Here is a 51170-nt window from a genome sequence, read left to right on the forward strand (position 1 = left end):
CTGGTCGAGCATGTCGAGCCGCATCTGGGGCAGGGGCGTTTGACCATTCTGTTCGAATACCCATCTCCAGAAGCGGCGCTGGCGCGGGTGAAGGCCGATGACCCGCGGGTCGCCGAGCGGTTCGAGGTCTATGCCTGCGGCGTCGAACTCGCCAACGGCTTTGGCGAGTTGACCGACGCCGAGGAACAGCGCAAGCGCTTCACGGAGTCGATGGCGGAGAAGCAGCGCCGCTATGGCGAGGCCTATCCGCTGGACGAGGATTTTCTGGCCGCGGTCGCCCAAATGCCGGAGGCGAGCGGTGTCGCGCTCGGCTTCGACCGGCTGGTGATGCTGGCGAGCGGCGCAGCGCGGATCGATCAGGTGGTGTGGACACCGCCCGCAAATGAAACGTTAAGTGAGACATGACGAAGACCAACCTTGCACGCACCCTGCGTGAGCCGGCCGAACTTGTGGCCGCGCAGCTTGCACCGGCCGAAGCGCTGCCCGCGCTCGAGCGTGTCGCCGCGCGCTATGCGGTGGCGATCACGCCGGCGCTGGTCGAGCTGATCGACACGTCCGATCCCGACGATCCGATCGCGCGGCAATTCGTTCCGACCGTCGCGGAACTGGAGATGCAGCCAGGCGAGAGCGCCGATCCGATCGGCGATCATCCGCACTCGCCGGTTCCGGGCATCGTCCATCGCTATCCCGACCGCGTGCTGTTCAAGCTCGTCCACGTCTGCGCGGTCTATTGCCGCTTCTGCTTCCGCCGCGAAATGGTCGGGCCCGGCAAGGAGAACGCGCTCTCGGACGGCGCATATCGCGCGGCGATCGATTACATCCGTTCGCACAGCGAGATCTGGGAAGTGATCCTGACCGGCGGCGATCCCTTGATGCTGTCGCCGCGCCGGATGAGCGAGATCATGGCCGATCTCGCGGGAATCGATCACGTCAAGATCATCCGTCTTCACACCCGCGTGCCGGTAGCCGATCCCGCGCGGATCAGCGACGAGATGGTGGCTGCGTTGAAGGTCGAGGGCGCGACCACCTGGGTCGCGGTGCATGCCAACCATGCGCGCGAGTTGACGGGGCCTGCGCGCGCGGCCTGCGCGCGGCTTGCCGATGCCGGAATTCCCATGGTGAGCCAGTCCGTGCTTTTGCGCGGCGTCAACGACAGCATTGCCGCTTTGTCGGATTTGATGCGAGCTTTCGTCGAATGCCGGATCAAGCCCTATTATCTGCATCACGGCGATCTCGCGCCGGGCACCGTGCATTTGCGAACGACGCTGGCCCAGGGGCAGGATTTGATGCGGCAGTTGCGCGGACGGGTGTCAGGACTGTGTCAGCCCGACTATGTCATCGACATTCCCGGCGGCGCCGGCAAATCGCCGGTGGGGCCGAATTATGTGTTGGCGGTGCAAAATACCGCAGCCGACGCGCGTGAAGCGGAGACGGAAACGCGCTATCGTATCGTGGATTATTGCGGCGACGTTCATCTCTATCCGCCCGAGACGTGAGCGGCGATGCAGAGAACGTGGGTTTGAGAATGGAGGAACGGACATGAAGAAGATCATGGTGGTGGCAGCGTCGCTCGTGGTCTTGCTTGGCGGAGCGGCGGTTGCACAGCCCAGCGGCTCCAAGGGGTCGACATCCGGCGGCGCCACGTCGGGATCAGTGCCGCAGGCACCCATCGGTCATCGCCAGCCGCGCGCCGGCGATGTGCCGAACGAGAAGAATCTGAGCGATCCGAATAATCCCGTGAATAAGGAAGACGCGGCGCTCGACAAGAAGATCAAGAGCATCTGCCGCGGCTGTTAGCTTGTGGCTAGCGGCGGGCAGGGCGCGACAGCTCGCCCCGCCCGCGTTGGCTTTGGCCTTACGCCGAGCGTTCGTGCAGCCCCGCGCGCTTCGTGTTGCGCCGGATCTCGACCGCGTCAGCGAGTTGCTCGAGCGCGGTTGCCGTGGTCGCCCAGTCGATGCATCCGTCCGTGATGCTCTGGCCGTAGGTCAGCGGTTTGCCCGGCACCACGTCCTGGCGGCCGGCAACGAGATTGCTCTCGATCATCACACCCATGATACGGTTCTCGCCACCTGAGATCTGGCCGGCGATGTCGGCCATGACCAGCGGCTGGTTTTCCGGCTTCTTGCTCGAATTGGCGTGGCTCGCATCCACCATCACCAGCGGCGCGACGCCGGATTTGGCCAGATCGTTGCAGGCCGCAGCGACGCTTGCCGCGTCGTAGTTCGGCTTGCTGCCGCCGCGCAGGATGATGTGGCAGTCCTCGTTGCCCGCGGTCGAGGCAATCGCCGAGCGGCCGAGCTTGGTCACCGCCATGAAATGATGCGGATGCGAGGCCGACTTCACCGCGTCCGCCGCGATGCGCACATTGCCATCGGTGCCGTTCTTGAACCCGACCGGGCACGACAGCCCCGAGGCCAGCTCGCGGTGGATCTGGCTCTCGGTCGTGCGCGCGCCGATCGCGGCCCAGGACACGAGGTCCGCAATGTATTGTGGCGTCGTCATGTCCAGAAATTCCGCGCCGGCGGGCAGGCCGAGATTGTTTACCGCGGACAGCACGTTGCGCGCCAGCCGCAGGCCCTTGTTGATGTCGAAGCTGCCGTCCAGGTCGGGATCGTTGATCAGGCCCTTCCAGCCGACGGTGGTGCGCGGCTTCTCGAAATAGACTCGCATCACGATCTCGAGCTGGTCGGCAAGGTCTTCGCGCAAGCTCGCGAGGCGCTCGGCATATTCGAGCGCGGCCTTGGGATCGTGCACCGAGCAGGGGCCGACCACGACCAGCAGGCGGTCGTCCTGGCCGTTGAGGATGGCATGGATGGCGTTGCGCGCCGCCATCACCACACGCGTTGCGGTGAGCGTGCGCGGGACTTCCCGCATCACCTCTTCCGGCGTGCTCAGCTCTTTCAGTTCGCGGATACGAAGATCGTCGGTCGTGCTCAGCACGGCGGGCTCCTGTCTGTTTGAACCTGCCGGCAATAAAAAAGCCGCCAGGTCTGGCGGCTTGTTCGGACGTTTGCTTCAATATTCAGATTGAGCGCGATCCTCCTGCCGCCAGCGAGCTGTCGTAGCTAAAGTACCAAAAATAGCTGGTGACGAGGGTGATCATGGCCGCTCATATAGCGTGCGATTGGCGGGTTGTCACCCCCCAATCGGCGCGAGGGGCCACGAGGCACCCTCAACTGTTGCTCTTGCGTGCCGCCAGCGCCATGCCGATCAGGGTGGCGCCGCCGAACAGCAAATTGATACCGACGAGGATGCCGATCGCCCATTCCGCCGAGCTCGGCAGCCCCGTGATCACCATGAACGCGATGGCGATGTCGACGAGGCCGGAGATCAGGAGCCAGGACCAGCGGCTGCTCAGCTCGCGGCGGTGCTCCAGCGCATACATGATGGTGGCGACGCCCTCGGCGAGGAAGTAGGCGCCGAGCACGATGGTCAGCGTCAGCACGGCCTGCATCGGCCGGGCCAGCAGGAGCATGCCGGCGAGCACGGCTAGCGCGGCCGAGATCAGCGACCACCAGAATCCCGGCGAGCTGCGCGCCCAATAGGTCACGATCAGCCCGCCAATGCCGCTGATCAGGAACATCCAGCCGAGAAAGATCGTGATCGCAAGGCTTGCGAGCGGCGGCAGGATCAGCGCGGCGACGCCGAGAACGGCAAGCAGGATGCCTTCGAACAGGAAGGCCTTCCAATGCGCCTTGACCGTTTCGCTCATGGCGGATTGCAGCCGGGAAAAATCCTCAGGCGATGTCATCGGCAGGCTCCAGATCGAAAGATGTCTGCTCAATCTAGTATGCACACACCGCGCTTGCCATCCCGTGGCTCAACCGCCGCCGTGCGCTGACGAAAAACCTTCGCCGCTGGTGCGAACGCGGTTGCGGCCGAGAATGTAGATCGCGATCGTGACAATCAGGAGCGCGAGGCCGAGCAGGATCGAGACGAAGCCGATCGGGATCAGGGCCAATGTCAGATTGCGCTCGGGGTTGATCAGCCAGTGATGGATCGAGGTCAGCACGAAGGCGAGGCCGAGGAAGCCGACGCCGCCGCCGGCGAGCAGCAGCGCCCACATCCGGCGCAGCTGGCTGAGCCGCTCCCGCGCGATATCGGTCCTCGGCGCGTGATGGCGCGCGACCCGCCGCACCAGGCGGATGGCGAAGGCGATCGAGCTGAAGCCGATCAGCAGGCTCGCTCCGCCCAGCCACATCCGCAGCGTGGGATCGAGATCGGGCATCCGCTGCAAGGTCAGCAGCGGGAAGTCGAAGGCCGAATGCAGCGCGACCGGGCCTGCGAAGATCAGCAGGCGGCTGGACAGGCGGGCCCAGTCGCGATGGTGGCGGTTGGCACCCAGCGCCGTGCCGGCGCGCGCGATCGTCAGGTAGGCGCCGGCGATGATGCCGAGCGCGCCGTGGAACGGCACGGTCAGCACGCTGCGCAGGGCGGCCAGCGAGCGCCACATCTCGGCGTGCTGGACGAGGTAGGCGAGGTTCTCGTAGGCGGCGAAGCCGAGGCCGACGGCGGCGCCATAGACCACGGTATCCATCGGATTGGCGAAGGTCCGCCGCTTGGTCGAGGAGACCAGCACGATGGCGATCACCTTGACGGCTTCCTCGGGCAGCGCGACCCCGAAGACCGAATGCATGGCGAGCGCCGCCCAGGGGTTGTCGGGGGCTGCAACCATCTTGGCGAAGGGCGCGCGGGCAAGGCCCAGCAGCGAAATGCTGGCCGCGCCGAGCAGGAACGCAGTCCAGACCTGGGCCGGCGGCCCCGGGCGCTCCTCGGCGGCAATGACGAGCCACAGCATCAGCAGCGCCGGGGCGATGGCGGCAGTTCCGATGACGGTGGGCAAAGCTTCAATCAGATACATCGGCGCCGAAAATAGGTTCCCTTGATCTGCTTATCTACGTCTACCGATGCCACCATGTGTCATGCATTTGCTGTCGCGTCACTTAACAGGCGCGACAGCCGGCGTTCATCGAGATCGGCACCGAACGTGTAGAAGACGAACGCAATCAAGCGCATGACCGAACCAATTCGTCATCGATGGGAGCGGTCCGCGCTCGTCACCAGATCGCGATTGGCAAGTTAGATCAAGGCACTGCGCAGGTTTCTTCGATTCACGATGCACGTGCGCGAGAGGCGTGTCCAGAGGCGGCGTGGCTGCCGCCTGGACAACGCGCGGCCGGGCCAACCGGCCTAGTCACGCTTCGTTGTGCGCCCGCGGGGCGGCGCAGCGACCCGGCGTGCCCGCAGCTGCTCCAGCTCCCAGAAGGCGCGTACGAGGCACGTGCCGAGGCAGAAGACGATGAGCAGCAGCAGGAAGGCCTGGTCGACAGCGGGGATGTGCATCATGACGTTGATTAAGCAACGTGCATGCCATGTGTTCCCGCAGTCGCGTGCGCCGCGCGCAGCCCGCACGGCGATTTGGGCCGGCGTTTCCCGCGCTTCAATGCGTGGTGAACGGCGGCGGTGTGTCCGGCGCGATGTCGAAGGCGCCGAGATGGAATTCCTCGCCGACGGCCTCGTCCGGCTCGGCGTGGTGCGCGAGCAGCGTGAAGGCGGCTTGCGGATATTGCTTCCAGATATCGAGATCGCCGGCCGTAATCGTCAGCCAGCCAAAGGTGTACATGTAGCGTCCGGGCTCGGTGACCCGGCCAACCCTGTCCCAAGTGATCTTATCAATCCTAATCTTGTTGACTGCCATTCGGTCCCCCGATCGCAAGTCTGCAAATGAGGTCCGGCACGAGGCACAGACCCTCAAAAGCTGATCCCGCAATGGGGCCGCGATAGGGCAGCGGAGCGGAGGCAAGCCGGCCGGAGGAACGGCCGCCGCCTGCCGCCTTTAGCGCGCCGTCGTGGCCGCCTGCGCCTCCGCTTCGGACGCCAGCTCGAGCTGACGGTGCGAGGCGTGGAAGACGTCGTGGACGAGGCCGATCTTCTCCATGCCCAGAATGATCAGGCCGTTGAGATCGATCTCCCACCAGGCGTGCGAGATATAGGCGTCCCGCGGGAAACGGTGATGGTTGTTGTGCAGACCCTCGCCGAAGGTGAGGATCGTGGTCACGAACTCGTTGGTCGAGGCGTCCTCGACCTCGAAGCGGCGGTAGCCGTAGGCGTGGCAGACCGAGCCGGTGAGCTGGCTGGTGAGGATCAGCAGGTAGCAGCGGAGCAGGCCGGAGAACAGCACGCAGCCGATCATGGTGTGCACGCCGCCGAAGGTGTAGCCGATTACGGCGGGAATGAAGACGCCGGACATCCCGTACCAGACCCAGCGCGTACGCACGAAGAACATCGCGATCGGATCGGCGAGGATGTCCTTGGCGTAGTATTCGTTGTCGGTGGTCGCCTGGTCGAACACCCAGCTGCCCTGGGCGTGCAGAAAGCCCTTGAGCGCGCTGACATAGCGATTGCCGAAGCCGTCGAATTGCGGGCTGTGGGGGTCGCCGACGTCATCAGCGTAGAGATGATGGCGGCGGTGGTTGGCGACCCATTTCGCGATCGAGCCCTGCACCGCCATCTGGGCGATGGCGCAGAAGAAGACGCGCATGATCGGGCCGGTGCGGAAGCTGCGATGGACGAACAGGCGGTGCATGCCGGCGCCGATGCCGAACGTCGTCAGCGCGAACATCCAGGCAAAGGTAAACAGCTCCACCTTGCCGACGCCTTGCGTGATGGCCCAGATGATGCCCGCGACGGCGCCGACGTAGAGAATACCGAGGAGGAGATAGCTTTCGCGCAACTTGGCTTGGACGAGCGGGCCTTCAGTGATGACGCCGGGTGGGAGCTGCGGCTTTGCGACGGCGGGCGCGTTTTGGGCGGTCTCTGCCGGGGCGAACTCAGCGATGGACATTCCGGGACTTCCAATAACTCGGGGCCCGCAGTGATTGCGGACATGCTGGGTCACACCCTACCGCGCTGGGATCAGCACCTCCAGTATTTAGTTAAAATTGAGTTAAAATCGATCGGGCCGATTCAGGCCGATTGCAGCATGGGCGTACGGACAACCAGGCGGACGAGGTCGTCCCGCTGCTGCTTCTCGGCGAACTTGACCGCAAAGCCGTTGGCGAATTTGCGAATGACGCGCCCGACGCAGGCGCCGACCGCAAGCGGGGTTCCGATCGGCGGGTCGTATTCGCAGGATATCGCGACCCCGGCCGTGGAGACGTCGATGATGAAGCAGGCATGGGTGCTGCCGTCGGCGAGCGTCAGAAAGGTGTGCGAGACCTGGGGAACGAAGCGCGCGTCATTGCGCAGTTCCAGAATGCTGGCGTCCTTCTGCTTCTTCTCCAGCCAGGTCAGCTTTTCCGACATCCAGGCGCGCCGCTCCCGCGTCATATCGAGTTCCATCAGGAAGCCCGCCTTCAGCGTCGCGCTGATGGTGCACTGGAATTCGCCAAAGTCCTGAAAATAGGAGGTCACGCGCTCGCCGACCTTTCCGACAACAGGCACGTCGACGATCATGCGGAACGGGGAGACACGCTTGGTGCGGCAGGCGAAGGTGCGCAGCTGGCCCTCACAATCGTACCAGCGCGGCAGCGAGTAGCTGCCGCTCACGCTGACTTCCACTGCACGCTGCCGGAGGAACTCTGAGACGGACATGAACGCCAATCGTGTTTCGGATTGTTTCCGTAGATTCACGGTAGGGCGCAACGTCTAAGCAAACGATACGCCGATCAAATAGCAGGGGGTAAATTTCCGGTAAACGCCCCGGCCGTCTCACGACATCGTCATTGCGCGCCGCTCAGAGAGATCCGAGCAGCACCAGCAAGGCGAGCAGGCCAAGGGCCATGAGGAGCTTGATCGTCGTCGCGGTCAGGCTGTCCGGCCTGATCTGGAATCCGAACCACGGCAATGCGTGCCGCATCGCCAGCCCCGCAGACGCTTCGACGGTCGCGAACACGACGGCGATGCCGGCAATGGCGGACCAGGAAGTATCCGTGGGCATCCATGCCGCGAGCCAGGCCGGGAGGGAAGCCTTCAACGACGCCAGCAGCGCGAACCATCCGAACAGGGAGGCGAAGCCCTTGATGATGTCGGGGCCGATCGTGTTGGGCTCGAACCGGATGCCGATCGTTCCGAGCGCGTGTTCGATGCGCTCGCCGTCGGTGAGGAAGAGGAAGGCGCCGAGATAGATCGGAACGCGCGACTGGAAGAGCAGGGCAATGATGCCGAACAGAACCGCGTAGCCGAAGGCATCGCCGAGAATGTCCACGCCGCTCGTGCGCGACGGCGCTATCGCGGTTGCGGCCTGGGGCTGCGGAAGCGATCGGGCGCGTGCCATGTGCTCCAGCATTCTGGCGCGCCGCTCCGGCGCATAGGGCGCTGTACGGTGCATCCAGGACGGCGGTGCCGGCGAGGCGGCGCCGGTCTGGCGGTCCGAGGGGGATTTGCGCTGCGCCATGGGCCTGCACCGGTTCCAACGGAACATTGGTCGTCGGTCAGGGGCGGCGAGGTTCATGGAGGGGCGGCGGATTTCGCCGCATCACCCGACCCGATGGCCCGGATGATGGCGCTCCCTGGCGGAATCGAACCGCTCTCTCCACCGTGAAAGAGATGGGATGATGTGCATGGTCGTTTATCCCCGGCTAAAAATGCGTGCTGCTTCGGCTTCCTCGTCGAGCTTACGCATCCGCTCCTGGTGGTAGGCCCTGGCGGCCGCTCGGTTCTCTGCCTTGGTCATTGCGCCATCGCAGCCTGGCGCCGCGAGAGTCAAATTATCAATCCCTTGGGCCGCGGAACGAACGCGGGCTACTGCGCATCGTGGGTGTGGAAAAGCAAAGGCCCGCCGGTTCACGATGGCGGGGCCCCAGCCTTGTTGCATGCGCTAATCATTCGTGAATTGCCCACCCCTGACGCCGTAGAAATACTGATCCAGCTATGATGGCGGTGGCGTTGATTACCGGCTGTGTCAGCGTTTTGGCTCTAGGTGCCACATTCGCGGTGGTCATCTATTTCGATGCTAGAGCGGATCGCAGGCGCCAACAGTAAGGCCGCCGCGCCGGAAGTTGATTGCCTGATGAACAGGATCACTCAAACGTTGGGCCGAACGGGGATGTCCCTTGTTGTCGTCTCTCTCGTCTCTGCCTGCTCCAGCTCAGAAAATGCCGCTCCGAAGTCAGTTGCTCGATCTGGCGCGCCGTGGGCCCGAGACCTCAATGAGCCGCCCCCAAATCGAGAGCCCGCGAGTGCCGCAACTGCACAGACAAAGGCAGACCTGAACGCTGCGCGCCAGAAGGTGGTTACCGGGCGGTAGGGGGCTTTCGCGCTGAGTCGTCCGCAAGCTTACCTGCGCTGGCAGAACTTCACGAGCGGCGGGGCTTTGGTCCCGCGCCTAGATCAGCGGAAAATGGTTGTTTCTATATTGAAGGGCTGACGGATCCGCAGGGCTCATGGGTTAGGAGCACGTGCCCGTGCCAACATTCATGGTGCGTTTGGGCGAAGCCAATCAAGGCCAGGATAATCAAAGCCACTGCGACGCATCCGGCTACAACGTTCTGCATCATGGCTGCCACTCCAGGTAAACTGTGACTGGCTTACTCGGCCAGGCACCGGCGAGCAGGCCTTCGAAGTCCGCGCTGGGCGCCCGGTCACCGAGTGATCACCGCGGACGGTGACCGCGCGGACAAGCTATCTGGCGAAACCGGAGTCTAGAAGCTTCAGAGTCGAAATCGGCCACTTGCCGTCGTGGCCACCGATCGAGATCCGGAGCCCGTGCACCTCGTCAAGGAAGACGTGATCAACCGTCCCCGCCTTACCGTCGGTCAGGATAACACCCCTGCCGATTAGCTCCGTCTCGGCAGCATGAAGTTCTCGAAGGATGTTCGTCGCTCGTTTGGTCCAGTCATCGGACATGGTCATGCCCTACGCGGCTGGCGGATTAGTGAAGATCAGTCAGCGGCAGATGCATTGAGGCCATCGCCGCTTCGCGCGAGTCAGTGCCGCCAACCGTCCTTGTCGAGCTCGACCCTGAAACCTTCCTGCAGCCACGGCGTCTCGCCTACGGTCACGACTTGCAGCGCGGGTTACTTCGGTGGGCGCAAATCGCCTTGAAGCCAGCGGCCATTGGAATGCATGGGATCTTCATGCGTTGCGAATGTCGTAAATGCGTGATTGCAGACAGCGCAGCGAAACATGTGCAAGTCCACGCTTAGGCTTTTTGGCTCGATGCTGACGAGCATCATCTGGGCCTTGCACCTCGGACAGGCTGGGCGCGCAAATGGAGCCGGCGGAATGGGCCGCGCCAATCTGGCGGCCCACCGTTGTTCGAACTTTCTTTCGAGGTCCGCAGGGATCGTGCTCATGATCCGAACTCCGGGGTTCGCGATCCTGCCCCGGTGCTAACGCCTCAACGCTCACCGCGCCCTAAAGGTCCCAAACAGCACCAGAGGGAACCATCGCGTCGGCAGCGGCGCGGTAGTCCGCCGCCAGCGCGTTCAGTCCGTCGCGCGCGAGAACGAGATCGTCATCGTCCGCCCAATCCGAGCAAAGGCGCTCCATTTCGCGCAGCTCCGCGACCCGGCGCTGTGTACGAGTCCATACCCGTATATTGGAAGGTGTTGGACACGGCGGCGGAGGAGGGCGGCAAGTGATTGATTTTGTTGGCGCTCCCTAGCGGAATCGAACCGCTCTCTCCACCGTGAAAGGGTGGCGTCCTAACCGATAGACGAAGGGAGCAAACACAAGGCCCCGCCGCTTTTCACGGCATGGCCGCCGGCCACCCGAGTCGAGCCCGGCGGCTGCAGCGGGCGAACGTATAGTGGCCTTTGGCGCCGTGGGCAAGCCGTTCGGGAACGGTCTTTTGGCACCGGTGGATAGCCTCCACCCCCGCTACATTCGGGGGCGATTTCAACGGTTTCTTAGGGGGGCCTGAGCTAGCGCTGGAACCGGAGAAATTTGTCCATGCCGCAGCCCAAGAAGCGCGCAGCCCGCAAATCGCTGTCGCGGCACGCCTGGATCACGCTCGACGGCGGATTCGCGGCGCGGCATTGCCTGGTCCAGGACATCTCCGATACCGGCGCAAAGATCACGCTGGACGAGGACGCGAGCCAGCTCCCGGGCGTGATCCGGATGGCGTTCGCGCGCGACGCCCGCACCGGGCGGAGCTGCCAGGTGATCTGGCGCCGCGGCAAATCGGCCGGCGTCAAGTTCATCTGATCCCGGCCGAGGCGACCCGGATGGCGCGGGGCGCCGGTCCGGGCTAGAACGGCTGCATGCGCGCGCCGCTCCTCATCCTCATCCCGTTGCTGGCCACGTCCGCGGCCGCGGCCGAGGCCCTGCGCCTTCCGCCCGCCGAGCCGCCACAGGCCGGCAAGGCTCTGCCGCTGAAAGGCGCGGGCGGCACGGCGAAGGCCGGCTCCTGCGCCGCCTATGGCCCGCGCTTCGTCATGGTCGAGAGCACGGGCACCTGCGTGAAGATCGGCGGCTCGGTCAGCGTCGAGACCACGGTCAGGCGCTGAAGCCGATGCCGCCGGATCTCATGCGGCCCGACATCATCGTCCCCTTCGTGATGTATTGCGCGCTGCTGTTGTGGGTCGGCCGCGGCCTGAGCTGGACGGCCAAGCTCGCCACCGCCGCCGTGACGCTGTTGCTGATCATCTGCGTGCTGCTGGTCGAGCGCGGCTGGCGCTAGGCACCACCCACAACAAAAACTGCGAAAACAACCCCATGCACAGTAGCCGTCAAGTTCCGGCGCGACGCTTGATGCGTGCGCCATGACGACGATTCATCGCGCCGTCCGCGCAGCTTACGCCGCGCCGCCGGCTCACGACATCGGCGGTGCGACAAACTGGGCAAATCCGGGCCGTTTGCCGAGCTCGGCGAGCCAGCGGGTCAAATGCGGTTGCGCCGGGCGGGTGATGCCTTCGACGCCCAGCCAGCGCCGTGCGTAGGCGCCGACCGCGATGTCGGCCAGCGTGAACTGGTCGCCGTCCATGAAGCGGCGCGACGAGAGCAGGCGGTCGGCGATGGCCCAGACCTCGGCGGCGGCATCGGCATCCCGCTGCACCTGGATCATGTCGCGCTCGGCGGGGGCCGTGCGCACGATGCCCCAGAACACCGGGCGGTCGACCGGCTGCACCATCGACAGCGTCCAGTCGAGCCAGCGGTCGACGCTGGTGCGCAGCTTCGCGGCTTCGGGATAGAGCGGCGTGCCGCGGCCATGCGCGAGGCAGAGATAGCGCATGATGGAGTTCGACTCCCACAGCACGAAGTCGCCCTCGACCAGCGTCGGGATCCGCGCATTGGGATTCATCGCGAGATAGTCGGGCTCGCGGGTCTTGCCAAAGCTCATGCCGGCGTCGATGCGCTCATAGGGCAGGTCGAGCTCGGCGAGGCACCACAGCACCTTCTGCACATTGACCGAGTTGGCGCGGCCCCAGATCGTCCGCTTGGTGTCCGGCATGAAGTCCTCCCGCATTTCGCTTTGGCGCGCGTGATAGCGGAATTCCCTGGCGGGAGCGACGGCGATTGCGGCGCGCCCCTCATGCAAAAAGCTCCGCCGTCGGCGGAGCTTTCATTGCAAGCCAAACTTGGCAAGTTGAACCTAACAAGTTGAGCCTGGCAAATCGAACCCGGCAAATCGAGCCCGATGATCAGTGGCCGAAGAACAGCCACAACAGAATGATCACCGGGATCGGCACGCCAAGCATCCACAGCAACAGTCCTCGTCCCATTGCGTCCTCCTCCAATCGTTATGTCGGAGGGACAACACGGGTAGCGAGGGCTGGTTCCTGCGTCGCGGCCCTACCAGTGGCCGGTATTCGGCATCGACGACCAGGGCTCGGCCGGCGCCTTCGGCTCGCCCTTCTGCAGCAACTCGATCGAGTGCAGGTCTGGCGAGCGGACGAAGGCCATGTTGCCGTCGCGCGGCGGCCGGTTGATGGTGACGCCGGCCTTCATCAGCTGCGCGCAGGTTGCGTAGATGTCGTCGACCTCATAGGCGAGATGGCCGAAGAAGCGATCCTCGCCATACTTCTCCTCGTCCCAATTGTAAGTGAGCTCGACCAGCGGCGCGCCGCGTGTTTGCGGCTGCTTCTTCAGCGCCTCGAGATCGTCCGCCGAGCACAGGAAGACGAGCGTGAAGCGCCCCTTGTCATTCTCGATCCGCCGCACCTCCTTCAAGCCCAGCGCATCCTGGTAAAACTTCAGCGCGACATCGAGATTGCGCACGCGCAGCATGGTGTGAAGGTATCGCATGGTTGTTGCTCCCTGATACGGAGGTGTTTTGGTTTGGGCCGGAACGGCGGGGACAGGAGATAGCAGGAAAGTGGGAGGAGGGGCAGGGGGCGCAGGCACATGTGCGTGAGGAAGAGACGGTGGGTGCGGTCAGCCAACTCAGCATGGACGGACAAGCCGTAGCGTCAGTCGGGACACGCAGATGAGTTCAATGCGCTGTCAGCGGAATTCAGCGCATCTCGTCAATGAGCAAGCCCGGTCCTGCCGATGAACCATCCTCAATGTCACGGTCACTAATGCCCATATCTGGAAGGTATTTCGCCGTGAAATGGTTCAAGCGATATGCAATTGGCTGCCTGATCTGGTTGATCCTCGGCGGCATCAACGATGGCTACAGACGGCCCGGCGAAGACATGCGTTGGGGCGCTATCGTCATGGTGGCGGGTTTTTGGCCAATCGTGACCGCCGTCATCGTTGGCAGCTCTGTTGGCGAGGTTGCGCACAAGATCAATGAAGGGAAGCTGGGGTGACTGACGTGTCCGACACCCAGAAACTGATGCCCGCACTCTCGACGTCTAGGCGCGCCCTGCTGAGGCGAGAAATATATAGGCAATTCGGAGTTGATGGTCGAAAGACGCTCTTCTTGCTCCTTCTCCACCGCCGCCCCCAGTCGACGAACATGCGTTCGAGCGCGTGCCGCCGACAGTCGTGAAGAGATTGGCGACCCGCTTTTCGCTAGGCGCATTCGCCGGCCGCTTCGAAGAGACGCGGCTCGGCGCGGTTCGCGAAGCCGTGGGCGAAGGGTCCATCCGACACCAAGGCGACGCTGGAGATAGCATCTATTGGCTGTGTTATCGGCGCGCGCAGCATCGATTATGGGTGGTGTCCAGCGGAGAGATGGGCGGCCCGGACCATCTCGTCACGGAGATCGTTGAAGAGCTCACCGAGAAAGACGCCGGGGCCTCGGCCGATTGCGCCATCATCCCGGAAAAGTTCTCGCCCGTCGTCCTCGACAGCAAGCTGCATTTAGGTATGTCGCGTCAGGAGGTAATCACGGCGTTGGGACCGCCGTCGAAGTCGGAAGCTGCTCAGATCGTGTATTCTCACGAGGGAAAGCTCGCAGACGGTTTCGATGAGACCGCTTGGCTCATTCTCGGATTTGGTGGGGACAAGCTTGTGTCCATGCGCGGCCGCAAGACCACTTCGAATTGAAGTGGCTGCGAGCAGCGTTTGCGCTTCGCGACGGATGCGAACGAGTCACGCTCGCTCCCGCACCAGCCCCATCATATACCCCAGCTTCTCCACCACCTTCGGCGAAAGCAAGCCAATGGCACTTGCCCCACGCGCGTCGACCGGGCCCCAGGGGATCTGGTCCGGCAATATGACGATCTCCCCTTGATTGGCGACGGTTGAATTTACTCCTTTTGGTTGCAGGGGACGCTAGCGGGTCCTAACGCAAGGCGTGAGCCGCGCATGCGTGACCGTCTGTCCGCGCGAGGACATGACACGATGCGGCTGCAACATCAAAAAGGGGGATCGCGACGTGCGCGCGACAGCTACGTCACTTGGCTAGCTCACTTGGCGTAACCCTGGGAACGGAGCCATGCGATCTTGCGATCGCCGTTGATCCAGTCGTCGGCATCTGCCTTGCTGGCGAATCCGGTGATTTCGCGCTGTTCGTGGTCGGGGTAGTCCGCCAGTATCTTCCAGTCGCTGTCTGAGAGGCGGACGGTTTTGAAGGTCACTTTTGCTTTGGCCATGCCGCACTATGCAGGGAATTCTCTCAAAAGAGAACCCGCCTTGCGGCGGGCTTTTCGTCAATCCGCATCGGCATCACTCACGGTGACGGAAAACCAATCCGCCCCCGATTAGCGCGTTCCTCGGCGATGAGGGCTGTTTACGAGTGTCGAGCAGCGACCTCGCCAGCAACCTATCGAACCGGCGCCGGCAATGATCAAACTCTCGGCAGTTGAACCCCGCCAGAGGTAGGGCGACTAAACGCCATGGCCGCTTTCTTTGCAGAACTCCTGTTTGATCTCGTCAGAATCCTCGTCGGTGACTGGCTGAGACGGGCTGCGGTGACCGTTTGTGCGTGGCTCGATACGAAGATTCACGGCCGCGCTGCACGCCTTGTCGTGGGCGGCCTTCTCGGGCTCGCCGCCTATTTCCTGATTCCGGTCATCGCCGGGCTGCTGGGGTTTTGATGCTCTCCGTGAAGGCAAACCTCATCATCGCATTGGCCATCGGGGCGATCATCTCGTCGGTGCTCCTCGCCATCGAGCCGCTGACCGACTTCGCTTTTCTTTCGCTGGAGTGGCCTGGCATCACCGCAGCGTATTTGTTCTGGGGAGCGGTCGGAGGCTCCAGCTTCGCAGGCATCGCCATATCCTGGGTCGTGAATGCACTCACCTACGCTCTCGGTGCCTTCGCCATTCTCATCGTTCTCAGCGCTCTCAGGCTGCTGGGCAAGCCGAAGGCTTGAGAGGCGCGGCGAGCTCCTGGAGCTTATGAAGGCTGATCTGGACAAAGGCGCAGCGGAAATCCACGCCATCATGAGGGCGGCATGAAGCGCTGGCTTCAAAGGCTCGGAATGATTGCGAGGGTTGCGGCGATTTGCGGGACCGTCGCGTGGCTTTTGCTTTTGACGAGTTCTCCCTAGGCGCCTGATGCCGCACATCCTGAGCGTTACAGCCACCGGCACGATGTCCGGTATGTGAGCCAGGAGATGGGATCGACCCTGCGAATTCTGCTCGGCTCGACGTTTGCTCTGGTCCTGGTGGCGTTTGGATGTCACTTCGCGACCAGGGACATGCGAGATGGGACGTAGCCGCAGCGTGTTCGTCGCTGTTGGACCATGCTTCGCATCGCCGCGAGCGCTGCGTCCGGGGCACGAGCGCACATGAAAAGCCGCCCCTGACATGGCCAGGGGCGGGTTTCGAAAAGTCGGTCTAGTGACCGGTGCCGGGCTTCGTCGTCTTCGGCGGCTTGCCGTCTTCGACGCGGCCTTCGTTCCTGAGGTCGCGACCCTCCTGAGCCTTCTTCTGGCTCTCGGGCGACTTGCCGTGCTCGTACAGCTCTTCCTTGACGTAGCCGGCGGCTTCCTTGGCTTTACCTTCAACGCTCATTGCAATCTCCTCATCTGGAGATGGGTCAATGTGCGGGAGAGCCAACCGTTCCTATCCGCGGGTCATCGTGAGGATGCGCTTGCCGTGAGCCGCTACGCAGCGATCCGCCGTTCGACAGGTGCCGTCAGATATTTGAGCATCTGCGCATGCTCGAGGTCGGGAACCGCGATCGCCGTGTGGCTGTAGATCGCATGGGTCCGCGAATTGGCAATTCTGTCCAGGATCTCTTTGCCCTTGATGACGTGGAGGCCCATGCCTTCCTGCGAGGGGAAGATCGCCAGCACCACGTCGTAGGCCGCGATGACGGCCTTGAGCGCTTCGGCCTTGTCTTCGGCGATGTCAACAAACACGCGAACATCAGCCGCGAGTTCACGCAGCTCGTCAAAATTCAGCACTGTGGGTTTACTCCAACGCAACGATACTGGCGGGGAGAGTGGATGGGTTAGGTTACCGAAGTCTCAACAAGGCGTGCCGGACCGCAGGTTTCACGACGAGGTGACGCGTTGGCTGGGGATAACCGGATTGCGGTGACGGTCCGCTCATTTCAGCGCAGCGCGCCCTAGCGCTTGGCTTCGTCCTTGCGAAGCCTGTTATCCCCGGCCTCGTCCACGAGCTTCAAGGCGCTGCCGTCGTAGCTCAGCTTGAGCCCACGGCCGACGATCCACGTCCATCCCTCGCGAGCGTCCCTGGTCGGTTGGGCGTTGAACTGGTCGGAGATCGACTTGACGGCCGCGTCCTGCGGCCCCGGATTGTTCAACGCGGCATTGACGCGCCGGATGGGGTGGCTGGCGTCGACGTCGTCATTATAGACCGTGACTTTGGCGCCGTTGATTTCGCATTCGAGGATGTACGAACCGCGACCCTGTCGGCAGCGATAGTGACGTTGCGTGACGAGCTTGTTGGTCTCCTCGAATGTCATCCCGGGCGAAAAGCCGAAGATGTCGGATTTCTTGACCTGTGCCAGAGACGCAGGCTTCAAGAACTCCGGCTGGATGGCGACCAGGGCGGCGACCGCAACGACGATCAGGCCGGCGACAACAATGGCAATCTTCATCAGCCCCTCACGAGAAACACCCGACCATATAACAGCCGGCGCGCTCCACCAGGCCTCCAAAAGCGAAAGCCCCGCCTGGGGGAAGCGGGGCTCTCTGATGGGGGTGAAGCTTGGGGACTTCAATTAGTTAGACGCGCCAGCCGCAGAATGGTTCAAAGCCAGCGCGGCACATGCTGCGACACTTTCGCGGGACAGGGTGGAACCCCTGCCGAAGCCATGCTTGTGTTTTGGGCCTCAATGGGTTCTAAGCCCCGTGACTTCATGACCTCCGGCGTGAATCGGCATCACACTTGCGTGGTTCAGCCGCGTCCTGAGCAGGATTTGCTCACCCGCACAAAAGGAATTCAGACATGGCGAAGATGACGAAAACTCAATTGATTGATGCAATTGCCGAGGGCACGCAGCTGTCGAAGAACGACGTGAAGTCGGTCATCGAGTACATGGCAACGGTCGGCTACAAGGAGCTCAACGAGTCCGGCGAGTTCGTCATTCCCGGCTTCGTCAAGATGTCGGTCGTGAACAAGCCGGCGACCGAAGCCCGCATGGGCGTCAATCCCTTCACCAAGGAGCCGATGCAGTTCGCGGCGAAGCCGGCGAGCAAGTCGGTGAAGGCCTCGCCGCTGAAGGTGGCCAAGGACTCCGTCTAAGGGGCCCGCGACGTCGTCACGGCGGCTCCCTCTCTCGGAGCGCCGCAACGACCGCCGGCTGGTGTGTCAGACACGGACAAGGAACTCTCGGGCATCGTCACGCTTTGCTTCCCAAAGGGAGACGTCACATGGCCAGTCTGAGCGAGGAACAGATCCGGGACCGCGCCTATCATCTCTGGCGGGAAGCCGGCGAGCCCGCGGGGAGAATGGACACCTTCTGGTATGAGGCCGAAAAGTTGCTCCTCGCCGAGCGGGCCGCGCAAGGCGAAGTCCCGCCGGGGCTGAACGACAATTTGCCGGTCTGACGGTCAACAAAGGCCGCACGGAAATTTGCGAGGCGCCGGAACGTTGTCCGGCGTTCGGCGGTTGAGGTGACGGCGACGGAATCTTGCGCGAAGCTGACAGTCGTCAAAGCAGCCACCCGGTGTAACGCCCGTGTGGCTGCTTTGTTATTCGCTGCCTTGTTGTAAGAGCGCACCGCAAAGAAAAACCCCGGCGTTGGGGACCGGGGCTTCTCAAAGCTGGACGGCCGCGTCGCACAGCCGCCAGCACCACTGAATTCGGCCTGATAACGCGGGGCGGGGACATTCGTTCCGGCGGCTACTCCGTCGACACCGACACATCGATGATCGCCGGCGGATCGATCTGGCGCTCGCGCCAGACGATGAATTCACATTTGGGATTGAGCCACTGATATTCGGAGCCGCGCGCCTTGAGGTGCGCAAGCGCCGCATCGTGCGCCGCGGTCTCGTCGGGGGCCTCGACCATGATCTCCACGGTCTCCTCGATCTGACGAACCACTTCGACGGCGTAAAATTTCCTGGTCACGGTCCCTCGCTCCGGAATGGCTAACGGGGAGGACGACGGCGCGTTCCCAAAAGAAAAACCCCGCGCTTGCGCACGGGGCTCTCTTGGCCGGCGGCGATGGGATTTCAGCGCATGGCCGCCAGCGACCTCGAACTTAAGGTTGAAAATCCAAAAAGCAACCCGCCGTGGCGACGGAGCATGTTCGTCAGGCGGCGCTGCCAGTGGCCGGGCGCGGAAATCCCCAGCTTTTCAGCGGGCCGCGCTGCGGCCGCAAGGCTTGAGGCGATGTGCGTGGGAAATCGCGCGCGAGGGGCTGGACTTTTTGTTCTCATTTTGTTCTAGTTGGTCATCACGTTGGAGGTGACTCATGACCATCGAGAAACAGCGCGAAGTGATCAGGCTCTGGAATCAGCTGAGGAAAGTCGAGGGGCCGGCCGCCGAAGAGCTCCGCATCCAGATCCTCGAATGTTTTTCCGAGAAGGCCAACGCCAAGCGAGCGGCGTGAGGCGCGCCGGCGGGCCACGACGGCGACCCAGTCAGCGCGATCTCGTCTGCCGATGAAAATCTTGCCGATGAAGCCGTGACGGCGCGCGCCTTCATCGATCGTTAGGAGTCGCGCCGCGCTGATTTGCTCGACTCCGATTCGTTCTTTGCGAACGAAATGGAGTCGGATGCAGAACAAGGCGTGCCTTCTGTGTCGATGCGGGATAGTCCTTCTCGCCGCGCGTGAGCGTGATGCTTCGCACGGCCCCGCCCTCGTGTCCTCGTTACGGAATGAGGCGAAGGAGAGCGACATGGATGCGTGCTGGTTTCTCGCCGAGATCGTCAAGGTGTTCTGGTCCGACAGGCACAAGCGGCTGCGCAAAGGCAGGCCCTCGGTGCCGCAGGTGCCGCAGCCACTGAAGCGAGACGACATGGAGTGATGGTGCCTTCGCTGCGATCGCACGTTCGCTTTCGCGACGATCCGCACCACTTGTTAAGAGTTGCTCCGCGCCGATTTTTTCGATTCCGATTCGTTCTTCGAGAACGAAATGCAGGCGAAGCTGGAACAAAGCCGTACCCGCGGCTCCGCCGGAGCGTTTACGAGTTTTGGTGCGGACGTTGTCTGAAGCGGCGCGCCGGGATCTCGAGGCTTGCGCAAACTCCTAACGAAAATTTGCGGGAAAGCCGATAACCCTATTCGGTTAGGTTAAAACCCCAATCGCGTTGCGCTTGCCGCTGTTTGGGATAGGTGTCTGGCAAGGACAAGAAACGACTTTGCCCAGAAGCAAGTTTGCATGACACCTTTTTCAGAACCATCCTTCTTTCAGGGCGACCGGCACACCTACCGGCGCGTCGCCGTCGTCGGCTCGCTGTTCTGCCTCGCCTTCGTGGTGATCAGCTTCTCGCTGCGGCCGCAGCTCGAGGACACGCGCGTCGCGGTCAAGGCCGACCGGCTGGTGCGCACGGCAGGCCAGGCGCCCCACACCAATTAGCGCTCGTCACCGTAGATGCGGTCGTCGGCGGAATGGTCCGGGCACGCGGTGCCGCGGCGCGCAAGCGCGACGAAGCCGGCATAGCCGGACAGGTTGAGCAGAACTTCAAGCCACGCGGGCATGGCGGGTCCCTTCTTGCGTGAAGGGGACTCAACGTGCGCGGGAAACCTTTGTTCCGTGCTCGCCAGAAACAAACCCGCTTACAGCGGAGAGGAGGGGTCCAGCCGCCGGCCGAGGGTCGCAACGGACGCGCTCGAGGGCTGCTCCTTGAGGAACTCGGCGATGGCCCGCGCCAGCTCGCCGTCGCTCATCGGCGTCGGCGGTCGGCGCAGCGCGCCGACACCGAAGTTGCGGACGATCTCGTCGTAATGCTGGTCGCGCGATTTGGGAACGAGTCTGCGGATGCGCCCCAGCAAAGCGGATAGCGGCAATGTGTCCTCCTCGGCATCCATCCCGTTGGCAGCCATTGATGTCTGCCGCCCTTTTCTGTCCGTGAAACTTCTTTCCGTGAAACCAAAAACCCCGCCAGCATCGCGGAGATGCTGACGGGGCATCGTGCTGTCGCCTCAACCGGATAGCGGAGGCTTCCGCACTCGCAGATGCAATCCGCCGAACCGGCTTTCGTTCCGCTCGTGCCGATATTTTTCTGCCGCCCGGGTTCCACGCCTCACGCGCAACCATCGCGGGCCGGCGACGTTGTCCCCGCAAGACGCGAAGGAGGAGAGTCATGAAGAAGACACTGGCAGTTCTGGCCACCGTTGCGGCCGTCGGCGTGACCGCGGTCGCGGCGCCTGCGCCTGCAGAGGCGCGCGGTCGCGGCATTGGCCCGGGCCTCGCATTCGGCCTCGCCGCCGGCGCGATCACCGCGGGCGCGATCGCTGCGTCCCATCCGTACGGCTACGGCTATTATGGCGGGCCCGCCTATTACACCCCCGGCCCGTATGCCTATTACGGCGATGGACCGTACTACCCCCGGCGCCACTACTACCGCCACTGGTAACGGCTGACCAAGTGAAAAGCCCGGAGCGATGCTCCGGGCTTTTTTCATGCGTGGCGATCGGAGGTGCCTTTATGGCCAGAGCGAGGGCCGCTCCACCTTGCGCGCATTGTCGAGCGTCGACACGAAATACTCTTCGCGCTCGCGCTGGAATCTTTCCTGGGTGGCACGGAAGGCGGCGACACGGGCGGCGATCTCTTCGCGTTCGCGGATTTTGCGTTGTTCGTCTTCGGTCATGTCAAATCCCCTCTACACGTCAGTATCTGTGCACTCCAATATGTGTGCACGGCCGAACTCACGCACTGCCGCCGCAATCACGTTGAGTCGCGTTAACACATGCATTGGCGCTTCTGATTGGGGCGTCAATGGGGAGGAGGCATTGCAGGATTGTGATAAGCGAAGGTCGGAAAAAATTGCCGACCGCGCTTGCGCGATTCTCACGCGGCAGTGGATAACAGCGTCAACGATCTTGTCGCTTGCGCATGGTGCGGCCAGCGCAAGGCCAACACGGGAGGCCGCGAGTGATTGCATCGGATCTCCGCAGCGGCGTCGAGCGACTCGGCGACATGATCGCCGAGTCGAGGACCATCGTGCCGTTCACGGGCGCCGGCATCTCCACCGAATGCGGCATCCCGGACTTCCGCTCACCGGGGGGAATTTGGACGCGCAACCGTCCGATCCCGTTCGACGAATTCGTCGCCAGCCAGGAAGCTCGCGACGAATCCTGGCGCCGCCGCTTTGCGATGGAAGCGGTCTTTGCCGCGGCCAGGCCCGGCCGCGGCCATCGCGCGCTCGCCTCGCTCTACCGCGCCGGCAAGGTTCCCGCCGTCATCACCCAGAACATCGACAATCTGCACCAGGCTTCGGGCTTTGCCGCCGAGCATGTCATCGAGCTTCACGGCAATACCACCTATGCGCGCTGCATCGGATGCGGGCAGGCCTATCAGCTTGACTGGGTGAAGCGCCGCTTCGACGATGATGGCGGCGCACCCAACTGCACCGCGTGCGACGAGCCGGTGAAGACCGCGACGATCTCGTTCGGCCAGATGATGCCCGACGACGAAATGCAGCGCGCGACCGCGCTGTCGCAAGCCTGCGACCTCTTCATCGCGATCGGCTCCTCGCTCGTGGTGTGGCCGGCGGCGGGCTTTCCGATGATGGCGAAGAACGCCGGTGCACGTCTGGTGATCATCAATCGCGAGCCGACCGATCAGGACGACATCGCCGACCTCGTTATCCGCCACGACATCGGCGACACTCTCGGGCCCTTTGTCGCAAATTGAGGCATCAATTTGATTCGCGGCTGTGCAAGCTGTTCATAGGTTCCGGCGAATCATTTTTTTATCTATGCGCCGCAACCGGGAGTGTTATCTTTTGAGTCGAAAGATTCGCATCGCGTCGAATTGAGAACATTCTCTTAAGACGCGTGATTCGACGCCGCCGCTGAGGCGGGTTGCAATGGGCAGTGTGGGGTCCGGGGTTATGGGGTCGTCGGACGGATTTGAGTCCAAGAAGATCGGAGTTCCCGCTGTGGGCGAGCACGGCGGCGGTCGCGATAACGCGCTAAGCCCGTTCAGCGGACTTGGTGAAGGCAGTGCCAACCTCGTCGAGGTCCACGGCGTCATCAAATGGTTCGACGCTTCAAAGGGCTACGGCTTCATCGTTCCCGACAATGGCTGGCCGGACGTGCTGCTGCACGTCACCGTGCTCAGGCGCGACGGCTTCCAGACCGCCTATGAGGGCGCCCGCATCGTCGTCGAGTGCATCCAGCGCGCCAAGGGCTACCAGGCCTTCCGCGTGGTCTCGATGGACGAGTCGACCGCGATCCATCCGGCGCAGATGCTGCCGCCGCGCACCCACGTCACGGTCACCGCGACCAGCGGACTGGAGCGGGCCCAGGTCAAATGGTTCAACCGCCTGCGCGGCTTCGGCTTCCTGACCTGCGGCGAGGGCACGCCCGACATCTTCGTGCACATGGAGACGCTGCGCCGCTTCGGCATGACCGAGCTCAGGCCCGGCCAATACGTCCTGGTCCGCTTCGGGCCCGGCTCCAAGGGCATGATGGCGGCCGAGATCCATCCCGAGACCGGATCGCCGGGATTGCAGTCGCACTAGCGGCGATCGCCAACTCCCGCAATCGTGACAAGAGGCGCGCAGGCCGTCCGGCGCGCCTCTGGCTTTTGTCACGATCGCCGCGTAAGGACTGGTCCAGTCCCACGCCCCTTGAGTACCGTCCCATGAATTTTGACCGAAAGGCCGTCTGGTCCATTGCGAGGGGCTGGCTGGCCGCCATCCTCGTCGTCGGCTGTGCCGTCGGGAGCGCGCCGGTGCGCGCCGCCAGCTTCCAGCCGCTCGAGATCGTCACCAGGAACGGCGTGCAGGTGTTCTCGGTGGAAATGGCGACGACCGAGGAGGAGAAGCAGACCGGGCTGATGTACCGCAAGGAACTGGCCGACGGCAAAGGCATGCTGTTCGACTTCAAGCCCGAGCAGGAAGTGTCGATGTGGATGAAGAACACCTACGTCTCGCTCGACATGATCTTCATCCGCGCCGACGGTCGCATCCTGCGCATCGTCGAAAACACCGAGCCGCTGTCGACCAAGATCATCTCGTCCCAGGGGCCCGCGCGGGCCGTGCTGGAGGTGGTGGCGGGAACGGCGCAGAAATACGGCATCCGTCCCGGCGACCGCGTCGGCCACCCGCTGTTCGGCACCAAGTAGGGAGACCCGGCGGGGTTATTGCCGCCTTGCTGGCGGCTTGAAAGCTTGATGGCGCTTTGGGAAGCGTGTATCGACGGGGCTCGCCGGACATTCGGGGTATAGCGCAGCCTGGTAGCGCGGCAGTTTTGGGTACTGCAGGTCGTTGGTTCGAATCCAGCTGCCCCGACCAGTCCCGAGGTTGAAGCTCCTTCAATTCTCTCGATATTGCGCCGCGCTCATCCCGTTGCCGCTGCCGATCGTCAGGTCAGCAGGGCGATCCCCGCGAAATTGCGTCCGCTGCAACTTTTGCGTGCGTCGACGTGCCGGCGGCGTTTCAATTTCAGAACAACAGCCAATCGACCAGGCGCCAGGCGATCCAGGCGAGGGCGCAGATCCAGCCCAGCATTGCGATCCCGGCGACGCCAAGCCCGCACAGTGCGAATAGCGAACTTTCAGTCTCCGGCGTGCCCGAGAGCTTCTCGGTCGTATCGATTTGACTCACTGCATCCCCTTGGCTTGCGGCCTGCTGTTCGTTGGTCTCTGCTCGCTCGTGAAAATTCACCGGCCGCGCTCCAGCTCACACGGTCGTGAGACGAGATGACCGTCCGTACATCGCGCGGGCATGGATCGCATCCACGCGGCTTCCCCGGACAGACGGGAAGAACCTGCAACTCATGGCGCGGTGATTGGTTGCGACCGCAGAGGCGGGAACTGCACGCCGCAGCGACAGACCTACAACGCGCAGGGCACGCTCAGCGCCGGTGCGCAGAGCCCGTCGCGCATCTGAGCGAGCGCGATTGCGGGGGATGGGCAGGCGAGCCTATGGCGACCTGAAGCGCGCGCGAACCTTGCTTGAATCCTTGCCTGAAGCCTTGGCGCTTGTTCTTCACTCAACGCCACTTCTGCGCGATTTTTCAAGGCATTGCGCCGGCCGGCCCGCCGCAGAATTCGCAAAATTGCTTCGAACCTTTGGCTGTCGCCCTAGACATATAGGCATTGGGGATTTCAGCGCCCAATGCCTAAACGGACGCCGCCAAGCGATGATATTCCGCTTGAGCGGCGTCGCGCTATTCCGGGGATCAGTTCGTCGCGTACCAGCCGAGCGGAAACGGCAGGAACGGCCACGCCAGATGATTGTCGTTGGCCGCCTTCGGCGGTTCAGAGACGGATGTCTTGACTGTCTTGATGCGCGGCGCAGGCGGCACCGAGCACACCGCCAGGCGCAAACGTCCACATTGCATATTCATTGTGGTGCCCCAGTCAGCAAGTCATTTGAAAAATGAAAATCAGTTCGCAATTGCCACGCGTCCAAAACGGCGCGCTCATTCTCAAATTGTGCACGCATCATAGAAAGATCGGCGCCGGCTTTCAACGGGTCTTGGCGGGTACCCACGAGGGGTAAGGTTGACCGGTTAGGTTAAGGCCGAGTGGTTGTTGCGGCCGCATTCCTGGCTGATATCAGGTCGGCAAGGCTCGCGATGGGCTGCCTGCAATCGATGGTCACACAGGTCACAGTTCGTCGCGGCGCTCATATCTTGTGAGTTTTGCGTCATGTCTTTCGATCGCAACGTCCGAACCGTCCATCCGCAGTCGAGCTGGACCGAGATCTGGCACCTCTGGACCGTGATCGTGCCGCGCCGCTCGATCAACGGGCAGCTCGTCTATGGAAAGGTCTGGCGCCGCCACGACGGCCGCGACTGGATCTACAAGAAATTCACCGAGTACGACACCGAGGCGGCCTGAGCCGGCTCCGCTGCCGCAACTGGAATCTGGCGCCCCGTTCCGATTTCATCGGAACGGAAACGGCTCTAGGCGGCCTTTGCGGGCGAGGCGGCCGCCGCAGGCTTGGGCGGCGGCGGCTTCAACGGCTTGTCCTGCTTTTTCGACCAGGAAATGTAATAGGCCACCGTCGTCATGATCGCGATGCCGGCGATGCTGACGAAGATCTGCGCGAACAGCGAGCCCGAGCTCATCGACAGCTCGAAATGGCCGACGAAGGACAGGAACACGCCGACGCAGAATACGGCGAGCGACTGCTGGCCGCAGACGATCAAGGGATCGAACACCTTCCACTCCAGGCCGGGCCAGTCCTTCGGCACGAAGCGGATCACCAGGATCACGATCACGACGAAATGGAGGAAGCGGTAGGGCGCAAGGTTGGTCTTGTCGTTGGGGTTGAAGGCCGAGAACAGCCATCCCGGGAACATGCCGCCGAGGGTGGGGAAGCGGCCGGCCATGGTCATGACCAGCGCGAAGGCGAGATAGCCGAGGCAAAGCCACAGCGTGATCGGCGAATTGATCACGGCTCCCGAACGCCGGGCGCCGCCCATCGCGCACCAGGCGCCGAACACGAACAGCACCTGCCAGGCATACGGATTGAAGTACCACTGGCCGGCCGGATAGGCGGTCAGGTTCAGGCCGTAATGGCGGGCGGCGAGCCACAGCACGATGGACAGCGCCATCGTCAGGTCGGGCTTGCGCAACATGAACCACAGCACCGGCGGAAACAGCCCCATCAGCACGATGTAGAGCGGCAGCACGTCGAGATTGAGCGGCTTGAAGCGCAGGAACAGGCCCTGGCGCAGCGTCTCGGTGGCGTTGTCGACGAGGCCGGCGACGTTGAACTCGTTGATCATGTCGGAATCGCCGAACCGCAGCGCCAGATAGCTGATCGAGGCGATGTAGATCACGAACAGGATGATGTGGGCGACGTAGAGCTGCCAGACCCGCTTGGTTAACCTCGTGGCGCCGACGATGAAGCCGCGCTCGAGCATCATTCGCGCATAGACGAAGGAAGCGGTGTAGCCTGAGATGAAGACGAACAGGTCGGCGGCGTCGGAAAAGCCGTAGTTGCGCGTGGTGATCCAGTTCACCACGTTGTCGGGGATATGGTCGAGGAAGATCGCCCAGTTCGCGATGCCGCGAAACAGGTCGAGCCTGAGGTCACGGCCCTTTTCGGGAAGCGTGGCGTTGATGTTCAGGAAGGCCATGCGACGGAAGCTTTCGGAGGGGGCGGGTACGCTGGTGTCGGCGAGACAGGGCCGCCGGGCGGGATCCCGGCGCGGAAGGCGGGTACGCAATTGTCACGGTGCAGCATAATGACTATACCCGTCGGCAAGGCACCCCCGGGGGACCGGAATCACCGATCAGTTCCCAAAAGGTGTCTCTATACTATGCCCGCGGTTTCCACCAACTGCTACCGTGACGCATCGAAATCGAACGAAAAGACCAAGAGGCCCGGACCACCCATGACCGCACGCATTTTCAAGCCCGCCAAGAACGCGATGCAATCCGGCCGGTCCAAGACCAAGGAATGGCAGCTGGATTACGAGCCGGAGCAGCCGCGTTCGGTCGAGCCGCTGATGGGATGGACCTCGTCCGGCGACATGAAGCAGCAGATCACGCTGCGCTTCCACAGCAAGGAAGAGGCGGTCGCTTATTGCGAGCGCAAGGGCATCGCCTACCAGGTGATCGAGCCGCAGGATTCGATCCGCCGCCCGGTCGCCTATGCCGACAATTTCTCGTTCCGGCGCGGCGAGCCCTGGACGCACTAAGAGGCATTCTCTTCCAAGATGCCGTCATGCCCGGGCTTGTCCCGGGCATCCACGTTTTGGGGGCGCGTTTGAAAGAACGTGTACATCCCGCCCGGCGCTGTGGTGTGGGAGCCAGCAGCCGGCGGCCACTCATGGCGGACGTGCTTCGCGTCGCCGGCTTCGACGTCATCACCAGTGACATTGTCACGTATCGGCGCAGTCGGCCGCACTCGCTCATCTTCGATTTCCTCAACGGCTCGGCGATCGTCCCGCCGCGCTTCTGCGACGTCATCATTACGAACCCGCCATATGGCCCGCAGAACTGCACAGCAGCGAAGTTCGCGCGCCTGGCGCTGCAACGGTGCCCGGGCGTGGTGCGCTCTTGCTGACCGCCAAATTCGATTCCGGCAGCACTCGCCGAGGCCTGTTCGCGGATAACCCGCGCTTCCTGTGCAAGATCGCGTTGACTGACCGGATTAAGTGGTTCGCCGGAGATTACGAAGGAATCGAAGATCACGCCTGGCCGGCGATCGGCGCCACCGGCACGCCCAGGCTTTGCTACGCGGGGCGGGGACAATGACGCTGACACCGAAGGACTGGCGCGAATTCCAGCACTACAAAGACCGCTCTCCGCCGTGGATCAAGCTGCATAAGAAGATCCTCGACAACGCAGATTTTCACCGCTTGCCGGTTGCTAGCAGAACGCTAGCGCCGATGTTGTGGCTTCTCGCGAGCGAGTATGACGACGGCCAAATCACAGCCGAGCTCGACGACATCGCGTGGCGCTTCCGCATGTCGCTTGAGGATCTCCACGCGGCCGTGCGCCCTTTGATCGCAAAGGGACTTTTCATCTCGGATGATCCTGCAAGCGCGCCGCTAGCGCCACGCAAGCCGGATGCTATGCCAGAGAGAGAGGAAGAGGCAGAGAAAGAGGAAGAGACAGACTCTCGGCCGGGCAAAGCCCGACCGGAGCGCGCGCCTTCTCGCTTCGATGAATTCTGGCAGGCCTACCCACGCCGAGACGGGCCGAACCCGCGCAAGCCCGCAGAGACCAGGTTCGATTCGCTGGTCAAGACCGGGCTCGACCCGCAAATGCTGATCGACGCGGCCAAGAAACTCGCCACCGATGAAGGCGCGCGCGGCAACATCGGCACGCGGTTCATTCCCCAGGCCGTGACGTGGCTCAATCAGCAGCGATGGTCCGATCACGCCGCAATCGCGGCTCTGCAGTCGATGGGCCCGACCAACGGCTTCACGATTGAGAACGCCGTCGAGCACTGGGCAAAGCTCGGACGGTGGCCGCGCGGCATGGGCGCAGAGCCTGGAATGGCGAGCTGCGAAGCCTCGCCCGGGCTGCTCGCGCAATACGGGATCGCGCCGGATGGCCGTAAGTTGGTGATGAGCCTAGACGATGCCCTCGAATAGCTCTGGTTGCAGGTGGCGCGGCGCGCAATTAAGGTGCGGATCGGGCGGAGCAGGGGAGGGCTATGTGGGCGTCGAAAGCAAAGGGCAACCGGCGGAGCTAAGCCAAGGATTTGTTTTCAAAGATTGGGCCATCTTTGTTCCGACGCTAACGACCGCGCTTGCGTTAGCCTGGCAAGTCGGCGCCCTAGTGCCGACTGGGGGATTTGAATATTTTAGTATCTCCGACGACCATCTCGTTGCGGCGGCGAAGGCGTTACCCTTTGCACTCTCAATTTCGTCCGCAGTATCTATGACCTATGTGGTTTATTTTCTGGGGCCGTATCGTCCTCAATCGATGTTTGACCTTGTTGGCAAGCTGATCGGCGTTTATGTCGCGTTTCCCTTTTTAGTGATATTTTACGCCCTTACATTTTATGGCGTTGAGGTGCCGGGCCTCTTTCTCATGTTGACGTTGATTCTCGTCGTTATCGGCGCGTGGTTGTTAAACAGGCGGTCCGTTGACAAGGGCTTGCTGCTATTTTTCGTTTTTATGGGCCTCACGATGCTTTCGACCGCGCTAGCGGTTGATCTGACACTGTGGCGTCTTTGGAGAGTTGATGGTGGCAGAACTCCCCTAGCAACGATTACGACGAAATCCGGAGCGACAAAGGGCTACGTGGTGATGGCTGGTGAGCGGGGGTTCTTGGTGTACAACTCACCTCGCTCGACCACCTTCGTTCGGTCAGATGAAGTGTTGATGATCAACTACCAACGCTAACGCTAACGCTGCTCGCTTCTGAAAGCTGTGCATTAGTTGCGCGCTCATCCACAGATGCAGCTTCGTGTTATTTTCGGCTGCGAGAGGCCCGCGTCAGGGCTAAGACAGCGTTTGGCTGTGCTTGCGGCGGGTTGGAAAGCAGGTGTGTGGTGAGCGATTGGTGGGTAAACCAGAAAAGACCTACAGGACCGAGGTGCGGGGCGGCTTCTTATGGTCACCAAAGACGCGCAAGGGAAACATCCGAAATCCTTTCTATGACAACATGCGCTTGGTCAGACCCGGCGATCTCGTCTTCTCTTTTTGGGATACCAGGATAAAGGCGATCGGGATGTATTACGACGTTGGGGAATTGACCAGGTAACGAACGTCGGGCTCATTTATGCCTGAGCAACAAGCCTATTTGGAGTATCATCGAACGGTGCGATTTCGTCGCTCATAGAATGAGGCCGGCTGCGCCTATCGCGTCGTGTTGGATACCACTATTTCTTTGTTGGGTCGTTCCCCTTCTTCTTTTCTGGTGGCCTCGGCTCTGGCAAGACCTGACAGTTATCTCCATTACATAGCATCCGTGGGCGCGAGGGAGCCGGGGAAGGTGAAGTTGTGGGCGCGGGCCTTGGCTCCGGTTTGATCTGCAATTGCGCGTCATTGGGAGTATTTGTGCCTGTGGATTTCTCAGACGGGCGCAATTCAGGATTAAGCTGAGGCGGAGTCGCCATTGCGGTAGTCGCGATCGTGTCCAAAAATCCTAAAGAAAGCAGGAAAGCAAAGATATTCGCTTTCATTTCTTGCCTCCGTCGTTCACCGTCGCAAAATCATAGTAGCTCGATGTGGCCCAGCCGATTTCCGTGCCGGGTCGCGATTTCCGGGCGTTTCGAAAATAGGTGTATACGCGCACGCCCTTAACATCGGATGGGGTCACAAATTCAAAATCGAGACTCTGTTTTTCTCCTGGTTCGATCTCAGCCGAGGGTTTGAAGGAGACGTTTCGCTCACCTATCAGCGGCCACGAAAAGCGGTCGTCCTTCCTATCGACCCCAGCGGAAGCTTGCTTGAGTTGTGTCGCTGCACACGGCTCATTTGTGCAAGGCGCCAATGGCAATATTTGGCAATATTTGCTGGACTCGAACTATCGACATGTCGACCAACATTAGAGAGCTCCCGGTGTTGGTCAATTCGAGCCCGACTCGTAACAGATTTTGCTGATCAGACAGCGCGAGGTGAGTGATTTTCTGCTCGATGTTCGCGTGCGGATACTCGCGCCGCTCTTTAATGAAGACGTTGTAAGTCCAAATGCCGCCGATAATGATGGCCGCGATGGTCACAAGACCTTGGATGATGTCCACCTTCTCTTTGAACGCTGCTGCACCAGTCTTTGGGGCGCACATGGCTGAGCTCAAAATATGATTATTGCTAAAATATCGGGCTCAGTATGGTTGCTAGTCCGGAAAAATGCAAGCAAAACGATATTCAGGTTGGCGTGCGCGGGTGGCGTGAACTCGGTCCAAATCTGTGCATGGCTCGTGCCGCCATCCACAGATTGCGTTCCGCACGCATTCTCTTCGCAAGGCAAATCAGCGCTCATGATCACGCATGAGCATTCACGATCTTAAGCACCGAATGAGCGACGTCCCGGGCATCGAGGCATTGACCATGGTCATGCTCTCGGGCCGCCAGCACTACAACATCGGCGGCAAGGTGGTGCAGTTGCCCGCCGCCGCGTCTGCCATCGAGGTTGAAGCGGCGATTCGCGCGGCCATGTCGTCGGATGCCATTGCACAGATACCAGCAGGGACGCCTGTGATGACAGCGCCCCATGCAGCGGAGGGGGCCGAAACGATGGTCCCTTCGCAGGCGGGAGAGGCCAGCCCAGTGGCAGCGCTTCATTCTGATGGCGCGCAGCGACGGGGAGCGCGTTTCGTGGCCGGTGCCGACCCACACCAAGAAGGCCGAGGGCCTCGCCTAATCCCCGGCGTCAAGCCGTGGCGGCCGGCCCGCGAAATCATCGATTGGTCGATCAACGGCAAGTCGATATTCAACCGCAAGAAGCCTCTCGCGCCGAAGACGCTCGCGCGCATCTATGCCGGTGCCGCAAAATTTGGCTGGCCGGAGCCGTTCCTGGTCATTCTCCGCAATCACATGGCCGGGCAGAGCGTCAACGATCCACTGCCGACCATCACCGCCGGCGGGACACATATCGGCGTTGCTCAACCAATCCTGCTATCGCAGCACAATTCGGGCGCGGCGCGCTCGGCTGACGACCCTTTGCCTACGATCACCACCGGCGGCGCGGTGGATGGCTGGGATAATCCGAGGGCTATCGTAGATGACAGCTGGAGGTTGACGGACGAGCTCGGCCGGTCGAGACGCCAGCTTTGGCGGGCTCCTCACCCTGATATCTCGACGCAAAACTCGACCTCATCCTGAGGGCACGGCGGAGCCGGCAGTCTCGAAGGATGGGGCGCAGGCAAGCTTCCCGCCCGCGCTTTTCTAGCCCTGGGGAAGCCTAAGGCGGTTGGCACCAATTCCGCCGCGTGCTTCGCTGCTGCGCATGACACGACCATGACGAGGGTGGGGTATGGCCGGGCGTGACCAGCTCGACGGCGTCGATCTGAAGATACTCTCCGAGCTGCAGCAGGACGGGCGGGTGCGCAACAACGAGCTGGCGCTGCGCGTCGGCGTGTCCGCGCCCAATTGCCTGCGACGGCTGAAATTGCTGTTCAGCCGCGGCGTGATCCGGGCGGTTCGCGCCGTCATCGACGAGCGGCTGCTCGGCTATGAGGTGGTTTCGTTCGTCTCGATCCAGCTCGTGAGCCAGGCCCAGCCGGTGCTGGAGGCGTTCGAGAGCTCGATTGCCGCGATCCCGCGCATCCAGCAGTGCTGGCGGATTTCAGGCGACACCGACTACCTGCTGAAATGCGTCGCGCCGAACGTCGAAAGCATGCGCCAGCAGCTGCTGCATTTCGCCGCGATGCCTGACGTGAAGAACGTCCGCAGCTTTCCGGTGCTGGGCGTCGCGAAGGATGTGCCGCTGCCGTTACAGGATGTAGTGGCGGCACCCGTCGGATAGGGCGTTCAAGTCTCGCTACTGAAGTTCCGAAGTCGGGGGCGCTTGCGCGCGGTGCGGTCTATTCGGATAGCTATAATAGCTTAGTAACTCACCTAACTGTGACATGTGATTTAGGCAGGACTGCAATGCGCGCAACCGTGATTGTCGGCATCTTTGCGCTGCCTAGATGCAGGGTGTGAACCTCGGTCTGCGTCGCACGCCGGGGATGCTTTTGTGGGACCCTAAGCAGGAAAAGACATCATGACATCGACTTCGAAGACGATCGCAGCCTCTGCTGCGACGCTGTTTGCGTCTGCGTTTTTTGTTCTGTCGGCGCCGGCTGCGAAGGCCGACGATTATTGCATCACCAACGGCGCCCAGGCCGCTCACGGCTGCGGCTATCCGACGATGGAAGCCTGCCGTCAGGCGGCCGGTGGCATCGGCGGCACGTGCTCGCAGGCCGGCGGCGCCAAGACTAGCAACGATGCGCTCGCCTTCCAGCCGAAGCAGACGAAGCAGCCCAAGGCTCGCCAGGGCGCGCAGAACTAACGCCTGAGATCGCGACCTGATCCGAGAGATTGCGTCCTCCGAGAGTGATCTCGGAGGACGTCAATTTATGACAAGCAGGTGACGCCGCGCCTCAGCGATAGCGCTCGCGAAATTCGCGCGGGCTAGCGCCGGTCCAGGTGCGGAAGGCGCGCGAAAAGCTCTTCTCGTTGCGGAAGCCGGCGATCTCCGCGATCCGCTTGATGGGGGCGCGGCCGCGCATCAGCTCCTGCTTGGCGAGCTCGAACTTTGCCTCTTCCTTGAGATCGCGCAGCGAGGTCGCTTCCTCGCGCAGGCGCCGGTGCATGGTGCGGGTCGAGAGCGCCAACTCGCTTGCGACATCCTCGGCGCCGAGAATGCGCCCGCGTGCATTGCGCAGCACGCGGCGGACGCGCTCGACCAGCAGCCGGTCGCGCCGGTAGGGCAGCACGGTGAGCCGCAGCGCGCCCTTGAGCATGCTGTCGAGATCGGCGGGGCTGCGGGTCAGCGGCAGAGAGAGATAATGTTTGTCGAACACGATGCGGGCGCCGTCCGCATCAAAGCTCAAATGCCTGCAGAAGATCGTCGGATAGACCGAGACGTGGCCCGGCTCGGAATAGGGAAACTCGGCCGCACGCAGCGCGATCGCGGAATCGACGGCCCAGCAGGAAAAGCCGAGGACATAGCGGAGCAGGGTGACCAGGCAGAATTCACGCAAGGGGCCGAGGTCGCGCTGTTCGCGAATGGAGATCGTCGCGGTCTCATCACCAAGCGAGAGCTCGAACAGCACGTCCTCGGTCAGCAGGCGATGATGCCGGCACCAGCGTTTTAGCGCGACTTCGAGATTGGGGGCCGTGATCGAGGCGCGGCACAGCATGCCGTAGGTTCCCCAAGGCAGCCGGCGCGAGAACCAGCCGAGCGCTTCGTCGTCGAGCTCGCGCATGGCATGGCCGGCCAGCGCCTCGAACTGGGCCGCCGTCACCCGTCCGTCGCGGGATCGAACGAGGTCCGCGGTGACCTGCCCCTTGCCCAAGGCTTCGGCCGGATCCCGCCCGTAAAGGGCATAAGCGGCAACCACGCCGCGGACGAAGGCGGCTGGGGTCATGGCGCGGCGGGGCGTCGCGGTCGCGGCTTGAAAGGGCATGAAAAATCCTCGCCAAACTTGGCGGAAAATGCAACCTTTTCGACCGCTGGGACGCCCGGGCGGGGGTAGGTTCGGACCCGACAAGAATACGGAGGAATCGCCTTGAACATCCCGAGCATCGATTTCGATCTGGGCGAAGACATCAGCATGCTGCGCGACACGCTGCGCGCCTTCGTGGAGGCGGAGATCGCCCCGCGCGCCGCCGAGATCGAGAAGGCCAATCTGTTCCCGGCCGACCTCTGGAAGCGCTTTGGCGACCTCGGCCTGCTCGGCATGACCGCGCCGGAGCAATATGGCGGCTCCAGCATGGGCTATCTCGCCCATATCGTCGCCATGGAGGAGATTTCGCGGGGCTCGGCCGCCGTGGGGCTGTCCTACGGCGCCCATTCCAACCTCTGCGTCAACCAGATCCGCCGCAACGGCAACGACGCGCAGCGCGCGCGCTATCTGCCGAAACTGATCTCCGGCGAATATGTCGGCGCGCTCGCGATGTCCGAGCCCGGCGCGGGCTCCGACGTCGTCTCGATGAAGCTGCGCGCAGACAAGCGCGGCGACCGCTATGTCCTCAACGGCTCGAAGATGTGGATCACCAATGGCGGCGACGCCGACGTGCTGGTCGTCTACGCCAAGACCGATCCGGAGGCGGGCCCGCGCGGCATGACCGCCTTCCTGATCGAAAAGGGCTTCAAGGGTTTCACCCACGGCCAGCATCTCGACAAGCTCGGCATGCGCGGCTCCAACACCTATCCGCTGTTCTTCGACGAGTGCGAGGTGCCCGAAGAGAACGTGCTCGGCAAGGTCGGCGAGGGCGTCAAGGTGCTGATGTCCGGCCTCGATTACGAGCGCACGGTGCTGTCGGGCGGCCCGCTCGGCATCATGGCGGCCTGCATGGACGCCGTGGTGCCCTACATGCATGAACGAAAACAGTTCGGCCAGCCGATCGGCGATTTCCAGCTGATGCAGGGCAAGCTCGCCGACATGTACGCGACCTGGCAGTCGGCGCGCGCCTATGTCTATGCGGTTGGGCGCGCCTGCGACCGGGCCGACCACGCCCGCACGCTGCGCAAGGATGCGGCCGCCGCGATCCTCTATTCCGCGGAGAAGGCGACGTGGATGGCCGGCGAGGCGATCCAGGCGCTCGGCGGCGTCGGCTACACCTCCGAATTCCCGGTCGGACGTCTCTGGCGCGACGCAAAACTCTACGAGATCGGCGCCGGCACCTCGGAGGTGCGTCGCATGCTGATCGGCCGCGAGCTGATGTCCGAGACGGCCTGAAACCTTCACCTCATTGGAATCAACATGCCGCTCCATTCCAGCATCGATACGTCTTCATCAGACTTTGCGCGCAATTCCGAGGCCATGCGCGGGCTTGTCGCGGACTTGCGCGAAAAACTGAGCCAGGTCGCCGGCGGCGGCGGCGAGGTCTCGCGCAACCGCCACACCTCGCGCGGCAAGATGCTGGCGCGCGAGCGCGTCGACCTGCTGGTCGATCCCGGCACCTCGTTCATGGAGCTGTCGCCGCTGGCGGCGTACGGCCTCTATGGCGGTGACGTGCATTCGGCGAGCGTCATCACCGGCGTCGGGCGCATCTCGGGCCGCGAATGCGTGATCGTCGCCAACGACGCCACCATCAAGGGCGGCACTTACTATCCGATGACGGTGAAGAAGCATCTGCGCGCGCAGGACGTGGCGCGGCAGAACAATCTTCCCTGCGTCTACATGGTCGATTCCGGCGGCGCCTTCCTGCCGCTTCAGGATGAGATCTTTCCGGACGAGCGCCATTTCGGCCGCATCTTCTACAACCAGGCCCAGATGTCGTCGCAGGGCATTCCGCAGATCGCGATCGTGATGGGCTCCTGCACCGCCGGCGGCGCCTATGTCCCCGCGATGTCGGACGAGAGCATCATCGTGCGCAACCAGGGCACCATCTTCCTCGGCGGCCCGCCGCTGGTGAAGGCCGCGACCGGCGAGGTGGTGAGTGCCGAGGAACTCGGCGGCGCCGACGTGCATTCGCGGCAATCGGGCGTGACCGACCACTACGCCCAGAACGACGCCCATGCGATCGGCATCGCCCGGCGCATCGTCGGCACGCTGAAGCCGTCGGTGCGGCCGAACCTCAACATGCACAGGCCGCGCGATCCGCTGTTTGCGGCGGAAGAGATCTACGGCGTGGTGCCAGTCGACGGCCGCAAGCCGTTCGACGTGCGCGACATTATCGCCCGTATCGTCGACGGCTCGGAGTTCGACGAGTTCAAGAAACTCTACGGCACGACGCTGGTCTGCGGCTTCGCCCATGTCTGGGGCTATCCGGTCGGCATCATCGCCAACAACGGCATCCTGTTCAGCGAGAGCTCGCTGAAGGGGGCGCATTTCATCGAGCTGTGCTGCCAGCGCGGCATTCCCTTGGTGTTCCTGCAGAACATCACGGGCTTCATGGTCGGCAAGAAGTACGAGGCCGGCGGCATCGCGCGCGACGGTGCCAAGCTCGTCACGGCGGTGGCGACCGCCTCGGTGCCGAAATTTACCGTCGTGATCGGCGGCTCCTACGGCGCCGGCAATTACGGCATGTGCGGCCGCGCCTACTCGCCGCGCTTCCTGTGGATGTGGCCGAACGCGCGCATCTCGGTGATGGGCGGCGAGCAGGCCTCGATGGTGCTGAGCCAGGTCCGCCGCGACAACATCGAGGCAAAGGGCGATAGCTGGTCGAAAGAAGAGGAAGACAAGTTCCGCGAGCCCATCCGCGCGCAATATGAGAGCCAGGGGCATCCGTATTACGCGACCGCGCGCCTGTGGGACGACGGCGTGATCGACCCGGCCGACACGCGCCTCGTGCTCGGCCTCGGCCTTTCCGCGGCGTCGAATGCGCCGATTGAGCCTACCAAATTCGGCCTGTTCAGGATGTGATGCGATGGACCGTTCAATGCTCTACCGGCGTTTTCGCACGCTCCTGATCGCCAACCGCGGCGAGATCGCCTGCCGCGTCATCCGCACCGCGCGAGCCATGGGCCTGCGCACGGTCGCGGTCTATTCCGAGGCCGACCGCGACGCGATGCACGTCGCGCTCGCAGATGAAGCCGTGTTGCTCGGTCCGGCGCGGGCGCGCGACAGCTACCTCAGTGCCGAGCGGCTGATCGAGGCCGCGCGCAAGACCGGCGCCGAGGCCGTGCATCCCGGCTACGGCTTCCTGTCCGAAAATGCCGAGTTCGCGCGGGCGTGCCTGGAGGCGGGCCTGGTGTTCGTCGGCCCGACCGCCGCGATGATGACGGCGATGGGCTCGAAGTCCGGCTCCAAGGCGCTGATGGAGAAGGCCGGCGTGCCGCTGGTGCCCGGCTATCACGGCGAGGCCCAGGACGATGCGACGCTTTCGAAGGCCGCGGACAAGATCGGCTTTCCCATCCTGGTGAAGGCGTCCGCCGGCGGCGGCGGCCGCGGCATGCGCATCGTTCGCTCGGCGGATGAGCTTGGACCGGCGATTGTCAGCGCCAAGCGCGAGGCCAAGGCCGCGTTCGGCGACGACCGCATGCTGATCGAAAAATATGTCGACAATCCCCGTCACATCGAGGTGCAGATCATCGGCGACAGCCACGGCAATCTGCTGTCGCTGTTCGAGCGCGAATGCACGCTGCAGCGCCGGCACCAGAAGGTGATCGAGGAGGCGCCGTCGCCGACGCTCAATCCCGCCCAGCGCGAGACCGTCTGCGCCGCCGCGCGAAAGGCGGCCGGAGCCGTGAACTATGTCGGCGCCGGCACGATCGAGTTCGTCTCCGACGGCAAGGACGTGTTCTTCATCGAGATGAACACGCGTCTTCAGGTCGAGCATCCCGTGACCGAGCTGATCACCGGCATCGATCTGGTCGAGTGGCAGCTGCGCGTCGCCTTCGGCGAGGCACTGCCGCTGAAGCAGGACGAGCTCCGGCTCAATGGCCATGCGGTCGAGGCGCGCGTCTACGCGGAAAACCCGACCAAGAACTTCATGCCGTCGGTCGGGAGGATCTCGACCTGGCGCTTGCCGGCGGAAACGGGCGGCCTGCGCATCGACGCCGGCTATCGCGAAGGCGATACGGTCTCGCCCTATTACGATGCGATGCTCGCAAAAATGATCGCGTGGGCGCCGACGCGGGACGTCGCGATCGAACGGCTGAACCGCGGGCTGCAAGACTCCGACGTCCGCGGCATCGTCACCAATATCCCGTTCCTGTCGGCGCTGATGACGCATCCGAAGGTGCGGACCAATGCGATCGACACTGGCTTCATCGAGCGCGAGCTGGCAGTGCTGACGCAGGCCCCGCCGGCACCCGGCGAGCTCGAGCTATGCGCAGCAGTCGCCGCTGTTATCAACGACGAGCGGCAGTCCGCGCAAGACGAGGCGAGTTCGCCCTGGCAGACCTTCGGCTGGATGCCGGTCGGTCGCCGCCAGCGCAACTTTGCCTTCCGCGTCGGCCATGGACCTGAGCAGAAGATCACGCTGAACTACGGCAGCGGCCCGTCGACGCTGGTGATCGGCGACCGCGAGCTAGCGTTTGCCGTCGTGCCGAAGGATGGCGGCTTCGATCTGACGCTCGATGGCGTCAAATCGCAGGTCGCAGCCGTGATCGACGGCCATGAGCTGTATTTGCGCACACGCAACGGCCGCTTCGACCTGCATTGGGTCGATCCGTTCGGCGGCGAGAGCGAAGAGCATGTCGGCGAGGACAAGATCGCGGCGCCCTTGCCAGGCACGGTCGTCGCCGTGCTGGCCGAGGAGGGCGCCAAGCTCGACAAGGGCGCGCCGATCCTCACCCTGGAAGTGATGAAGATGGAGCAGACGCTGCGCGCGCCCTATGCCGGCGTGCTGAAATCGATCAAATGCAAGGTCGGAGACATCGTCCAGGAGGGCGTCGAGCTCGCCGTGGTCGAGCCATCGGGAGAGTGAGATGAGCGATCCCGTCCGCATCATCGAAATGGGGCCGCGCGACGGCCTCCAGAACGAGAAGACGCCCGTCAGCGTCGAGGCTCGCATCGCCTTCATCGAGGCGCTCGTCGCCGCTGGCCTCACCACGGTCGAGGTCGGCGCCTTCGTGTCGCCCAAGGCGATCCCGCAAATGGCGAGCTCGGACGCCGTGCTGCGCGGCGTAAGCGACGTCACGGGCGCCGAATTCCACGTGCTGGTGCCGAACGAGAAGGGCTATGACGCCGCGCGCGCTGCCGGCGCGCAAGTCGTCTCCGTGTTCGCGGCGGCCTCTGAAGGCTTTTCGCGCGCCAATATCAACTGCACGGTCGCGGAGTCCATCGAGCGCTTCAAGCCGGTGCTGGCGCGTGCCAAGGCGGATGGCGTCAAGGTCCGCGGCTATATCTCCTGCGTGCTGGGCTGTCCGTTCGACGGCGAGATCGAGCCGAAGGCGGTCGCCGATCTCGCCAACACGCTATGGGAACTCGGCTGCTACGAGATCTCGCTCGGCGACACCATCGGTGTCGGCACGCCTAATAAGGCCAAGGAGATGCTGCGCGCGGTTAGCGCCAATATCCCGCCGGCAAAACTCGCGATGCATTTCCACGACACCTACGGCCAGGCACTCGCCAATCTCAATGCCGGCCTGGAGGAGGGCGTCCGCGTCATCGATGCCGCCGCCGGCGGCCTTGGCGGCTGCCCCTACGCGCCGGGCGCGACCGGTAATGTCGCGACCGAGGACGTGGTCTACATGCTCGAAGGCATGGGCATCAGGACCGGCATTGACATGGACAAGCTGCTGGCGGCCACGAACGAGATGAGCGGCGTGCTGGGCAAGCCGCCTGTGAGCCGCGTAGCCTCCGCGCTGAACGCGAAGAAGAAGCGGGCGGCTTCCTAGCTTCGTATGGTGGGCAAAGGCGCGTAGCGCCGTGCCCACCATCTCTCCGCGACCGAATTTGCGAATGGTGGGCACGCTTCCGCTTTGCCCACCCTACGAGACCTTCGCCTACGCCGCCTTCAGCCCGACATCCGGCAGGCGCGGCCGGTTCTTGAGCGCCTTCGCCATCATCGCCTCGACCTCGGCCTTTTCCTGCGGCAGCAGCGCGAGGCGGGGCGGGCGGGTCAGCGCGGTGCCGCGGCCCATGATGTGCTCGCACAGCTTGATGCACTGGACGAGGTCGGGGCGTGCGTCGAGGTGCAGCAGCGGCATGAACCATTCGTAGATCGGCATGGCCTCGGCGAAGCGGCCGGCCTTGGCAAGGCGAAACAGCGTCTCGCCCTCGCGCGGGAAGGCGTTGGACATGCCGGAGACCCAGCCCACCGCGCCCATGGCGATGCTCTCGACGATGACGTCGTCGAGCCCTGCGAACAGCACGAAGCGGTCGCCGACCATATTCCTGGTGTCGATGAAGCGCCGCGTGTCGCCCGAGGAATCCTTGAAGCAGACCACGGTCTCGACGTCGACGAGCGAGGCCAGGATGTCGGGGGTGACGTCGTTCTTGTAGATCGGCGGGTTGTTGTAGAGCATCACCGGCAGGTCGGTCGCGCTGGCAACCGCGCGGAAATGTGCGGCGGTCTCGTGCGGTTTCGACGAATAGACCAGCGCCGGCATCACCATCACGCCGTCGATGCCGACGCGCGCGGCTTCCTTGGCGGTTTCGACCGCAAAGGCGGTGGTGAATTCGGCGATGCCGCATAGCACGGGCACGCGGCCGGTCGCGACGGATTTCGCCGTCTCCATGATCGCGACCTTCTCCTTGCGCTCCAGCGAGGTGTTCTCGCCGACCGAGCCGCAGACGATCAGACCGGAGACGCCGTCGCGGATCAACCCGTCCATGACCTTGGCGGTGGCGTCGATGTCGAGCGAGAGATCATCGTGGAATTGCGTGGTGACGGCCGGGAAGACGCCTTCCCAGGAAACGCGGCGGCTCATGATGTGACTCCAAGTGAGTTTGCCGGCGGGGGGCTGGATCCGCCGGCTGTGGTGAAGAGGATGGCGAATGGGATCAGAGCGTCGCGCCGACCTTGCGCAGCTCGGCGAGAACAGGTGCCTTGGGCAGCCAGATCTTGTCGAACTCGGCGATGACAGCCTCGGTGTCGCCGGGCGGGACCTGGCGGATCGGGATCGGCGCGTTCTTGAAATTCTCGATCAGCGCGGGCTCGTTGGAGGCCAACTCGTCGATCTGCGCGTCCAGCGTCGACTTCACCGTCTTGGCAATCAGCTCGCGGTCGGCTGCGGGGAGCGTCTGCCAGACCCGGCCGGAAACGACCGCGGCCATCGGCATGAAGACGGCGTTCATCTGCAGGATCACTTTGGAGACCTTGTCGAAGCGCTGGTTCCAGGAGAATTCGAGATCGGCCTCGAGGCCATCGACCTGGCCGTTGGCCATCGCGTCGAACACCTGCGGCGTCGGGATCGGCGTCGGTGCGGCACCGAGCGAGGAATAGAAGTCGCGATAGACCGGCGTCGGGTTGATGCGCAGCTTCATGCCCTTGATGTCGGCGAGCGAGTTCAGGTCCTTGGACGAGAACACCGCGCGCATGCCGGTGATGCCCCAGCCGAGGCCGATGGTGCCGGTCTCCTGCGGCAGCACATCGAACAGCTTCACGGCCGCCGGATGCCGCACGAATTTCGCGACCGCAGGCGTCGAGCGGACGATGTAGGGCGCATTGATCGCGGCGATGTGCGGCACGCGCGAGCCGAGCTCGGCGGCCTGGATGAAGCCCATGTCGAGCGCGCCGGACTGCAATTGCTGCATCATCGCGGGCTCGTTGCCGAGCTGGCCGGAATGGAATACGGTCAGGGTGAGCCGGCCGTTGGTGGCCGCCTTGAGATCGTCGCCGAACTTGAGCGCCGCCTTGTTCCAGGAATGGCCGTTGGGCGTGATCAGGCCGAGGCGGAATTCCTTGGCCTGGGCAAGCGCCAGCGACGGTGCGAACACCGAGGCGGCGGCACTGGCGGCGAGAAAGCGGCGGCGTGAAAGCGGCATGGTCGGGCTTCCTTTTGAACGGGCCTATTTGATGAGGATCAGCGAGAGCGAGGGGTAGAGCGAGAGCAGCACCAGCAGGACGCAGGAGATGACGAAGAAGGGCAGCGTCACCATGAACATCTTGCCGGGCTTGGCGCCGGTGACGGCGGCCGCGACGAAGAAGCAGAGCCCGACCGGCGGCGACAGCAGGCCGAGCACGAGGTTGATCACGACGACCACGCCGAAATGCCGGGGATCGATGTGGTAGACGTCGGTTGCAACCGGCAGCAGGATCGGCACCGTCATGATCAGGCCGGGAATGCCGTCGATGACAGTGCCGATGATCAGCAGGATGACGTTGCAGATCAGCATGAAGCTGACCGGGTCCTTGGCGGCGGACTGGATCCAGCCGGCGGTTTCCTGCGGCACCTTGCCGAAGATCAGGACCCAGGAGAACACCGCCGCGGCCGCCACCAGGAACAGCACGATCGCCGAATAGATGGCGCTGCGCAGCATCATCTGCGGCAGCTGCGAGAACTCGAATTCCCTGGTCCAGTATTTCCCGACGAGTGCGGCGGCGACCGCGCCGACCGCAGCGGATTCCGTCGCATTGGCGAGGCCGCTGAGGATGGTGCCGACGATGACGATCGGGATCAGCAGGGTGGGTGACGTCCGCAGGATCGTCATGACGCGCTGGCGCGGCGTCTGATAATCGGCGCGCGGATAGTTGTAGACGTATCCCATCAGCGCGATGACGAGGCAGAACATCACCGTGAGGATCACGCCCGGCACGATGCCGGCGATCAGCATGTCGCTGACCGAGACCTGCGCGAGCACGCTGTAGACCACGAACATCACCGACGGCGGAATGATCGGGCCGAGCATGCCGCCATAGGCGGTCAATCCCGCCGCGAAGGTCTTGTCGTAGCCCTTCTTCTCCATCTCCGGCACCATGATCTGGGCCATGATCGCGACCTGCGCGGTCGCCGATCCCAGGATCGAGGAGATGAACATGTTGGCGAGGATGTTGACGTAGGCGAGCCCGCCCTTGAGCGAGCCGACGAAGGCCATCGCCATGTCGACGATGCGCCGCGTGATGCCGCCGCCGTTCATGATCTCGCCGATCAGGATGAAGAGCGGAATGGCGATCAGGCCGTAGCTGTCGACGCCGCCGAACAGCTGGAGCGGATAGGACTGGAACAGCACCGGATTGCCGGATGCTGCGATGTAGACGAGGCCGGCGAGGCATAGGCAGAGGCCGATCGGCACGCCGACCAGCATGATCGCGACGAAGGCGGCTGACGTGATCATCAGTTGACCCCGTCGAGTTCGGAGAGCGCAAAGCCCTTCGGCGGCGTGCGCGGGACCAGTTCGAGATCTTCCAGCAGGTTGGCGAGGCCGTGGATGGTCATCGAGACCGCGAAGATCGGCAGCGTCAAATAGAGCACCCAGGTCGGCCAGTTCAGCGTCTGGGTGTGCTCGGTGTAGAGAAAGTTGAAGGTCTCAGCCGCGAGCTTGCGCCCGTCGAAGCCGGCGCGCGCGAGACCAATCGGGTCCATCCAGAGCACGCAGGTCACGATCAGTGCGATTCCGAACGCGACGACCATGCCGGTCGAGATCACCTTTGCGATCTTCTGGTGCCGCGGCGAAAGACGTTCCGTCAGCATGGTGACGGCGAAATCGAGCCGCAGCCGCGTCATCGCCGAGGCGCCGACGAAGGTCAGCCAGACAACGCAATAGACCGCGGATTCATCGATCCAGTAGATCGGGAAACGCGCGTAGCGGGTGACGACGTTCACCAGGATCAGCCCGGTGAGCAGGTACATCAGGCCCATCAGCGCGACGCGCTCGACGGCGAGCAGGGCACTGGACGCGCGGACGACCATGTGTCGAACGCTGAGTGCGCGCGTGGCCGGCATCGTCTGCTCGATCATGAAAGAGGCCCCGACCCCTGAGAAATCTCGTGCTATCGGCAAATGTATAATTTATACATTTTGCGTGTCAAACGGAGATTGCGGTCATTTCGGCGGCAGGACGCGCTTTTGCTGGGCACTGGCTTTTGCCGGGCCGCACACTTTTGTTGGGCCCCTCAACATGCAAGAGAGAGACCGCTTCGGCCGGATGAGTCGGGAAGGACAACAGAAGGTCAGATGAAACAGCCTCTGAAGCATCGCACGCTGTCGGCCGCGATCGTCGACCAGCTCAGGCAGGCGATCCTCGACGGCACCTATCCGGCCGGATCGCAGCTACGGCAGGACGCACTTGGCGAGGCCTATGGCGTCAGTCGCATCCCGGTGCGCGAAGCGCTGTTCCAGCTCGAAGCCGAAGGCCTGGTGCGCATCGTCCCGCAGAAGGGCGCGATCGTCTCGGAGCTGTCGCTGGACGAGATCAACGATGTGTTCGACCTGCGCGGAATCCTGGAGCCACGCCTCCTGGCGCAATCGGCGCCGCGTTTCACCGCCGATGATTTCGAAGGGCTCGACGACATCCACAAGAGTTTTGAGAAGGCGATCAAGGCGCGTAACGTCAGCGAATGGGGCCAGCTCAACGCCGATTTTCACATGGCGCTCTACGTTCACGCCCCCCAGCCGCGTACGCGCGCGATCGTGCTGTCACTGCTCCAGACCAGCGACCGCTATACGCGCCTCCAGCTCTCCAACACCAAGGCGATGGGAACAGCCGAGAAGGAGCACGCCCATCTGATCGCGCTCTGCCGCGCGCAGAAGGTCGAGGAGGCCTGCCGCTTCCTGGAGCGGCACATCGAGGCCGTGCGCAAGGATCTGTTGCAGGTGGTGGCCGGCAGCACGATCGCGCCGAAGTCACGGCGGAAGGATAAATCGTAGAGATCTTAGGGTTAGCTCGTAGGGTGGGCAAAGCGAAGCGTGCCCACCACTTTTATCGGGATCGAGGAGAGATGGTGGGCACGGCGCTGCGCGCCTTTGCCCACCCTACGGCAATTGCGATTGCCTCTACCTACTCCCGTCCGGCCCCATCACCAGGTCCGGCAGGCCGGTCGAGATTCCCGGGAAGAAGCACAGCAGCAGCACCGCGAGCATCATCAGCAGCACGAAGGGCAGGGTACCCCAGATCACCTCGCGCAAGGGAATGTCCGGCGCGACGTTGCGGATGACGAAGATGTTGAGGCCGACCGGCGGATGGATCAGCCCCATCTCCATCACGATGGTCATGACTACGCCGAACCAGATGATGTCGAAATTGGCGGCGCGGAGCGGCGGCAGGATGATCGGCGCGGTCATGAGAATAATCGAGACCGGCGGCAGGAAGAAGCCGAGCACGACGACCATGACGAGGATCGCGAACAGCAGCTCCCAGCGCGGCAGGTGCATCGCGACGATGGATTCGGCGACCGATTGCGAGATGTGCAGATAGCTCATCACGTAGGAATAGAGCAGCGACATGCCGATGATCATCATCAGCATGGTCGACTCCCGGATCGTCGACTTCAAGATCGGGGCGAGGTCGCTCGGCCGCCAGACGCTGTAGATCGCCGCGATCAGCGCCAGCGCGAGCAGGCCGCCGAGGCCGGCGGTTTCCGACGGCGTCGCGTAGCCGCCATAGAGCGCGATCATGACGCCGGTGAGCAGCAGCACGAACGGGATCACGCGCGGCAGCACGCTGAAGCGTTCGGCGAGCGTGTATTCGTCGCGGGCCAGGATCGCCGCCTCAGGCCCGCCTTTCTCAAAGATCGCCTGCGCCGCGGCATATTCCTGGCGGAAGCGGATCACCGCATAGGCGCCGAACAGGGACACCAGCAGCAGGCCGGGCCCGATGCCGGCGAGGAAGAGACGGCCGAGCGATTTTTCCGCGGCGACCGCGAACAGGATCATCGTGATCGAGGGCGGCAGCAGAATGCCGAGCGTGCCGCCGGCCGCGATGATGCCGGCGGCAAATCCGCCGGAATAGCCGCGCTTGCGCATCTCGGGGATGCCGGCCGATCCGATCGCCGAGCAGGTCGCGGGGCTGGAGCCCGCCATCGCCGCAAACAGCGCGCAGGCGAACACGTTGGCGACGCCGAGGCCGCCGGGGACGCGATGCAGCCACGCATGCAGGGCCGAATAGAGATCCTGGCCGGCGCGCGATTTGCCGATCGCGGCGCCCTTCAGGATGAAGAGCGGGATCGACAGCAGCGTGATCGAGGCCATTTCTTCGTAGACGTTCTGCGTCACCGTATCCAGGGACGCGGCCGGCATGTAGATGCCCATGAACACGACCGCGACCGCGCCGAGCGCGAACGCGATCGGCATGCCTGAGAACATCACGACCAGCGTCGCGATACCGTAGGCGAGGCCGATACCGAAAACGCTCATGGACGCCTGGCTCCTGCGAAAGGCAGCGCAAGCTGCACGAGGATCTGGATGCAGAGCAGGCTCATCCCGAGCGCCATCAGCGAATAGGGAATGGCGAGCGGCGGCGACCACATCGAGTTTGAGACCTGACCGTCGACATAGGCTTCATGGGTCAGCGTCCAGGACTTCCAGGCGAAAAAGGCGCAGAACAGGAACGTCGCAGCATCGACCAGCCAGAGCCTGATCCGGTTCGCGAGCGGCGACAGCAGGCCGACAAAGGCCTCGATGCCGATATGGCCGCGGTTCTGCTGCACATAGGCCGCCGTCATGAAGGTGGCGCCGACCAGGAGGAATACGGCGGCCTCGTCCTGCCAGTAATTGGCGGCCTTGAACAGAGCGCGGCTGAGCACGCTGTAGCTCAGGATGGCGCAGGCCGCGATCAGCGCGATCGCTGCGAACACGACGATGATGGTGTTGAGGACGGCGAGACCGCGATCGATCGCCGCCGCAAGGCCGGTCCTTGCGGCAGCGTTCGCCTGGTCGTCACGATCCGGAAGCGGACCGTGGCTCATGCGCCGACGTCGGAGGCGAGCTTGAGCAGGTTGGCGGCGGTCGCGGTCTTGGCGCCGTAATCCTTCCACGCGGTGTCGCGGGCGATGTCGCGCCATTTGCCGACGGTGGCGGCATCGAGCGCACTGACCTTGGCGCCGGCCTTCTCGTAGACCTTGGCGACCTCGACGTCGTCGTCCTGCGCGCCCTTGCGGCCGAAGGCTTCGAGCTCGGTGCCGACGGCGAGCAGGACGTCCTGCTGGTTCTTCGGCAGCTTGTCGAAAATCGCCTTCGACATCATCAGCGGCTCGAGCATGAACCAGTAGGAGGCACCCGCACCGGAGGTCAGCGACTTCGCGACCTCTTCGAGCCGGAACGAGATCAGGCTGGTCGAGGAGGTGATGCCGGCATCGCAGGCGCCGGTCTGCATCGCCGCGTAGATTTCGTTCGACGGCACCGAGAGCACCGAGGCGCCGGCGGTCTGGAGCACCATGTCCATTTCGCGCGAGCCGCCGCGCACCTTCATGCCCTTGGCATCTTCAGGAGCGACGATCGGCTTGGAGCGGCTGGCGACGCCGCCGGCCTGCCACACCCAGGTGAGCAGGATGATGCCCTTGTCGGCGAGGAAGTCGGTCAGCGCCTTGCCGACCGGCGCCTTCTTCCAGCGCATGCCCTGGTCGTAGGTGGTCACGAGGCCCGGCATCAGGCCGATATTGGTCTCCGGCAGCTCACCACCGGCGTAAGGCATCGGATAGAGGCTGATGTCGAGCGCGCCCTTGCGCATCGCGGAGAACTGCGCGTTGGTCTTGATCAGCGAGGAGTTCGGATAGATTTCTGCGGCGATGTCGCCTTTGCTGCGCTTGGCGACTTCAGCCGCGAACATGCGGCAAAGCCGGTCGCGGAAGTCGCCCTTGTCGATGGTCCCTCCCGGGAATTGATGCGAGATCTTCAGCGTGGTCGCGGCATGCGCGGTACCCGTGCCGAAGCGAAGAATGGCGGGTGCGGCGACGGCGGTCGCGATCAGATGACGGCGCGTGAGCATGGTGTATCCCCTTGGACGGCCCTTGGCCGGTTCTTGTTTGGTGTGAGGTGGGCTGGGTCCTTGAGACCAGCGCATAGGTCCATCCTAGCCGGTCTCTCACCCAATATTCTCTCATCTGATAGTTCGAGACCGAATGCCGGGGCAAGTGCCGGCCTTGCTGCAGTGCACACGGAACATCCTCGCAGCCGGCCCGCAGAAATTTTGTCAGTGGGCGCGTAACAACGCCAGCGGGCAATCCGTCGAGATCAGATAGCGGCGTCCGTCGCTGACAAACACCATCTCGAAGGGAAATCACTCATGACCATTCGCACCCGCATCGTGCTCGGCGTCTCGGCTGCCGCTCTGTCGCTTGGCCTCGCGCTGTCGCCGGCCGCTTTTGCCCAGGACAAGATGGGCAAGGACGACGGCATGATGAAGAAGGACACGATGTCCAAGGACGGCATGAAGAAGGACACCATGTCCAAGGACGACGGCATGAAGAAGGACCACATGTCGAAGGACGGGATGAAGAAAGACGACGGGATGATGAAGAAGAACTGATCTTCCGCCGTCTTCGCGGCGTCTGCGAAGGCAGCCGCGCGCTTGGAAGTCCGAGGGCGGTCACATGGACCGCCCCCAGCGATGTTTCAGTTCAACTTCACTTGAACGCGACGTGAGTTGAACGTGACTTGCGAACGTTACTTCCGCTTGGCCTTTCGGGCAGCGTAGCGGGCGTCGCGCTTGGCCTTTTGCTCGGCCTCGACTTCAGCCTGCTTGGCGATCGCTTCTTCCGCTTCGCGGGCGATACGCGCGGCTTCGGCCGCTGCAGCTTCTTCCGCAATACGCTTCTGCTCGGCCTTCTCGGCTTCGCGCGCGGCCTTTGCCTCTGCGCGCTTGGCCGCGAGCGCCTCGCGCTCAGCACGACGTGCCGCCACCGCCGGATCATCCAGCCCGGGCTGCGACTTGAATTTGTTCAAAAGATTTTTGCGCGCTTCCTGCGCCGCCTTTTGCCGGTCTGAAAACCCGGGTTCCCTAAATCCACTCACGGGCCTTGCCTTCCTCGCTTTCAATCCTACATCGGTGACTGTTGGTACGTCGGCTGGGCATAGCAGGCACCACGCGACGCAGAAGCGTGTACATCGGCGCGCGTCGCGAAGCCACCCATAATCGCAGCCGATCAGGTAGACGAAAAATCGCCACCACCGACGATCTCTCGTAGCCCCGAAAAACTGCCGAATTGTGATGTCCTTCATAGAGGACCACACGGAGCGGCGCATAGCGTCCGCCCGGTACGAGACGGAGCACGGGCATGATGATCTCAAGACTGAGCCCGAAGGCGCTCGCAATCGCCGTCGCGGTGGTCGCCTTGGCTGGCGTCGCACTGTTGCTCGCCCGCCCGAAGCCGATCGAAAGTGCCGTCCTCGGCGCGGATTGGGAATGCACCCAGACCGCATTCTTGCTGACGACGTGCGCACCTCGGGCCACTCCGGCGGTCGAAACCTCGCGCAAGGATGCGATCCGGCAGACCCGGGGCTGAACGATCGGCCGGGATGTGACGCGACGTCGCAGAGGTGGTAAAGCCGGCTCACCCCTGCGATCGGCCAGTTATGTCCAAGTCTGAGTCCAAGCCCGAATCCAAGCCCGAACCGGGCAAAAAGCCCAAATCCCTCGCAAAACCTCAATCCGGCGACAACCGTCGCGGCGCGATTGCCGGATTGATCATCGCGCTCGTGATCCTCGGTGTCGGCTGGTGGCTCGCCCGCGATCTCACCGCGGCCAGCAAGATGCAGGACTGCCTGATGTCGGGGCGGACCAACTGCAATGTGATCGAGCCGGCGCGCTAGAACGGTTCCGCCGCGCCCCCAGGGCCGAAAATTGCCGTGATCTTAATCATTTGTAACGGGACTTAGCCGACCAAAGCAGGTCAGTTATGTCCGCCGGCATCAGCCAGGCGCGAGGCGAATCGTCTATCGCGCTAGGCACCACGGCAATCGCGAGAGTAGGGGGTCAAGCACGCATGAGTGCGTCCAGCCGCATGAAGATCATTATTCCCTTGGTTTCGGCCATGTCCCTTGTCGCACTGTCGGCGCAGGCACAGGACTCATTGCCGCCAAGACCCCAGGCCCAGCCGCCTGCGGGGCCCGGCGCCGGTGCGCCGCCCCAGAACAATCAGAACATGCGCAAGGGCCCCCCGCCGCAGCAGGCGGCCCGGCCCACGCAACAGCCCGGCGGCCAGCCCCACGCCGGCGGCCCCGGTCCCGGGCCGCACGGAGCAGGCGGCCCGCCGCCCGGACGCAATTACGCCAGGGGCCCCGCACCGGAGCGCGACTGGGGCGGACACGCCTATCGCGGCAATCGCGCCTGGGATGGCGGGCGCTGGCGCCACGAGGTCCGCAACGGCCGCTCCGGTTGGTGGTGGGACGTCGGCGGCGTCTGGTATTATTATCCGCAGCGGATGGCCGGCCCGCCGGCCTACATCTCCGAGGATTACTTCGACGACATGCCGGTGGCCTATGCTCCGGCGCCGCCTCCCGTCGCCTACGAACCGCCGCCGCCTCCGCCTGATCCCGGCGCAAGCGCACTTGGCGGCGCCATCGTCGGCGGCGTGCTGGGCGGCCTGATCTCGGGCAACGCCTCGGGCGCGGCCGCGGGTGCCGTGATCGGCGGCGCCACCGGCGCGATCGCCGGCGCCACGGCTGCCTCGCGGCCCGGCTATTATTTCGCCCAGGGCAATTGCTACTACCGCTATCCGAGCGGCCAGTATGTGCAGGCCGATCCTCGCGCCTGTTACTGAGGCTTCAGGCAAGGTCTGAAACAAGGAGGCGGGCGCAGGCCCGCCTCTTTTTGTCTGGGCAACGTATTGCTTGCTGAAGCGATACTGATCGCTTCGCGCGTCACACCAGCCAGTTGAAGAACGCGATCGCGGCCCAGACCAGGCCTGCGATCCAGGCCAGCATCACGATACCGATGGTGGCAAGAAACGTGGCGCCGAACA

Annotated in this window: 70 protein-coding genes and 2 tRNA genes (2 of these 72 only partly in view); 38 read left to right on the forward strand and 34 right to left on the reverse strand. The window is 63.4% G+C overall.

What is annotated here, in order from left to right:
• The 3 genes in view from epmA to CT676_RS00525 are tightly spaced (at most 43 nt apart) and all read left to right on the forward strand, a layout consistent with a single transcriptional unit that may run on beyond the window.
• Positions 1–405, forward strand: the final stretch of a protein-coding gene (gene epmA, locus CT676_RS00515) for an EF-P lysine aminoacylase EpmA (RefSeq protein ID WP_135213541.1). It extends 660 nt beyond the left edge of the window; the window shows 405 of its 1065 coding nt (coding positions 661–1065); its start codon lies off the left edge, out of view; it ends in the stop codon at positions 403–405.
• Positions 402–1496, forward strand: a complete 1095-nt coding sequence (locus tag CT676_RS00520) for a lysine-2,3-aminomutase-like protein (protein WP_135213542.1) — start codon at positions 402–404, stop codon at positions 1494–1496. Before epmA ends, CT676_RS00520 begins: the two co-directional genes overlap by 4 nt.
• Positions 1497–1539: 43 nt before the next feature.
• Positions 1540–1797 (forward strand): hypothetical protein, encoded by a 258-nt coding sequence (locus CT676_RS00525; RefSeq protein ID WP_085401231.1) that lies wholly within the window; start codon positions 1540–1542, stop codon positions 1795–1797.
• A 58-nt stretch (positions 1798–1855) separates the two neighbouring features.
• Here CT676_RS00525 and CT676_RS00530 read toward each other — a convergent pair whose 3' ends face one another.
• From CT676_RS00530 to CT676_RS00575, 10 genes are all read right to left on the reverse strand, one after another.
• The gene (locus CT676_RS00530) at positions 1856–2941 is read right to left on the reverse strand and encodes a 3-deoxy-7-phosphoheptulonate synthase (protein ID WP_135213543.1); all 1086 of its coding nucleotides are present in this window, start codon (positions 2939–2941) and stop codon (positions 1856–1858) included.
• A gap of 232 nt (positions 2942–3173) precedes the next feature.
• The gene (locus tag CT676_RS00535; RefSeq protein ID WP_063983474.1) at positions 3174–3752 is read right to left on the reverse strand and encodes an HdeD family acid-resistance protein; all 579 of its coding nucleotides are present in this window, start codon (positions 3750–3752) and stop codon (positions 3174–3176) included.
• A gap of 69 nt (positions 3753–3821) precedes the next feature.
• A complete protein-coding gene (locus CT676_RS00540; RefSeq protein ID WP_014495490.1) occupies positions 3822–4862 on the reverse strand; it encodes a PrsW family glutamic-type intramembrane protease in 1041 nt (346 codons plus the stop codon).
• Positions 4863–5441: 579 nt separating this feature from the next.
• On the reverse strand, positions 5442–5699 hold the full coding sequence (locus CT676_RS00545; RefSeq protein WP_063983473.1) for a hypothetical protein: 258 nt from the start codon (positions 5697–5699) through the stop codon (positions 5442–5444).
• A 138-nt stretch (positions 5700–5837) separates the two neighbouring features.
• The gene (locus tag CT676_RS00550; protein ID WP_135213544.1) at positions 5838–6845 is read right to left on the reverse strand and encodes an acyl-CoA desaturase; all 1008 of its coding nucleotides are present in this window, start codon (positions 6843–6845) and stop codon (positions 5838–5840) included.
• Between the two features lie 122 nt (positions 6846–6967).
• Positions 6968–7594: a PilZ domain-containing protein gene (locus CT676_RS00555; RefSeq protein ID WP_167767885.1), complete on the reverse strand. Its 627-nt coding sequence runs from the start codon at positions 7592–7594 to the stop codon at positions 6968–6970.
• A 142-nt stretch (positions 7595–7736) separates the two neighbouring features.
• Positions 7737–8396 carry a hypothetical protein gene (locus CT676_RS00560; RefSeq protein WP_135213546.1) on the reverse strand — a complete coding sequence of 220 codons (660 nt, stop codon included), beginning with the start codon at positions 8394–8396 and terminating at the stop codon, positions 7737–7739.
• A gap of 1226 nt (positions 8397–9622) precedes the next feature.
• On the reverse strand, positions 9623–9853 hold the full coding sequence (locus CT676_RS00565) for a photosystem reaction center subunit H (RefSeq protein ID WP_081369264.1): 231 nt from the start codon (positions 9851–9853) through the stop codon (positions 9623–9625).
• A gap of 504 nt (positions 9854–10357) precedes the next feature.
• Positions 10358–10492, reverse strand: coding sequence for a hypothetical protein (locus tag CT676_RS46010; protein ID WP_256461574.1), 135 nt, complete (start codon positions 10490–10492; stop codon positions 10358–10360).
• A 102-nt stretch (positions 10493–10594) separates the two neighbouring features.
• A tRNA-Glu gene (locus CT676_RS00575) sits at positions 10595–10669 on the reverse strand.
• A 225-nt stretch (positions 10670–10894) separates the two neighbouring features.
• Between CT676_RS00575 and CT676_RS00580 the strand changes: the two genes are divergently transcribed.
• The 3 genes from CT676_RS00580 to CT676_RS00590 are packed head-to-tail and all read left to right on the forward strand — an operon-like array spanning position 10895 to position 11624.
• Complete coding sequence (locus CT676_RS00580; RefSeq protein WP_063983468.1) at positions 10895–11149, forward strand: PilZ domain-containing protein; 255 nt, start codon at positions 10895–10897, stop codon at positions 11147–11149.
• A 56-nt stretch (positions 11150–11205) separates the two neighbouring features.
• Positions 11206–11451, forward strand: a complete 246-nt coding sequence (locus tag CT676_RS00585; RefSeq protein WP_135213547.1) for a hypothetical protein — start codon at positions 11206–11208, stop codon at positions 11449–11451.
• Positions 11452–11456: 5 nt separating this feature from the next.
• Positions 11457–11624: a hypothetical protein gene (locus tag CT676_RS00590; protein WP_135213548.1), complete on the forward strand. Its 168-nt coding sequence runs from the start codon at positions 11457–11459 to the stop codon at positions 11622–11624.
• Positions 11625–11756: 132 nt separating this feature from the next.
• Here the strand turns inward: CT676_RS00590 and CT676_RS00595 are convergent, their stop codons facing one another.
• Both CT676_RS00595 and CT676_RS00600 read right to left on the reverse strand, forming a co-directional pair.
• A complete protein-coding gene (locus CT676_RS00595; RefSeq protein WP_135213549.1) occupies positions 11757–12395 on the reverse strand; it encodes a glutathione S-transferase in 639 nt (212 codons plus the stop codon).
• 341 nt (positions 12396–12736) lie between these two features.
• On the reverse strand, positions 12737–13189 hold the full coding sequence (locus CT676_RS00600) for a VOC family protein (protein ID WP_014495478.1): 453 nt from the start codon (positions 13187–13189) through the stop codon (positions 12737–12739).
• A 302-nt stretch (positions 13190–13491) separates the two neighbouring features.
• Here CT676_RS00600 and CT676_RS00605 point away from each other — a divergent pair, with 302 nt between their 5' ends.
• A complete protein-coding gene (locus CT676_RS00605; protein ID WP_028151003.1) occupies positions 13492–13698 on the forward strand; it encodes a hypothetical protein in 207 nt (68 codons plus the stop codon).
• A gap of 187 nt (positions 13699–13885) precedes the next feature.
• The gene (locus CT676_RS00610; RefSeq protein WP_135213550.1) at positions 13886–14380 is read left to right on the forward strand and encodes a hypothetical protein; all 495 of its coding nucleotides are present in this window, start codon (positions 13886–13888) and stop codon (positions 14378–14380) included.
• Between the two features lie 362 nt (positions 14381–14742).
• On the opposite strand, the gene CT676_RS00615 is transcribed toward CT676_RS00610, so the two are convergent.
• Complete coding sequence (locus CT676_RS00615) at positions 14743–14928, reverse strand: hypothetical protein (RefSeq protein WP_028151001.1); 186 nt, start codon at positions 14926–14928, stop codon at positions 14743–14745.
• A gap of 243 nt (positions 14929–15171) precedes the next feature.
• On the opposite strand from CT676_RS00615, the gene CT676_RS00620 reads away from it, so the two are divergent.
• Together CT676_RS00620 and CT676_RS00625 are read left to right on the forward strand one after the other, a co-directional pair.
• Positions 15172–15372, forward strand: a complete 201-nt coding sequence (locus tag CT676_RS00620) for a hypothetical protein (protein ID WP_135213551.1) — start codon at positions 15172–15174, stop codon at positions 15370–15372.
• A complete protein-coding gene (locus CT676_RS00625) occupies positions 15372–15650 on the forward strand; it encodes a hypothetical protein (RefSeq protein ID WP_135213552.1) in 279 nt (92 codons plus the stop codon). Before CT676_RS00620 ends, CT676_RS00625 begins: the two co-directional genes overlap by 1 nt.
• Before the next feature lie 466 nt (positions 15651–16116).
• On the opposite strand, the gene CT676_RS43785 is transcribed toward CT676_RS00625, so the two are convergent.
• From CT676_RS43785 to CT676_RS00640, 3 genes are all read right to left on the reverse strand, one after another.
• Positions 16117–16293 (reverse strand): hypothetical protein, encoded by a 177-nt coding sequence (locus CT676_RS43785; protein ID WP_014495468.1) that lies wholly within the window; start codon positions 16291–16293, stop codon positions 16117–16119.
• Positions 16294–16385: 92 nt separating this feature from the next.
• Positions 16386–16688 (reverse strand): hypothetical protein, encoded by a 303-nt coding sequence (locus CT676_RS00635; protein ID WP_028150997.1) that lies wholly within the window; start codon positions 16686–16688, stop codon positions 16386–16388.
• Between the two features lie 164 nt (positions 16689–16852).
• Positions 16853–17347, reverse strand: a complete 495-nt coding sequence (locus tag CT676_RS00640; protein WP_135213553.1) for a hypothetical protein — start codon at positions 17345–17347, stop codon at positions 16853–16855.
• 350 nt (positions 17348–17697) lie between these two features.
• Between CT676_RS00640 and CT676_RS00645 the strand changes: the two genes are divergently transcribed.
• Both CT676_RS00645 and CT676_RS00650 read left to right on the forward strand, forming a co-directional pair.
• On the forward strand, positions 17698–17994 hold the full coding sequence (locus CT676_RS00645) for an HU family DNA-binding protein (protein WP_007591377.1): 297 nt from the start codon (positions 17698–17700) through the stop codon (positions 17992–17994).
• A 128-nt stretch (positions 17995–18122) separates the two neighbouring features.
• A complete protein-coding gene (locus CT676_RS00650; RefSeq protein ID WP_084795141.1) occupies positions 18123–18299 on the forward strand; it encodes a DUF2934 domain-containing protein in 177 nt (58 codons plus the stop codon).
• A gap of 295 nt (positions 18300–18594) precedes the next feature.
• Here CT676_RS00650 and CT676_RS00655 read toward each other — a convergent pair whose 3' ends face one another.
• Positions 18595–18822 (reverse strand): hypothetical protein, encoded by a 228-nt coding sequence (locus CT676_RS00655; RefSeq protein ID WP_135213554.1) that lies wholly within the window; start codon positions 18820–18822, stop codon positions 18595–18597.
• Between the two features lie 346 nt (positions 18823–19168).
• On the opposite strand from CT676_RS00655, the gene CT676_RS44840 reads away from it, so the two are divergent.
• The 3 genes from CT676_RS44840 to CT676_RS00660 all read left to right on the forward strand — a co-directional run bounded on the left by CT676_RS44840 (position 19169) and on the right by CT676_RS00660 (position 20276).
• Positions 19169–19306 (forward strand): hypothetical protein, encoded by a 138-nt coding sequence (locus CT676_RS44840; RefSeq protein WP_014495463.1) that lies wholly within the window; start codon positions 19169–19171, stop codon positions 19304–19306.
• A 289-nt stretch (positions 19307–19595) separates the two neighbouring features.
• Entirely contained in the window at positions 19596–19724 is a 129-nt protein-coding gene (locus CT676_RS46015; RefSeq protein WP_275552073.1) for a hypothetical protein, read from the forward strand.
• 354 nt (positions 19725–20078) lie between these two features.
• Positions 20079–20276, forward strand: coding sequence for a hypothetical protein (locus CT676_RS00660; protein ID WP_039148983.1), 198 nt, complete (start codon positions 20079–20081; stop codon positions 20274–20276).
• Here CT676_RS00660 and CT676_RS46020 read toward each other — a convergent pair.
• Together CT676_RS46020 and CT676_RS00670 are read right to left on the reverse strand one after the other, a co-directional pair.
• The gene (locus tag CT676_RS46020; RefSeq protein WP_135213555.1) at positions 20273–20398 is read right to left on the reverse strand and encodes a hypothetical protein; all 126 of its coding nucleotides are present in this window, start codon (positions 20396–20398) and stop codon (positions 20273–20275) included. The genes CT676_RS00660 and CT676_RS46020 overlap by 4 nt on opposite strands.
• A 78-nt stretch (positions 20399–20476) precedes the next feature.
• Complete coding sequence (locus CT676_RS00670) at positions 20477–20743, reverse strand: hypothetical protein (protein ID WP_193560859.1); 267 nt, start codon at positions 20741–20743, stop codon at positions 20477–20479.
• A gap of 260 nt (positions 20744–21003) precedes the next feature.
• Here CT676_RS00670 and CT676_RS00675 point away from each other — a divergent pair, with 260 nt between their 5' ends.
• Positions 21004–21276 (forward strand): hypothetical protein, encoded by a 273-nt coding sequence (locus CT676_RS00675; protein WP_135213556.1) that lies wholly within the window; start codon positions 21004–21006, stop codon positions 21274–21276.
• Between the two features lie 69 nt (positions 21277–21345).
• Here CT676_RS00675 and CT676_RS43795 read toward each other — a convergent pair whose 3' ends face one another.
• Complete coding sequence (locus CT676_RS43795) at positions 21346–21510, reverse strand: hypothetical protein (RefSeq protein WP_166096472.1); 165 nt, start codon at positions 21508–21510, stop codon at positions 21346–21348.
• A gap of 284 nt (positions 21511–21794) precedes the next feature.
• On the opposite strand from CT676_RS43795, the gene CT676_RS00680 reads away from it, so the two are divergent.
• The 4 genes from CT676_RS00680 (at position 21795) to CT676_RS00695 (ending at position 24162) form a co-directional block, all read left to right on the forward strand.
• Positions 21795–22556, forward strand: a complete 762-nt coding sequence (locus CT676_RS00680) for an NAD-dependent protein deacetylase (protein ID WP_167767887.1) — start codon at positions 21795–21797, stop codon at positions 22554–22556.
• Positions 22557–22755: 199 nt separating this feature from the next.
• Positions 22756–23388 (forward strand): cold-shock protein, encoded by a 633-nt coding sequence (locus tag CT676_RS00685; protein WP_028150990.1) that lies wholly within the window; start codon positions 22756–22758, stop codon positions 23386–23388.
• A gap of 122 nt (positions 23389–23510) precedes the next feature.
• Positions 23511–23993 carry a DUF192 domain-containing protein gene (locus CT676_RS00690; protein WP_135213557.1) on the forward strand — a complete coding sequence of 161 codons (483 nt, stop codon included), beginning with the start codon at positions 23511–23513 and terminating at the stop codon, positions 23991–23993.
• Positions 23994–24085: 92 nt separating this feature from the next.
• A tRNA-Pro gene (locus CT676_RS00695) sits at positions 24086–24162 on the forward strand.
• Positions 24163–24312: 150 nt separating this feature from the next.
• Here the strand turns inward: CT676_RS00695 and CT676_RS00700 are convergent.
• Positions 24313–24534 carry a hypothetical protein gene (locus CT676_RS00700; RefSeq protein WP_063983451.1) on the reverse strand — a complete coding sequence of 74 codons (222 nt, stop codon included), beginning with the start codon at positions 24532–24534 and terminating at the stop codon, positions 24313–24315.
• Between the two features lie 517 nt (positions 24535–25051).
• Positions 25052–25219, reverse strand: a complete 168-nt coding sequence (locus CT676_RS43800) for a hypothetical protein (protein WP_166341408.1) — start codon at positions 25217–25219, stop codon at positions 25052–25054.
• 304 nt (positions 25220–25523) lie between these two features.
• Between CT676_RS43800 and CT676_RS00705 the strand changes: the two genes are divergently transcribed.
• The gene (locus CT676_RS00705; protein WP_063983450.1) at positions 25524–25715 is read left to right on the forward strand and encodes a hypothetical protein; all 192 of its coding nucleotides are present in this window, start codon (positions 25524–25526) and stop codon (positions 25713–25715) included.
• A gap of 65 nt (positions 25716–25780) precedes the next feature.
• On the opposite strand, the gene CT676_RS00710 is transcribed toward CT676_RS00705, so the two are convergent.
• The gene (locus CT676_RS00710; RefSeq protein WP_063983449.1) at positions 25781–26962 is read right to left on the reverse strand and encodes an OpgC domain-containing protein; all 1182 of its coding nucleotides are present in this window, start codon (positions 26960–26962) and stop codon (positions 25781–25783) included.
• 258 nt (positions 26963–27220) lie between these two features.
• Here CT676_RS00710 and CT676_RS00715 point away from each other — a divergent pair, with 258 nt between their 5' ends.
• From CT676_RS00715 to CT676_RS00735, 5 genes are all read left to right on the forward strand, one after another.
• Complete coding sequence (locus CT676_RS00715) at positions 27221–27526, forward strand: ETC complex I subunit (RefSeq protein WP_014495449.1); 306 nt, start codon at positions 27221–27223, stop codon at positions 27524–27526.
• Between the two features lie 131 nt (positions 27527–27657).
• The gene (locus CT676_RS00720) at positions 27658–27894 is read left to right on the forward strand and encodes a hypothetical protein (RefSeq protein WP_135213558.1); all 237 of its coding nucleotides are present in this window, start codon (positions 27658–27660) and stop codon (positions 27892–27894) included.
• A complete protein-coding gene (locus CT676_RS00725) occupies positions 27888–28085 on the forward strand; it encodes a hypothetical protein (protein WP_135213559.1) in 198 nt (65 codons plus the stop codon). Before CT676_RS00720 ends, CT676_RS00725 begins: the two co-directional genes overlap by 7 nt.
• Positions 28082–28930: a hypothetical protein gene (locus tag CT676_RS00730; protein ID WP_135213560.1), complete on the forward strand. Its 849-nt coding sequence runs from the start codon at positions 28082–28084 to the stop codon at positions 28928–28930. The genes CT676_RS00725 and CT676_RS00730 overlap by 4 nt, the downstream gene beginning before the upstream one ends.
• A 64-nt stretch (positions 28931–28994) precedes the next feature.
• Positions 28995–29687, forward strand: coding sequence for a hypothetical protein (locus CT676_RS00735; RefSeq protein WP_135213561.1), 693 nt, complete (start codon positions 28995–28997; stop codon positions 29685–29687).
• A gap of 1073 nt (positions 29688–30760) precedes the next feature.
• On the opposite strand, the gene CT676_RS00740 is transcribed toward CT676_RS00735, so the two are convergent.
• Positions 30761–31072 carry a hypothetical protein gene (locus CT676_RS00740; RefSeq protein WP_135213562.1) on the reverse strand — a complete coding sequence of 104 codons (312 nt, stop codon included), beginning with the start codon at positions 31070–31072 and terminating at the stop codon, positions 30761–30763.
• Between the two features lie 205 nt (positions 31073–31277).
• Here CT676_RS00740 and CT676_RS46230 point away from each other — a divergent pair, with 205 nt between their 5' ends.
• The 3 genes from CT676_RS46230 (at position 31278) to CT676_RS00755 (ending at position 33282) form a co-directional block, all read left to right on the forward strand.
• Positions 31278–32111 carry a hypothetical protein gene (locus CT676_RS46230; protein ID WP_343287524.1) on the forward strand — a complete coding sequence of 278 codons (834 nt, stop codon included), beginning with the start codon at positions 31278–31280 and terminating at the stop codon, positions 32109–32111.
• 151 nt (positions 32112–32262) lie between these two features.
• On the forward strand, positions 32263–32754 hold the full coding sequence (locus CT676_RS00750) for an Lrp/AsnC family transcriptional regulator (RefSeq protein WP_135213563.1): 492 nt from the start codon (positions 32263–32265) through the stop codon (positions 32752–32754).
• 240 nt (positions 32755–32994) lie between these two features.
• The gene (locus tag CT676_RS00755; RefSeq protein WP_063983447.1) at positions 32995–33282 is read left to right on the forward strand and encodes a DUF3551 domain-containing protein; all 288 of its coding nucleotides are present in this window, start codon (positions 32995–32997) and stop codon (positions 33280–33282) included.
• A gap of 91 nt (positions 33283–33373) precedes the next feature.
• Here CT676_RS00755 and CT676_RS00760 read toward each other — a convergent pair whose 3' ends face one another.
• Positions 33374–34402 (reverse strand): AraC family transcriptional regulator, encoded by a 1029-nt coding sequence (locus CT676_RS00760; protein WP_135213564.1) that lies wholly within the window; start codon positions 34400–34402, stop codon positions 33374–33376.
• Positions 34403–34504: 102 nt separating this feature from the next.
• Between CT676_RS00760 and CT676_RS00765 the strand changes: the two genes are divergently transcribed.
• The 4 genes from CT676_RS00765 to CT676_RS00780 are packed head-to-tail and all read left to right on the forward strand — an operon-like array spanning position 34505 to position 40227.
• Positions 34505–35677, forward strand: a complete 1173-nt coding sequence (locus tag CT676_RS00765; protein WP_063983445.1) for an isovaleryl-CoA dehydrogenase — start codon at positions 34505–34507, stop codon at positions 35675–35677.
• A 24-nt stretch (positions 35678–35701) separates the two neighbouring features.
• The gene (locus tag CT676_RS00770; protein WP_135213565.1) at positions 35702–37306 is read left to right on the forward strand and encodes a carboxyl transferase domain-containing protein; all 1605 of its coding nucleotides are present in this window, start codon (positions 35702–35704) and stop codon (positions 37304–37306) included.
• 4 nt (positions 37307–37310) lie between these two features.
• Entirely contained in the window at positions 37311–39314 is a 2004-nt protein-coding gene (locus CT676_RS00775) for an acetyl/propionyl/methylcrotonyl-CoA carboxylase subunit alpha (RefSeq protein ID WP_167767888.1), read from the forward strand.
• Position 39315: 1 nt separating this feature from the next.
• On the forward strand, positions 39316–40227 hold the full coding sequence (locus CT676_RS00780) for a hydroxymethylglutaryl-CoA lyase (RefSeq protein ID WP_135213567.1): 912 nt from the start codon (positions 39316–39318) through the stop codon (positions 40225–40227).
• Positions 40228–40335: 108 nt separating this feature from the next.
• Here CT676_RS00780 and CT676_RS00785 read toward each other — a convergent pair whose 3' ends face one another.
• From CT676_RS00785 to CT676_RS00800, 4 genes are all read right to left on the reverse strand, one after another.
• Complete coding sequence (locus CT676_RS00785) at positions 40336–41262, reverse strand: dihydrodipicolinate synthase family protein (RefSeq protein ID WP_135213568.1); 927 nt, start codon at positions 41260–41262, stop codon at positions 40336–40338.
• Positions 41263–41335: 73 nt separating this feature from the next.
• Positions 41336–42319 (reverse strand): TRAP transporter substrate-binding protein, encoded by a 984-nt coding sequence (locus tag CT676_RS00790; RefSeq protein ID WP_038936090.1) that lies wholly within the window; start codon positions 42317–42319, stop codon positions 41336–41338.
• 24 nt (positions 42320–42343) lie between these two features.
• Entirely contained in the window at positions 42344–43609 is a 1266-nt protein-coding gene (locus tag CT676_RS00795; protein ID WP_063983439.1) for a TRAP transporter large permease, read from the reverse strand.
• A complete protein-coding gene (locus CT676_RS00800) occupies positions 43609–44217 on the reverse strand; it encodes a TRAP transporter small permease (protein ID WP_135213851.1) in 609 nt (202 codons plus the stop codon). Before CT676_RS00800 ends, CT676_RS00795 begins: the two co-directional genes overlap by 1 nt.
• 231 nt (positions 44218–44448) lie before the next feature.
• On the opposite strand from CT676_RS00800, the gene CT676_RS00805 reads away from it, so the two are divergent.
• Positions 44449–45141 (forward strand): GntR family transcriptional regulator, encoded by a 693-nt coding sequence (locus CT676_RS00805; protein ID WP_135213569.1) that lies wholly within the window; start codon positions 44449–44451, stop codon positions 45139–45141.
• A 126-nt stretch (positions 45142–45267) separates the two neighbouring features.
• Here CT676_RS00805 and CT676_RS00810 read toward each other — a convergent pair whose 3' ends face one another.
• The 3 genes from CT676_RS00810 to dctP are packed head-to-tail and all read right to left on the reverse strand — an operon-like array spanning position 45268 to position 48196.
• On the reverse strand, positions 45268–46626 hold the full coding sequence (locus CT676_RS00810) for a TRAP transporter large permease (RefSeq protein WP_063983437.1): 1359 nt from the start codon (positions 46624–46626) through the stop codon (positions 45268–45270).
• A complete protein-coding gene (locus tag CT676_RS00815; RefSeq protein WP_135213570.1) occupies positions 46623–47177 on the reverse strand; it encodes a TRAP transporter small permease in 555 nt (184 codons plus the stop codon). The genes CT676_RS00810 and CT676_RS00815 overlap by 4 nt, the downstream gene beginning before the upstream one ends.
• Entirely contained in the window at positions 47174–48196 is a 1023-nt protein-coding gene (dctP, locus tag CT676_RS00820) for a TRAP transporter substrate-binding protein DctP (protein WP_063983435.1), read from the reverse strand. The genes CT676_RS00815 and dctP overlap by 4 nt, the downstream gene beginning before the upstream one ends.
• 297 nt (positions 48197–48493) lie before the next feature.
• On the opposite strand from dctP, the gene CT676_RS00825 reads away from it, so the two are divergent.
• Complete coding sequence (locus CT676_RS00825; protein ID WP_028150975.1) at positions 48494–48736, forward strand: pentapeptide MXKDX repeat protein; 243 nt, start codon at positions 48494–48496, stop codon at positions 48734–48736.
• Positions 48737–48873: 137 nt separating this feature from the next.
• On the opposite strand, the gene CT676_RS00830 is transcribed toward CT676_RS00825, so the two are convergent.
• On the reverse strand, positions 48874–49221 hold the full coding sequence (locus CT676_RS00830; protein WP_071914157.1) for a DUF6481 family protein: 348 nt from the start codon (positions 49219–49221) through the stop codon (positions 48874–48876).
• A gap of 263 nt (positions 49222–49484) precedes the next feature.
• Between CT676_RS00830 and CT676_RS00835 the strand changes: the two genes are divergently transcribed.
• The 3 genes from CT676_RS00835 (at position 49485) to CT676_RS00845 (ending at position 50969) form a co-directional block, all read left to right on the forward strand.
• Positions 49485–49712, forward strand: a complete 228-nt coding sequence (locus CT676_RS00835; protein ID WP_028150973.1) for a hypothetical protein — start codon at positions 49485–49487, stop codon at positions 49710–49712.
• A gap of 70 nt (positions 49713–49782) precedes the next feature.
• The gene (locus CT676_RS00840; RefSeq protein WP_085401256.1) at positions 49783–50019 is read left to right on the forward strand and encodes a hypothetical protein; all 237 of its coding nucleotides are present in this window, start codon (positions 49783–49785) and stop codon (positions 50017–50019) included.
• A gap of 173 nt (positions 50020–50192) precedes the next feature.
• Positions 50193–50969, forward strand: a complete 777-nt coding sequence (locus tag CT676_RS00845; RefSeq protein ID WP_167767889.1) for a hypothetical protein — start codon at positions 50193–50195, stop codon at positions 50967–50969.
• 100 nt (positions 50970–51069) lie between these two features.
• On the opposite strand, the gene CT676_RS00850 is transcribed toward CT676_RS00845, so the two are convergent.
• A protein-coding gene (locus tag CT676_RS00850; RefSeq protein ID WP_028161343.1) for a hypothetical protein crosses the window boundary here: on the reverse strand, positions 51070–51170 show its 3' portion. Its footprint extends 58 nt past the window's final position; 101 of the gene's 159 nt are visible here — the last part of the coding sequence; its start codon lies beyond the right edge, outside the window; its stop codon occupies positions 51070–51072.

It is taken from the genome of Bradyrhizobium sp. MOS001 (assembly GCF_004634465.1).
Classification (GTDB): domain Bacteria; phylum Pseudomonadota; class Alphaproteobacteria; order Rhizobiales; family Xanthobacteraceae; genus Bradyrhizobium; species Bradyrhizobium barranii.

What these genes read in the sequence shown, in the direction of transcription:
- CT676_RS00520 (WP_135213542.1), top strand. Translation starts at nt 402, where the DNA reads ATGACGAAGACCAACCTTGCACGCACCCTGCGTGAGCCGGCCGAACTT.
- CT676_RS00525 (WP_085401231.1), top strand. Translation starts at nt 1,540, where the DNA reads ATGAAGAAGATCATGGTGGTGGCAGCGTCGCTCGTGGTCTTGCTTGGC.
- CT676_RS00535 (WP_063983474.1), bottom strand. Translation starts at nt 3,752, where the DNA reads ATGACATCGCCTGAGGATTTTTCCCGGCTGCAATCCGCCATGAGCGAA.
- CT676_RS00540 (WP_014495490.1), bottom strand. Translation starts at nt 4,862, where the DNA reads ATGTATCTGATTGAAGCTTTGCCCACCGTCATCGGAACTGCCGCCATC.
- CT676_RS00545 (WP_063983473.1), bottom strand. Translation starts at nt 5,699, where the DNA reads ATGGCAGTCAACAAGATTAGGATTGATAAGATCACTTGGGACAGGGTT.
- CT676_RS00550 (WP_135213544.1), bottom strand. Translation starts at nt 6,845, where the DNA reads ATGTCCATCGCTGAGTTCGCCCCGGCAGAGACCGCCCAAAACGCGCCC.
- CT676_RS00555 (WP_167767885.1), bottom strand. Translation starts at nt 7,594, where the DNA reads ATGTCCGTCTCAGAGTTCCTCCGGCAGCGTGCAGTGGAAGTCAGCGTG.
- CT676_RS00560 (WP_135213546.1), bottom strand. Translation starts at nt 8,396, where the DNA reads ATGGCGCAGCGCAAATCCCCCTCGGACCGCCAGACCGGCGCCGCCTCG.
- CT676_RS00565 (WP_081369264.1), bottom strand. Translation starts at nt 9,853, where the DNA reads ATGACCATGTCCGATGACTGGACCAAACGAGCGACGAACATCCTTCGA.
- CT676_RS46010 (WP_256461574.1), bottom strand. Translation starts at nt 10,492, where the DNA reads ATGGAGCGCCTTTGCTCGGATTGGGCGGACGATGACGATCTCGTTCTC.
- CT676_RS00580 (WP_063983468.1), top strand. Translation starts at nt 10,895, where the DNA reads ATGCCGCAGCCCAAGAAGCGCGCAGCCCGCAAATCGCTGTCGCGGCAC.
- CT676_RS00585 (WP_135213547.1), top strand. Translation starts at nt 11,206, where the DNA reads ATGCGCGCGCCGCTCCTCATCCTCATCCCGTTGCTGGCCACGTCCGCG.
- CT676_RS00590 (WP_135213548.1), top strand. Translation starts at nt 11,457, where the DNA reads ATGCCGCCGGATCTCATGCGGCCCGACATCATCGTCCCCTTCGTGATG.
- CT676_RS00595 (WP_135213549.1), bottom strand. Translation starts at nt 12,395, where the DNA reads ATGCCGGACACCAAGCGGACGATCTGGGGCCGCGCCAACTCGGTCAAT.
- CT676_RS00600 (WP_014495478.1), bottom strand. Translation starts at nt 13,189, where the DNA reads ATGCGATACCTTCACACCATGCTGCGCGTGCGCAATCTCGATGTCGCG.
- CT676_RS00615 (WP_028151001.1), bottom strand. Translation starts at nt 14,928, where the DNA reads ATGGCCAAAGCAAAAGTGACCTTCAAAACCGTCCGCCTCTCAGACAGC.
- CT676_RS00620 (WP_135213551.1), top strand. Translation starts at nt 15,172, where the DNA reads ATGGCCGCTTTCTTTGCAGAACTCCTGTTTGATCTCGTCAGAATCCTC.
- CT676_RS00625 (WP_135213552.1), top strand. Translation starts at nt 15,372, where the DNA reads ATGCTCTCCGTGAAGGCAAACCTCATCATCGCATTGGCCATCGGGGCG.
- CT676_RS43785 (WP_014495468.1), bottom strand. Translation starts at nt 16,293, where the DNA reads ATGAGCGTTGAAGGTAAAGCCAAGGAAGCCGCCGGCTACGTCAAGGAA.
- CT676_RS00640 (WP_135213553.1), bottom strand. Translation starts at nt 17,347, where the DNA reads ATGAAGATTGCCATTGTTGTCGCCGGCCTGATCGTCGTTGCGGTCGCC.
- CT676_RS00645 (WP_007591377.1), top strand. Translation starts at nt 17,698, where the DNA reads ATGGCGAAGATGACGAAAACTCAATTGATTGATGCAATTGCCGAGGGC.
- CT676_RS00650 (WP_084795141.1), top strand. Translation starts at nt 18,123, where the DNA reads ATGGCCAGTCTGAGCGAGGAACAGATCCGGGACCGCGCCTATCATCTC.
- CT676_RS44840 (WP_014495463.1), top strand. Translation starts at nt 19,169, where the DNA reads ATGACCATCGAGAAACAGCGCGAAGTGATCAGGCTCTGGAATCAGCTG.
- CT676_RS46015 (WP_275552073.1), top strand. Translation starts at nt 19,596, where the DNA reads ATGGATGCGTGCTGGTTTCTCGCCGAGATCGTCAAGGTGTTCTGGTCC.
- CT676_RS00660 (WP_039148983.1), top strand. Translation starts at nt 20,079, where the DNA reads ATGACACCTTTTTCAGAACCATCCTTCTTTCAGGGCGACCGGCACACC.
- CT676_RS46020 (WP_135213555.1), bottom strand. Translation starts at nt 20,398, where the DNA reads ATGCCCGCGTGGCTTGAAGTTCTGCTCAACCTGTCCGGCTATGCCGGC.
- CT676_RS00670 (WP_193560859.1), bottom strand. Translation starts at nt 20,743, where the DNA reads ATGGCTGCCAACGGGATGGATGCCGAGGAGGACACATTGCCGCTATCC.
- CT676_RS00675 (WP_135213556.1), top strand. Translation starts at nt 21,004, where the DNA reads ATGAAGAAGACACTGGCAGTTCTGGCCACCGTTGCGGCCGTCGGCGTG.
- CT676_RS43795 (WP_166096472.1), bottom strand. Translation starts at nt 21,510, where the DNA reads ATGACCGAAGACGAACAACGCAAAATCCGCGAACGCGAAGAGATCGCC.
- CT676_RS00685 (WP_028150990.1), top strand. Translation starts at nt 22,756, where the DNA reads ATGGGGTCGTCGGACGGATTTGAGTCCAAGAAGATCGGAGTTCCCGCT.
- CT676_RS00690 (WP_135213557.1), top strand. Translation starts at nt 23,511, where the DNA reads ATGAATTTTGACCGAAAGGCCGTCTGGTCCATTGCGAGGGGCTGGCTG.
- CT676_RS43800 (WP_166341408.1), bottom strand. Translation starts at nt 25,219, where the DNA reads ATGAATATGCAATGTGGACGTTTGCGCCTGGCGGTGTGCTCGGTGCCG.
- CT676_RS00705 (WP_063983450.1), top strand. Translation starts at nt 25,524, where the DNA reads ATGTCTTTCGATCGCAACGTCCGAACCGTCCATCCGCAGTCGAGCTGG.
- CT676_RS00710 (WP_063983449.1), bottom strand. Translation starts at nt 26,962, where the DNA reads ATGGCCTTCCTGAACATCAACGCCACGCTTCCCGAAAAGGGCCGTGAC.
- CT676_RS00715 (WP_014495449.1), top strand. Translation starts at nt 27,221, where the DNA reads ATGACCGCACGCATTTTCAAGCCCGCCAAGAACGCGATGCAATCCGGC.
- CT676_RS00720 (WP_135213558.1), top strand. Translation starts at nt 27,658, where the DNA reads ATGGCGGACGTGCTTCGCGTCGCCGGCTTCGACGTCATCACCAGTGAC.
- CT676_RS00730 (WP_135213560.1), top strand. Translation starts at nt 28,082, where the DNA reads ATGACGCTGACACCGAAGGACTGGCGCGAATTCCAGCACTACAAAGAC.
- CT676_RS00740 (WP_135213562.1), bottom strand. Translation starts at nt 31,072, where the DNA reads ATGTGCGCCCCAAAGACTGGTGCAGCAGCGTTCAAAGAGAAGGTGGAC.
- CT676_RS46230 (WP_343287524.1), top strand. Translation starts at nt 31,278, where the DNA reads ATGAGCATTCACGATCTTAAGCACCGAATGAGCGACGTCCCGGGCATC.
- CT676_RS00750 (WP_135213563.1), top strand. Translation starts at nt 32,263, where the DNA reads ATGGCCGGGCGTGACCAGCTCGACGGCGTCGATCTGAAGATACTCTCC.
- CT676_RS00755 (WP_063983447.1), top strand. Translation starts at nt 32,995, where the DNA reads ATGACATCGACTTCGAAGACGATCGCAGCCTCTGCTGCGACGCTGTTT.
- CT676_RS00760 (WP_135213564.1), bottom strand. Translation starts at nt 34,402, where the DNA reads ATGCCCTTTCAAGCCGCGACCGCGACGCCCCGCCGCGCCATGACCCCA.
- CT676_RS00770 (WP_135213565.1), top strand. Translation starts at nt 35,702, where the DNA reads ATGCCGCTCCATTCCAGCATCGATACGTCTTCATCAGACTTTGCGCGC.
- CT676_RS00775 (WP_167767888.1), top strand. Translation starts at nt 37,311, where the DNA reads ATGGACCGTTCAATGCTCTACCGGCGTTTTCGCACGCTCCTGATCGCC.
- CT676_RS00780 (WP_135213567.1), top strand. Translation starts at nt 39,316, where the DNA reads ATGAGCGATCCCGTCCGCATCATCGAAATGGGGCCGCGCGACGGCCTC.
- CT676_RS00785 (WP_135213568.1), bottom strand. Translation starts at nt 41,262, where the DNA reads ATGAGCCGCCGCGTTTCCTGGGAAGGCGTCTTCCCGGCCGTCACCACG.
- CT676_RS00790 (WP_038936090.1), bottom strand. Translation starts at nt 42,319, where the DNA reads ATGCCGCTTTCACGCCGCCGCTTTCTCGCCGCCAGTGCCGCCGCCTCG.
- CT676_RS00795 (WP_063983439.1), bottom strand. Translation starts at nt 43,609, where the DNA reads ATGATCACGTCAGCCGCCTTCGTCGCGATCATGCTGGTCGGCGTGCCG.
- CT676_RS00800 (WP_135213851.1), bottom strand. Translation starts at nt 44,217, where the DNA reads ATGCCGGCCACGCGCGCACTCAGCGTTCGACACATGGTCGTCCGCGCG.
- CT676_RS00805 (WP_135213569.1), top strand. Translation starts at nt 44,449, where the DNA reads ATGAAACAGCCTCTGAAGCATCGCACGCTGTCGGCCGCGATCGTCGAC.
- CT676_RS00810 (WP_063983437.1), bottom strand. Translation starts at nt 46,626, where the DNA reads ATGAGCGTTTTCGGTATCGGCCTCGCCTACGGTATCGCGACGCTGGTC.
- CT676_RS00815 (WP_135213570.1), bottom strand. Translation starts at nt 47,177, where the DNA reads ATGAGCCACGGTCCGCTTCCGGATCGTGACGACCAGGCGAACGCTGCC.
- dctP (WP_063983435.1), bottom strand. Translation starts at nt 48,196, where the DNA reads ATGCTCACGCGCCGTCATCTGATCGCGACCGCCGTCGCCGCACCCGCC.
- CT676_RS00825 (WP_028150975.1), top strand. Translation starts at nt 48,494, where the DNA reads ATGACCATTCGCACCCGCATCGTGCTCGGCGTCTCGGCTGCCGCTCTG.
- CT676_RS00835 (WP_028150973.1), top strand. Translation starts at nt 49,485, where the DNA reads ATGATGATCTCAAGACTGAGCCCGAAGGCGCTCGCAATCGCCGTCGCG.
- CT676_RS00840 (WP_085401256.1), top strand. Translation starts at nt 49,783, where the DNA reads ATGTCCAAGTCTGAGTCCAAGCCCGAATCCAAGCCCGAACCGGGCAAA.
- CT676_RS00845 (WP_167767889.1), top strand. Translation starts at nt 50,193, where the DNA reads ATGAGTGCGTCCAGCCGCATGAAGATCATTATTCCCTTGGTTTCGGCC.